Raw genomic sequence first — 57,535 nt, forward strand, 5'->3', positions numbered from 1 at the left:
CACCAGTCCAGATACGCGAACGGGACCCGGACCATGCTCACCAGCCGCCGGTTCCGGATGGACTCCGCGAGTTCCGTCGCCGCCGTCAGCCGGGACCGGGCCCCGGCATAGTCGCCCCGGACGACCGCCGTCTGACCGGCGTTGAACAGGAACCGGGCGAGCAGTCCGCGCTCCGCCGGGGGCGCGTCGGCGGCGGCCCGCTGGATCTCGTCGGCCGCCCGCCAGCCCTCCTCCTCGCCGAGCAGGAGCAGGGCCGAGGCACAGTTCGTCGTCACCCGGAGCCGGTCGGACGGCGACTCGATCCGTGGCAGCAGCTCCGTCGCACGCGCGAGCCACCCGCGGTGCCGTGCCGCCGGCCACTCCGGCACCAGCGGCATGGCCAGGACGGACATCGCCGTCGCGGCCAGTTCGGGCCGGTCCCCCAGATGGGCGACACCGTCCTCGATCTCGTCGAACGCCGCGGACTCCTGACCGGCGTCCCGCAGCAGCCGGCCGAGCAGCAGCTTGGTCTCACCGCGCTCCTGGCGCGGCAGATCCTCGTACGACAGGAGCTTCCGTACGGCGTCCAGGACGGCCCGCGAGAGATCGCTGACGTCGCGCGCGCCGAAGACGGCCGCGCCGCCCATCTTGCGGGCGAGGCGTGACCGGTCGGCCGTCGCGAGGTCCGCCGAGGTGAGCAGCCCGAGCAGGGTCACGACCGCGGCACGGTCGTCGCCGGACTCCAGGGCGACGTCGGCGCTGGCCTCCCCGTACCGGCACCACCCGGCGATGTCGCCCGCCTCGCGGCAGTGCCAGGCCAGCCGTGCGACGGGCTCGGGCCGCAGCCCGCGCAGGCCCGCCGCGGCCCTGCCGTGCAGCCGACGCCGGTCCGGCGCGGGGATCGCCCCGCGCACGGCCAGGCAGTCCAGGGCGTGCCGGTAGGCGTACGCGCCGGGTGTCTCCTCCCGCAGCAGCCCCGAGCCGAGCGCCGCCGCCAGCCCGGCGCGGCCGGCCTCGGGGGCCAGGTCCGCGACCGCGCTGAGCAGCGGCTCCTCGGACGGCGCGTCCAGTACGGCGGCGGCCTCCAGCACCCTGCGCGCCGGGGCGTCGAGCCGCTCGACCCGTTCCAGCACCGAGTCGCGGAGGGTCGCCGGGACCTGTAGTTCGGTCAGCACCCGGCGGATCCAGGTGCCGTCGCGGTGGACGATGTCCTTGCGGTCCCGCAGCAGGAGGACGCACTCCTCCACGGCGAGCGGGATGCCGTCGGTGTGCCGGTGCAGGAAGGACACGAACTCGGCGGACACCGCCGAGGTGTCGAACATGGACGCGACCAGCTCGCGGGTGTCCGCCAGGTCCAGCGGCCCCAGTGTCAGCCGTACGAGCGTGACGTCCGAGGGCACCCGGGAGGTCAGCCGGGTCAGGAGCGAGCCGTCCGGCACCTCGTCCGGGCGGAACGAGACCACGATCGACAGGCCGGGCCGGCCGGCGGCGGTGAGGGTGAGCAGCCACTCCAGGGTCGCGGTGTCCGCCCAGTGTGCGTCCTCCACGACCAGCACGCCGATGTCGAGGCGGCCCAGCAGCTCGGTGAGCGCGCTGAGGATCCGGTGCCGGGTCTCATGGGGGTCGTCGAGCACGTCCAGCGGTGGCGGCAGCCGGTCGGCCCAGTCGGGGAACAGCGGCCGCAACGCCCCGGCCAGCGGGCTGAGTTCGAGGCCGGCGGGCGGGGACGGGACCCGGCGACGGATGCCGTCGACGACGGCGCCCAGGGTGAACGGTTCGGGCAGCGGCGGACAAGTGGCGATCACGGCCTCGCGCCCGACCGCCCGGGCAGCCACCTCACGTCCGGCCGCCTCACGCCCCACCGCCCGGGCGACCGCCTCCCGCACGAGCCGTGTCTTCCCGATGCCGGCCTCGCCCTCCACCACGACGAGCGCAGGACCGTTCCCCAACGCCTCGCACACGGCGAGGAGTTCGGCCTCCCGGCCGACGAATTCAGGGGCGGGGCGAGGGGCGTACGACGGTGTCCGCCGAGGCTGCGGCTCGCCGGGCGGTGCGTCCCGGCCGGCGTGACGTGGATCGTCCCGACTGGAGCGCCGCGCCAAACTGCCACCTCCGGGTGCCGGTCCGAGCCCAACTCCCGTACCAGTGCGCACACTGGGCCCGGGCGCACCATTTTGGCATGGGCGCGTCCAGCTCGGCAGTGCGTCGGGCAGGGACCGCTTCCATGACCGCCCGTCCACCGGGCACGGACGGAGCGCGGACAGGGCTCGCGCACGGCCTGCGAAAGTCTTTCGTAACCGAGACATTTCCGGTCCTTGTTCCGGATGTGAATTCCGTGCCAGTGTCCCGGCCAGCAGGCAGGCCGTCGGCCGCGAGGAATCCGAAAGCCTTTCGTACCGTTCCCGATCTGCCTGGCGCACCGACGGCATGTGAAAGAAGAGAGGCACCACCATGCGGAGAGTCCCGCCGAGCGGAAATCCCGGAATTGCCAAAAGCCCGAGAATTCGACGCGTCGTCGCGTCCGCGGTCGCCCTCGCGGCGGCCATGGGCCTTGCCGCGTGCGGGACTTCGGGGCCGGCCGGATCGTCCGGGAACTCGTCGGCGAAAGGCCTGACGATGTGGGCGCTCAACGACCAGACGATCCTCAAGGACTCCGTCGACGCCTACAACGAGGACCACCCGGACGCGAAGATCACCCTCTCGCTCTACGCCAACGACGACTACAAGCAGAAGCTGCGCGTCGCCTTCGGCGCGAACCAGGCCCCGGACATCTTCTTCAGCTGGGGCGGCGGCGCCCTGAACGACTACGTCAAGGCGGGCAAGGTCGACGCGCTGACACAGGCGAACGCGGACACCGACCGCTTCACGCCGAGCGTGATGCAGAGCGCCACCTTCGACGGCAAGGTCTACGGCGTCCCCGCCAACGGCCTCGCCCCGGTCGTCCTCTACTACAACAAGAAGGTGCTGGCCGACGCGGGCGTCGAGCCGCCGAAGACGTACGACGACCTGCTGACGGCCGTGAAGAAGCTGAAGGCGAAGGACGTCGTCCCTCTCTCCCTCGCCGCGAACTCCAAGTGGCCGACGCTGATGTACCTGGAGTACCTGCTCGACCGCGAGGGCGGTTCCCAGGTGTTCACGGACATCGCCTCCGGGGACGCGGCCAAGTGGAAGGACCCGTCCGTCACCGAGGCCAACCGGCGCCTCCAGGAGCTGGCGAAGGCCGGCGCCTTCGGGGACAACGCCTCCTCCGTCAGCTACGACCAGGGGGCTTCCACCGCCCTGCTCTACACGGGCAAGGCGGGGATGGAGCTGATGGGCACCTGGGAGTACGCCAACATCGCCAAGGCCGCGCCGGACTTCCTGAAGAGCGACCTCGGCTACACCGCGTTCCCGTCGCTGCCCGACGGCGCCGGTGACGCGAGCAGCATCGTCGGCAACCCCTCGAACTTCCTGTCGCTGAACTCGTCGACGAAGAACAAGTCCGCCGCGCTCACCTACTTCAAGGACTACGTCCTCGACGACTCCCAGGTCGACGCCTATCTCGCGGCGGGCAGTGTGCCGCCGGTGAAGGGCCTGGAGTCGAAGCTGGCGGCGGTGCAGTCGTCGACCGACAAGGAGTGGCTGACCTTCGTCTACGACCTGGTGCGGAACGCGCCGGGCTTCCAGCTCTCCTGGGACCAGGCCCTGCCGTCCGACCAGGCCGACCCGCTGCTCACCAACACCGACAAATCGTTCCTGCGCGAGATATCGCCCGCCGGGTTCGGTACGAACATGAGCAAGGCGGGGTCGTGACGCTCACCGCCCCCGCGCGCCGGTCAGGAGGCTCCGGCCTCCTGATGGCCGCCCCCGCCCTGCTGCTCTTCGGCCTGTTCGGGCTGGTTCCCCTGGTGGGGGTCGTGGCGCTCAGCCTGGCCCACTGGGACGGCCTGGGCTCCATCGGCTGGGCGGGCCTCGCCAACTGGAGCGGTGTCCTGACCGACGGTGCCACCTGGCAGGCGCTCGGCCTCACCGTCAAGGTGATGGCCGTGAGCTGGCTGGTCCAGACGCCGATCGCGCTCGCCCTCGGGGTCTTCCAGGCCCCGAGGGGCAGGGCGCGGGCCCTGTTCGCCGTGCTGTTCTTCCTGCCGCTGCTGCTGTCGGCGGTGGCGATCGGCCTGACCTGGCAGGCGCTCCTCGACCCGTCCTTCGGCATCGGTGCCACGCCCGGCCTGCACTGGCTGGCGAAGCCGCTGCTGGGCTCGCCCGACCTCGCCCTGTACACGGTGATCTTCGTGATCGCCTGGCAGTTCGTGCCGTTCCACGCCCTGCTCTACCAGGCCGGGATACGGCAGATCCCGACCGCCCTCTACGAGGCCGCCGCCCTCGACGGCGCCGGACCCGTGACCCGCTTCCTGCACATCACCCTGCCGCAGCTGAAGTACACGATGGTCACCTCCAGCACCCTCATGCTGGTCGGCTCGCTGACCTACTTCGACCTGATCTTCGTCCTGTCGGGAGGCACCGGCGGCCCGGGCACCGCCACCCGCGTCCTTCCCCTCGCCATGTACATCACCGGGTTCCAGGCCCACGACATGGGCCGCGCCAGCGCAGTCGCCACGCTCCTGGTGGTCTTCGGCCTCGGCCTGTCGCTGCTGATGACCCGCCTGTCCGGCTTCACCCGGATGGACAGCCAGCAGGAGGGCATGTGAGCACCACCGTCACCCGGGCCCGCCACCCCCGTACGGCCACCGGCGGCGAACACCCGACACCACCCCCGCGTCCCGGCACCCGCCGGCGCCGCACAGCCGTAGGCGCGGTACGCCGTGCCCTCACCGGCGGCACCACGCTCCTCTGGGCCGCGATCGTCGTCGTACCCGTGTACTGGCTGGTGGTGACCAGTCTGCGCACCCGCGCCGACTTCACCGCCGACAGCCCGCTCGCCCTGCCCGGCCACCCGACGCTCGACAACTTCCGGACCGTCCTGGCCGGGGACTTCACGACCTACCTGCTCAACAGCGTGATCGTGACCGTGGCGACGGTCGCCCTGACCGTGACCGTCGCCCTGATGGCCGCCTTCGCGATCGTCCGGGGCGCCGGAAGCCGTCTCTCCCGGGTGTCCTTCCGGCTGTATCTGCTGGGCCTGGCGATCCCGCTCCAGGCGGTGATCATCCCGGTCTATCTGCTGATCATCAGGATGCGGCTGTACGACAGTCTGCTCGCGATCGTGCTGCCCTCGGCGGCGTTCGCGCTGCCGATCACCGTGATGATCCTGGTGAGCTTTCTGCGCGACGTTCCCCGCTCGCTCTTCGAGGCGATGATCGTCGACGGCGCCGGCGACTGGCGCATGCTCTTCTCGCTCGCCGCGCCGCTGGCCCGCCCGGCCCTGATGACCGTCGCCGTGTACGACGGGCTCCAGGTCTGGAACGGCTTCCTCTTCCCGCTGATCCTCACCCAGAGCGGCGACAAGGCCGTACTCCCGCTGGCGCTGACCCTCTACCGGGGCCAGTTCGGCATCGACGTACCGGCGACGATGGCCGCCGTGGTGCTCTCCACCCTGCCGATGCTCGCGCTGTTCATTCTGGCCAGGCGCCAGCTCGTCGCGGGTCTCACCGCCGGCTTTTCCAAGTAGCCCATACCACCGGGCAGTTCACCCCGTACGACGGCCGGGCCGGGTGCCCGGCCCCGTCGGCATGCCCGCGCACCTCCCCGAGGAGTCGTCAATGACCACCACCATGCCGGACCACAGCGACGGCATCCCCCAGCAGGAGGAGGACGACCGGCCCTGGACCGACCCCGGCCTCCCGGCCGCCGAGCGGGTCGAGGCCCTGCTCGCCCGGCTCACCCTCCCCGAGAAGGTCGCCCAGCTCAGCAGTGCCTGGGAGGACGTCGAACCGGCCGGCCCCGAGGTGGCACCGGGCACCAGCATCTTCGACCGCGTCGGCGACCTCGCCGAGACCGCCCGGCACGGCCTGGGCCAGCTGACCCGCCCGTACGGCACCCTGCCCCGGCCCGCCCTGGAGCACTCCCGGGCCCTGGCCGAGCGCCAGCGGCAGATCACCGGCCAGAGCAGGCTCGGCATCCCGGCCATGGCGCACGACGAGTGCCTGACCGGGTTCACGGCATACGGGGCGACGATCTACCCCACCTCGCTCGGCATGGCGGCCACCTTCGACCCGGGGCTGATCCGGCGGGTCGGCGCGGCCATCGGCGCCGACATGGCCGAGGCCGGGGTCCACCAGGGGCTCGCCCCGGTCGTCGACGTGATCCGCGACTACCGCTGGGGCCGCTGCGAGGAGACGTACGGCGAAGACCCTTACCTGGTCGGGGAGATGGGCGAGGCGTATGTCACCGGTCTGCAGAGCGCCGGGGTGTACGCCACCCTCAAGCACTTCGCCGGGTACTCCGCCTCCATGGGCGGCCGCAACCACGCCCCGGTCGGCATCGGCCGCCGGGAGCTGTACGACGTGATCCTGCCGCCCTTCGAGCGGCTGGTCGCTGCGGGCGTCGGCTCGGTCATGAACTCGTACGCCGAGATCGACGGCGAGGCGCCCGCCGCCAGCCGATGGCTGCTGACCGAAGTCCTGCGGGACGCCTGGGGGTTCGAGGGCACCGTCGTCTCCGACTACTGGTCCCTGCCCTTCCTGGTGAGCGCCCACCGGGTGGCCGAGGACCTGCCGGAAGCCGGAGCACTCGCCCTGGGCGCCGGAATGGACGTCGAACTGCCCGACCAGCGCGGCTTCGGGGACGCCCTCGTGCATGCCGTACAACAGGGGCTGGTGGACGAGGAGTTGGTCGACCGCGCCGTACGCCGGGTGCTGCGACAGAAGGCCGAACTCGGGCTCCTGGACGTCGGCTGGGACCCTCGGCCGCCCGCCCTGCGCGCGGGCGAACTCGATCTGGACAAGCCGGACAACCGCCAACTGGCCCACGCCGTGGCCCGGTCGAGCGCCGTCCTGCTGTCGAACGACGGAACCCTGCCCCTCCCGTCCATCGGCCGGATCGCGCTGATCGGCCCGTGCGCCGACGACGTACGCACCATGTTCGGCTGCTACAGCTTCCCCAACCACGTCCTCGCCGAACGCGACGACCTGGGCAACGGCGTCGAGGCGGTCTCCCTGCGCACGGCACTGACCGAGGAACTCCCGTCCGTGTACTGGGAGTTCGCGCAGGGCTGCCCGATCCGGGACGAGGACCGCACCGGCATCCCGGCGGCGGTGGCGGCGACTTCGGCGGCCGACCTCACGGTCCTGGTCGTCGGCGACAAGGCGGGCATGTTCGGCATCGGCACCTCGGGCGAGGGCTGCGACGTGGAGGATCTGCGGCTGCCGGGTGTCCAGGAGGAGCTGGTGGAGGCGGTGTTGGCGACCGGGAAGCCGGTCGTACTGGTCGTCAGCAGTGGCCGGCCCTATGCCGTGGGCCGGTTCGCGGCCACCGCCTCGGCCATGGTGCAGGTGTTCCTGCCGGGCGAGGAGGGCGGCCGGGCCGTCGCCCAACTCCTGTCCGGCCGGGCCAACTTCAGCGGCAAGCTGCCCGTGCAGATCCCCAACTCGCCCGGCGGACAGCCCTACACCTATCTCCACCCGCCGCTCGGCGACCGGCAGAGCTTCCTGTCCAACCTCGATCCGACACCCGCGTTCCCGTTCGGACACGGGCTGTCGTACACGGACTTCGACATCGACCTGCTCGCCGTGGACCGCGAACAGGTGCCGACGGACGGGGAGTTCACCGTGAGCGCGCGGGTGCGGAACACGGGGGCGGTCGCGGGTACCGAGACCGTCCAGTTGTACGCCGTCGACCCGGTGGCCCAGGTGACCCGGCCGGTGCGCTTCCTGCTCGGCTTCGCCAAGGTCGAACTCGCCCCCGGCGAACAGGCCGTGGTCCACTTCCACGTCCACACCGACCGCCTGGCCTTCACCGGCCTGACCGGCCACCGCATCGTCGAACCCGGCGAGATCCTGCTCCAGGCAGGCGCCTCCAGCCTGGACACACCGGTACGGGACGCGATCCGGCTCACCGGCGAGGAGCGGGACGCGACGGTCGTACGGCATTACGACGTGCCTGTGACGATCGAGCGGGGCTGAGAGCCCCGGGGAAACGAACACAAGAGGGCGGCGCCACCGGATCGGACAGATCCGGTGGCGCCGCTTTCATGGTGAGGCGGGGCGCGCAGCGCCCCCCTCAGGGGCGCGGGGAACTGCGCGACACAACGGGCCCGCAGCCGACGACCAGGCCTCCAGCGGAGCGCTCCGCGCTAACTCCGGGTCCAGGTCTGGGTCGCATTGCCCAGCCCCGTCCACAGCTGAACCTTCGACCCATTGGCCGTGCCCCAACTGGTCACGTCGAGGACGAGGCCGTTGGATCGGTTGACGACGGTGCCGTCGACCCGGAACGCCCACTGCTGACTGGTCTTGCCATTGCAGGCCCACAGGATGACCTTGGTGCCCGCGCTGGTCCCGTCGGCATCGGCGGCCAGGCACTTGCCAGAGACCCGGAGTTCACCGGCCGAGGTCCGGGTGATGGTCTGGTTGGCGTTGCCCGAGCAGTCGTAGACCTGGACCTGAACGCCCGTCTGACCGTTGGGGACGTCGAGGCAGCGCCCGGAGTTCGTGCCCTTCAGCGTGAACGTCGAGGCCGTGGGAAGCGGGTCCTGGACCAGCCGCCAGTCCTGCGAGCCGTCGTCGGCCGACGCCGCCAGGGTGACGGAGCCGCCCGCGGTCGCGCCGGTCATGTACAGGCTGGTGTTACGGACCGAACGGAGCTTGTAGTACCCGCTGGTGGTCGCGGCGACCTGGGTCCACTGCTTGTCGGTGGCGCCGTCGTCGACCCACTGGGCCAGCTTCTGCCCGGCCGTGGCGGTGCCGGTCCAGATGGCGACCGCACGGCCCCCGGCCTTGTTGAGCAGCGTCACGTCGCCGCCCTTGGCGGTCAGGTGCCAGCGCTGGGTGTTCGCGGCGGAGTCCGCGCCCAGGACGAGGTCGGGGGTGTTCCCGGTGAGGTTCGCGTCCTGTGTCTTCGCGGCGGCGGTGCTCAGGACCTGGCCGGTCAGCCGGTTGACGAGGCTGTAGTAGGCGCCGTCGGAGCGGCCGAGGTCGACCTCGGCGTACTTGACGGGGCCGACACTGCCGCCGCTCCAGGACGCCTGGAGGACCAGGACGCGGCCCGTGCCGTCGACGTACTGCAGGTTGCGGCTGTACCCGGCGGCGATCGGCGTCTGGTACTGCTTCCAGGTGCCGGTGCTCAGCCCGGACTCGTTCACCCAGACGCTGCCGCTGCCGGAGGCGTTGTAGACGATCCGGCCGTCCGGCATCGGCAGGAGGACCGGACTGCCGCCGGTGGACAGCGTGTTCCCGCCGGAGGGCACGGGCAGCGAGGTGATCGCGGCGTCCGTGGCCGAGAAGAACTTCAGCGGGTCGTCGGAGATCCGGTAGCGGACGTTGGTGCCGCCGCCCCAGTACTCGTACGTCAGCAGCCACTTGCCGTCGGTCGTCGGGGCGATGGTCGTCATGCCCGGCCGGCCGCCCCCGATCTCCGTCTTGCCGCCGCCCATGCTCACGGTCGAGCCCGGGACGTCCACGACCGGACCGCTCCACGCCGTGCCGCTGCCGCCGTCCCAGGTGCGGTGCAGGAGGACCTGGCCGCCGGAGTCGGTCGCCGTGTCGTTGTCCGGGTCGAGGGTCGGGGCGCCGGTGGTGGTGTCGTAGCCGGTGTAGTCCTTCTCGTCGGAGTAGTAGGCGATGAGCTTGCCGTTGTGGGCGAGCAGATGGGGTTCCCAGATGGGGTCGACCTGGGCCTCGGTGTTGGCGGCCGAGACCCGGCCGACGGCGCCCGCGCTGCCGCCCTGCCAGCCGCCGGCCTCGATGATGTTCTTGAAGCTCCAGGTCGCGCCGTCGTCGGTGCTGGCGTAGAGGGCGAGCGCCACGTCCTTGCGGTCGCCGTCGCCGGACGGTGTCCAGCTGGAGTCGGCGGCCTTCTGCTCCTGGTAGTAGGCGTCGTCGCCCGAGACGATGCTCGCGAGCAGCAGTGTGCCCGCGCTGAGGCTGCCGACGGCCTGCGGAAGCACGTACAGATACGGGTTGGTCCAGTTGCTCGTGTACTTCGCGTACGCGGAGTCGCTGGAGAGATAGGCGGGGGCCTTGATGTCGGCCAGCTTCGCCCACGTCGTGCCGTAGTCGTCGCTCTTGTAGAGGGGCATCGTCTGCCCCACCGGAGCGCTCTGGCTGTTCTCGAACGCCGCCACGATCCGCCCGCTCGGCAGTTGGGCCGACTTCGGGTAGAGCACGCAGGGGTTCTTGTTGCACGCGGCGGTGTTGTCCGCCGTATACAGATTCGCGGGACTCGGCTGATATGCCGACGCGGTCGTCGCGGAGACGACGGCGAATGCCACGCCTATGCCGAAGGCGGTCGCCGAAGCGAAAGCCTTTCGCGCCCAGGATCTTTTCAACGGCGTTCCTTTGAAAGGGCCCGCAAGGGGGATGCAGGAGGACGCAGGAGGGCCTGCGGGGAAGGACGCCAGTATTCGCAAGCGACACCGCGCTGTCACCGGCACATTGCGAAAGGGTTTCGCGCGAAGACGGGTTACGGGGTATTGACTCGGCGGCGGACGGACGTCGAGGTCCGCAGCACCAGTTCCGTCGCCAGCTCGATACGCGGGGACGCGGGCGGCCTGCCCTGGGCGAGATCCATGAGCACCCGGGTCGCCTCCCGCCCCAGCTCCTCGAACGGCTGGCGCACCGCGCTCAGCGGCGGGCAGGCCATGGCGGCCACCAGCGTGTCGTCGAAGGACATGACCGACAGGTCCTCCGGTACGGACAGTCCCTGCTGCCGGGCGGCCTCCAGCACGCCGAGCGCCTGCGCGTCGCTGGCCGCGAAGACGGCCGTGGGCGGATCGGCGGCCCGCAGGATCTGCAGGCTCGCGGCGAGCGCCTCGGTGTAGTCGAAGTCGGTGGAGCGCACGATCGCCGGGTCGTAGCCGATGCCGGCCTCGTCCAGCGCGGCCCGGTAGCCGTGCACGCGGGCCGCCCCGGCCAGGGAGTGCGAGCGGCCGGCGACCATGCCGATCCGACGGTGCCCCAGCCCGAGCAGGTGCTGCACCGCGTCCCGGGCCCCGCTCCAGTTCGTCACCCCGATGCTGGGGATGTCCTCGGACGGCGCGCTGAGCGGGTCGATCAGCACCACCGGCAGCTGCTGCTCGACGATCCGCCGCTGGTCGTCCTCGGCGAGCATCGAGATGACGATCACGATGCCGGCCGCGCCGAGCGCCACGCACTCCTCCAGCCACCCGGAGATCGGCCGCCGGCTCGTCGTCCCGGTGACCACGTCGATGCCCAGCTCACCGGCCGCGTCCACGATGCCCCGGGCGACCTCCAGGGTGTACGGGCCGGACAGGTCGCGGAAGACGACGATGATCTGCCGGGGCGTCGCGGGATCCCGTTCCCACGGGCGGACGTAGCCGTACCGGTCCAGCAGCTCCTCGACCCGGTCCCGGGTCGCCGCGCCCACGTCCCGGCGCCGGTGCACCACCTTGGACACGGTGCTGAGCGAGATCCCCGCCTCGGCGGCGATGCTCGTCAGCAGACCGTACTGCGCTTCCTGCCGGCCCTTGCCTCGACCTGTCACCCGATGCCCGTTCCGTACGCCGAACACCGATGCGCCGGACCGCACCGCGTACCTGACCAGAAACCTCGCCGCAAGGTAACGGGGCCCGGCACAGGGAGACAAGACCTGGGGCTCAGGGCCTGTCGTTCGGATCACGCCTGGGCCGCGAGGTGACCGTGACTTCAGCCGCTCCGAGGCGAGCACCCGTCTGCCGCACCGGCACGCCCGCCGACTCCCCCACGCGTCGACGCCCTCCTCCGCCTTGCGGGCGCGGATGCGACAGCACGACCAACACCGGGTTCCCCGGCACCGGGAACGCCGACGCCACGGCGGACCTCGCCGACCGCCGCATCGGCGTACTCCTCGACAGATTGCGCACCCCCACCACCGAAACACTCCCCGTCCGCTCCGAAACCGACCCCTTCTCCCACACCACGAACGGACCGTGACCAACGGCGGCCGACCTGCCGACCGGGGACCGCGCACGTGACGGCCGTGCCCCTGTACCGGCGGCCACGGACTCCCCGCAGGAGGTTCTCCACACGTGGTCAGGTCATCCCGGCCGTGCTCGCGGGCCGGACCGCGCCCGGCCCGAAGCGTGCCCGGGCCCTGTCGGCCGCTGCCTCGATCCGGTGGGCCCTGTCGTCGCCGGTGCCGAAGGTGAGTTGCCGGGTGGCCGAGTCCGCGTCGAACAGGCCGTCCGCCCGCAGTGTGATGCCGCGGACCCGGGCTCGCTGCAGGCCGAGACTCGCGTACAACGCGTAGGTGACGGACCGCAGTTGGGGGCCGTGCGCGGTGGGCTCCGGCAGGGTACGGCTGCGCGTGGTCGTCGAGTGGTCGGCGTACCGGACGGTCAGGGTCAGGGACCGGCAGACCTGGCGTTCGCCGCGGAGTTGGGCGCCGAGGCGCTCGGCCAGGTGCGACAGGGCGCCGCGCTGCCGGCCGGGGTCGAGTTCGTCCCGCCCGAAACGGTGCTCCGCGGAGAGAGAACGCGGCGGGGCACCGGGGGTGACCCGGGTGGGGTCGATGCCGGCCGCCCGCTGGTGCAGTTGCCGCCCGGCGGTCGTACCCAGGATGCGTTGCAGTGTGGCCGGCGGGGCGACCGCGATCGCGTCGAGGGTGGTCAGGCCGTACGAGGACAGGGTGCGTACGGTCGCCGGCCCCACGTCCGGCAGCGCGGCGACCGGCAGACCCGCGAGGAAGGCGGCGATGCCCTGAGGCGTGTCGGGGACGGTGCGGATCGCGCCGGGTGTTCCACGGGTGGCCGCCAGCCGGGCGAGCAGCGGGTTGGGGGCGACGCCGATCGTGCAGTCGGCGTCGCAGCCCGCGGCGGCGCGCATCCGGATCACGGCCGCCAGCTCGCTCGCGTCGCGGTCGAAGTACCGCGTGCTCCCCGAGACGTCGGCGAACGCCGCGTCGGGTGGCAGCGCCTGGACGACCGGGGTGATCTCGCCGAGCAGGTCCAGGAGTTGGAGAAACGTTTCGTCCGAGCATGGGCTGCCGAAGTGGACGTAGAGGATCATTCGTCGGTCACCCCGCGCTTCCGGGACTGGAGTGATGGAAGGTCCGTCCGCCGACGACCGGGGCGCCGGGGGGTCGCAGGTCGGCCCAGGGGTGCAGCTCGTAGCCGGTGGGCTGGGTGATGGTCCGGTGTCCGGCGGCCGGACCCGCTGTGGCCGTCGGGCGGGTGAGGCGGTCGGCGACGGCGGCCGGGCCCCCGTCGCGGTACAGGTCGATGAGTTCGGCCAGGTCCCAGGCGGCGGTCCCGGTGATGCTGAAGGCGCGCGGTGCGCGGCGGGCCACCGTCCCGCGTACCAACAGCAGGCCGCTGTGGAAGACCGTGTGGGCGCAGCGTGCGTGGCTGTCCTCGAAGAACGCCAGGTCGGACAGGCCGGTGGGGTCGTCGAGGGTGGCGAAGACGACGCGCTTGCCGGAGCGGATCGGCGGGGTCTGGGTGGCGACCTTGACCCCGGCGACCAGGACGGGGGTGCCGTGCCGCAGCTGCGGCAGATCGGCGGCGGGGGTCGCGCCGATGTCGGCGAGCAGGGACTGGTGGTCCTCCAGGAGGTGGCGGGAGATGTCCATGCCGAGTACGTCGAGTTCCGCGGCGAGCTGCTCGGAGGTGTTCATCACCGGCAGTCCCGCTGTCGTACCGCCTTCCGTCGTACCACCGTCTGTTGCACCACCATCTGCCGTACCGCCTTCCGTCGAGGCGCCCAGATCGTCGTCCATGGGGAGTTGCCCCGAGGCCGAGCCGTGTCCGCGACCGGATCGGTGCAGTTCGGCGATCCGCAGCAGCAGTTCGCGGCGGGGCCCGAAGGAGTCCATCGCCCCGACCTGGGCCAGGCGTTCGGCCAGCGGCCGGCTGGGCCGGGCGCGCTGCCAGAAGTCGCCCAGTGAGGTGTAGGGCTGCCCGCCGGTGATGCGTTCGGTCTCGGCCTCGGTGATACCGCGTACTTGGGAGAGTCCGATCCGAACTCCCCACCTATCAGACACCAGTTCGATTGTGTGTGCGGCCCGGGAGTGGTTGATGTGGGGCAGCAGCAACGGCACCCCGTGCCGACGGGCGTCGGCGGCCAGGACACGCTTGTGGTACATCCCCGGATCGTGGGTGAGCAGCCCGGCCAGCAGGGCCGCCATGCGGTGGGCCTTGAGCCAGCTGGACTGGTAGGCGGGCTGTGCGAAGGCCGCCGCGTGCGCCTTGGCGAAGCCGAAACTCCCGAAGCTCTCCAGGATCTCCCACACCTCCCGGACGACCTGCGCCTGATAGCCACGGGTACGGGCCTCTGCGGCGAACCAGGCCCGCATACGGCCGTGCCGGTCCGGGTCGGACAGCGCGCGGCGCGCCTCGTCGGCCATGCCCCGGTCGCAGCCGGTCATCGTCGTCATGATCTCGATGACCTGCTCGTGGAAGACCACCTGCCCCTTGGTCTCCTCCAGGATCGGTTTCAGGCTCGGGTGCGGATAGCGGGCCCGGGTGCGGCCGTCGCGGGCCTCGATCATCGGGTGCACCATGTTCGCGGCCACCGGGCCCGGCCGGAACAGGCTGATGTCGATGATCAGGTCGAGGAACGACCTCGGACGCAGATTTTTGACCAATTCACGTTGACCTGGGCTTTCGAGCTGGAACGTGCCCATGGTGTCCCCGGACACGATCATGTCGTAGGTCGCCTGATCGTCGGGCGGCACCTGCGCGGGGTCGTCCAGGTCGAGGCGCTCACCGGTGACCCGCTCGATCTCGGCGACCGCGTGGGCGAGCGCCGACTGCATCCGTACGCCGATGACGTCGATCTTCGGATGCCCGGTGTCCTCGATGTCCTCCTTGTCGAACTGGGCCATGGTGATGCCCTCGACGGTGGTCGGCAGCACCGGGGTGCGCGCCAGCAGCCCGGCGTTGGACACCAGGAGCCCGCACGGGTGCATCGCGGCCTCGTTCGGCAGCCCGTCCAGCATCTCCACCAGCTCCCACAACCGGCCGTGGTCCTCCCCCGCGACCTCACGCAGCTCCGGCAGCTCGGTCAGCGCCGCCCGGGCGTCCCGCGCCCTGATGTGCGGAAACTCCTTGGCCAGCCGAGCGGCCCGGTCGGGGTCCACACCTCGGGCCCGCGCCACGTCCTCGATCGCCCCGCGCACCCGGTACGTCTTGTACACCGCGAGCGTCGCCACCCGCTCGGCCCCGAATCTCTCGCGCACCGCCTGATAGATCTCGAGCCTGCGGGCCGACTCCACGTCCAGGTCGATGTCGGGCAGCGCGGACCGCCGCGCGGACAGGAACCGCTCCATGACCAGGCCGTGCGCCACCGGATCGACCGGGCTGATCCCCAGCAGGTGGGTGACCAGCGAGCCGACCCCCGAGCCGCGCGCCGCGACCCGGATACCCAGCTTCTGGGCCTCCGCCGCGACCTCGGTGACGGTCAGGAAATAGCCGGCGAAGCCGTGCCCGGCGATGATCCGAAGCTCGTCCTCCAGCCGGTCCCACCGCGCCACCTCCCGGTGGTAGCCGCGGTTCATCATCCCCGCCGCACAGCGTTCGGCCAGCACACGGTCGACCGACTCCGCACTGGCGCCCACCAGATCGGGCTCCGGCAGATTCAGCCGCCCCAGCCCGAACGCCTCGCCCGGATCGACCACACAGGCCGCCGCCGTCTCCTCGGTCGCCTTCAGCAGCTGCCGCGCCTCCGCACCACGCCCGCCCATCGCCTCGGCGATCCGTCCGGCGATCCGTTCCATCTCCCCGGCGTCCTTCAGCCAGCGCTGCCCGCTGTCCAGCCGGGCCGCGTCCCGGGTGTCGATCGGCACGAGCAGACGCGCGGAATCCAGGATGTCGGCGACCTCCCGCTGGCCCGGGTCGGCGTATCGCACGCTGTTGCTGAGCACGGCCGTCACCTGCTGCTCGGCGGCGAAGCCCGCCATCCGCGCGGCCAGCCGCAGCGACCCCGGTCCGGTGCCGGGCCGCCCATGGCAGACCACCTCCAGGCGCAGCGCCTCCCCGAACCGTTCCCGCCAGGGCTCCAGCAGCAGCGCCGCCCGGTCCGGCCGCCCCGACGCCAGCGCCAGGCCGACCTCGGAACCGGCCCCGAGCAGCACGAACAGCCCGTCGCGACCACAGGCCAGGTCATCCCACCCAACCCCTTGGCCTGACACGCCTGACGCGCCTGACTCGGCCGACGCGGTGGACACCAGACGGCACAGCTCGGCCCAGCCGGACGCGGACCGGGCCAGGAACACCGCCCGGAACGGCGCCTCCGTCACGAAGGCACCACCCTTGGCCGGCGTACGCTGCCGCTTCGCCCCGGCCGACCGGGCCCCCGGCGCCCCGGGAACCGCCAGATCGGTACCGAACAACGGCCGTACTCCGGCCCGCGCACACGCCTTCGCGAAGCGCACGGCTCCGGCGAGGGAGTCCCTGTCGGTCAGTGCGAGAGCGTCCAGTCCGCGTTCCGCCGCCCGCTCCGCGAGCGCGTGCGGATGGCTGGCGCCGTAGCGCAGTGAGTAGCCACTGGCGACATGGAGGTGCGTAAACGACATACACACCTCCTGCTACCCACAAGCCCCCCTTCGGCCGTCCCGTCCCACGAGGTCCTCACCCTAACCCAAGGCTCGCACACTCGTTCGATTGCCGCATGCGGGAGGACCTCGCAGCACACTCCTCACCCCACCCCTTGCTTCATCTATCGAATTTCGATAGATTTCCATCGCAACTCGATGGAAGGACGGGCCGTGGGAAAGCTGACAGTGCGTGCGCTGCGCGCCGTGCTCGTGGTGGTGCTCGCCGGCACCGTGTTCGTACAGGCAGGGATGGTGTGGGCGTTGGTCAGCGGGAACGACCCGGAGGACGGGTCGCTCCCGCTGACCGCGCTGCGCGTGATCACGATCCTGGGCATGGTGTCGGTCCAGGTCGCTCTGGTCTGCGTATGGCGGCTGGTGGCGATGGTGCGACGCGGAACCGTGTTCTCCCACGCCGCCTTCCGATACGTGGACGGCGTGATCGGCGCGATCGTGGCGGCTGCCCTCGTGTGGTTCACGGTCACGGCCGTCAACGCACCGGGCCAGCGGGACGACCCGGGTGTCACCGTCATCATGGGCGGGATCGGCCTGGCCATCCTGGGGGTCGCGCTCATCGTGCTCGTACTGCGGATGCTGCTCGTCCAGGCCGTCGCGCGCGACGTCGAAGCGGCACAGATGCAGGCCGAGCTGAACGAGGTGATCTGATGCCGATCACCGTCGACATCGACGTGATGCTGGCCAGGCGGAAGATGTCCGTGGGCGAGCTCGCGGACCGCGTGGGGATCACACCCGCCAACCTGGCGGTACTCAAGAACGGCCGCGCCAAGGCGGTGCGCTTCACGACTCTCGCCGCGCTCTGCGAGGTGCTCAAGTGCCAGCCGGGCGACCTGCTGCGCTGGGAGGCCGAGGACGCCGCCGGCGGATGACGCGCCCCTCCAAGATCATGGACTGTTGACCAACCCCATCCGCGGCGCGCGGCACGGGCGAAGACGTCGCCGGTACGGCTGACCACGCACGCGGGGCCGGGCCGCGAGCTCTCCCCGGCGGGAGCCCGGCCCCCAGGCGTACGGTGCGGCCGGGGACGGTAACGCTGCCGTCGGGGGCGCGGGCGAACCACCCCGACCTGCCCGGTTCCCCCGCCCTCCCCGCGCCAGTCCCGCCTCCCCCCTCAGTCCCGGCCGAGAGTCGCGCGGGCGTCACCCGCGGCGCGCCGGACGGCGGTGTCGGTCAGTTCCCGCACCTTGTCGGCGGGTACCGGGACGCCCGGCGTCTCGAAGAACCAGCGCCCCGTCTCCTCCTGGGTCAGCCCTTCGGGCTGTGCCGCCAGGTACGGCTGGACGTACACCGGGGTGCCCGGCTCGCTGCGCCAGCTGTCGGCCAGCGTGCCGATGTCCACCGCGTCGTAGCCGAGGGCGTCCAGCAGCTCCCCCACCTGCGCCTTGGCGGCCGCGTCGTCACCGGCGACGGGCAGAGCGCTGCGGTCGGCGGCGCCGGCGGGCCGGGCGGAGGTGAACAGGCGCCGGAAGTCGATGTTGTTGAACACCTTGACCACCCGGGACTCGGCCAGGTGCCGCTGCACCAGGGCGCTGGAGGTCTGCTCACCCGCGTCCAGCTCGACGATCCGGTCGTCGCGGTCCGGGTAGTAGTTCATGGTGTCGATGACGGTCCTGCCCGCCAGGGCCGCTGCGGGCAGTTGCTCGTAGGCGCCCAGCGGAACCGTCGCCACCACCAGGTCACCGGCCCGCGCGGCCTCGTCGGGCGTGGCCGCGCGGGCCTGCGGACCGAGTTCGGCGACGAGGTCGGCAAGGGTCTCGGGGCCTCGGGAGTTGCTCAGTACGACGTTCAGGCCGGCGCCGACGGCGAGGCGGGCCAGCGCGCCGCCGATCATGCCGCTGCCGATGAGTCCGAGGGTCTTGGTCATGGGGTCACATCTCCAGTCAGTGGTTCTAAGTGCCATGAACGATCCATTCACTGAATACTGAGACTCAGTGTCAGGATAGAAACCGTATCTCATCGAGACGGCACGCCGGCCCCCACCACGACGAAATCCCGCCCCCGGAAACCCGGGGGCGGGATCGTCCCGGACCGATCAGGCCGGGAAAGGGATCGTGTGCGAAGGAGAAGCCTCAGCCGATCTGCGTACCGGTGGCCGACAGCGCCTCCGTGACCGGCTGGAAGAAGGTCTCCCCGCCCGAGTCGCAGTCACCGCTGCCGCCGGAGGTGAGGCCGATCGCGCTGCTGCCCGAGAAGAGCGAGCCGCCGCTGTCACCGGGCTCGGCGCAGACGTCGGTCTGGATGAGCCCGTTGACGATGTCGCCGTTGCCGTAGTTCACGGTCGCGTTCAGTCCGGTGACTGTGCCGGAGTGCACCTGGGTCGTGGAGCCGCTGCGGGTCACCGACTGACCGACGGTGGCCGAGGCCGCGCCGGTGATCCGCTGGGAGCTGCCGTTGTAGAGGTTGACCTGGCTCGGGTGGGCCACGTCGGCCGTGTACTTGACCAGGCCGTAGTCGTTGCCGGGGAAGCTGGACGACTCGTTCTCGCCGATCACGCCGGACGAGTCCGACCACGTCGAGATCGCCTCGGTGCAGTGCCCGGCGGTCAGGAAGTACGGCTCGCCGCCCTTGACGACGTTGAAGCCGAGCGAGCAGCGGCCACCGCTCCCGGTGATCGCGTCGCCGCCGGCGATGAAGGGCCTGAACTCCCCCTTCGTACGCTGGAGTTCGGCCGTACCGCCGAGGCCGTCGACGACCTTGGTGAGCGTGGCCCACTCGGCCGCCGAGACCGTGCGGTCGGCGGTGACGACGACCTTGTTGGCCGTCGGGTCGACCGCCCACGAGGTGCCGGGGATGGTCGCGTCCTGCTTCAGGGTCGTACGGGCACTGTCGAGTTCGGCGACGGAGTTCTCGACGAGCCGGGCCTTGGCGCCGGCCGACTCGACGGACCGGGCCGCCGCTTCGTCGAGCACGTTGACGACGAGGGTCTTCGTCTTCGCGTCGTAGTACGTTCCCGCGACGTCGGCGCCGAGGTCCTTGCCGAGTGTCGAGGCGATCTTTCCGGCCGCCAGAACCGAAAGGGCCTTGGGCTCGGCGGACTTGGTGACCTCACTCGCGTTCGCACTCTGGAAGGTCACTCCCGCGGCGACAAGTGCGGTGATGCCCGCACCTACCACGGTGGCACGGCGTCCGGATATGCGTCGGTGCTTCAACTTGCGTCCTCCTGTGGGGGGTTCGGCCGGAGGTTGTGGGGACCTCCTTGGCCGGTCGAACCGCACCCACTATTCCGAGGCGCCCGGGGAGCACACAAGGTCGACTTCAGGACGCGCGTAGACAAACGGGCGTGCGCCCCCACCGGCAGACCTACCTTGACTGTCCACGGTCATCACACAGTTGCCTCACATCAATTCGCACTGCAAACACTACGGGTGAGTAGCGAGTGGGCAGACGGTGAGGTCTAGTCCTGTCTTGAATTCGCCCCTTCGGGGCTCAGTTCCAACAGGGACGCGGCGGACGGAAGTTGCTCCTGCAGCGATTGCGGTGATGACGGTGATGACGGTGATGGCAGCGACTGCTGTGGTTGCTCAGGCTGACCGGACTGACTGGGCTGACCGGGCTGACCGGGCTGACCGGATCGCTCGGCGATCGCCGTCTGCGACCCGTCGTCCGACACCCGCGCCACCTCCGGCGACCCCGCCGCCGTCGCGCCCGGCCGTTCCGCCGAGGGCGCGACCGGCTGCCCGACTGGCTGCCCGGCCGGCTGCTGTGCCCGTTCCAGGAAACGGAGCAGCTCCACCGGGAACGGCAGGACGAGCGTCGAGTTCTTCTCGGCCGCGACCGCCACCACCGTCTGGAGCAGCCGGAGTTGGAGCGCGGCGGGCTGCTCGGACATCACCCCGGCGGCCTCCGCCAGCTTCTTCGAGGCCTGCAACTCGGCGTCCGCGTTGATGACGCGGGCCCGCCGCTCCCGGTCCGCCTCGGCCTGGCGGGCCATCGAGCGCTTCATGGTCTCCGGCAGGGACACGTCCTTGATCTCGACCCGGTCGATCTGCACACCCCAGCCCATCGCCGGGCTGTCGATCATCAGCTCCAGGCCCTGGTTGAGCTTTTCGCGGTTGGAGAGCAGATCGTCGAGATCGCTCTTGCCGATGATCGAACGCAGCGACGTCTGCGCCATCTGCGAGACCGCGAACCGGTAGTCCTCGACCTGGACGACCGCCTCGGCCGCGTCGACGACCTTGAAGTAGACGACCGCGTCCACCCGGACCGTGACGTTGTCCCGCGTGATGCCCTCCTGCGCGGGCACGGGCATCGTCACGATCTGCATGTTGACCTTGCGGAGCTTGTCCACGAAGGGCACGATCACGGTGAACCCGGGTCCGCGCACACTCGACGTGAGCCGGCCGAGCCGGAACACCACACCGCGCTCGTACTGTTTGACGACCCGCGCCGCCGCTGCCACGTACATCACTCCGACGGACGCGACAGCGACTCCCGCCGTCACCAGCTCCTCGACCATGCCGGCCCCCAGGGTCCGAAGTGGGCGTATGCAGGGGAGACTTCCTGTACTGCCACTACTTTCCGTACTCCGAAGGTAACTCCGTCGGGCGCACAAGAGCGAGCCCCCGCACGCGAGTTGCGTACGGGGGCTCTCCTGCTGCTGCCGGCTGCAGGTCAGGCCGTGCGAAAACCGATGGCGCCGGTTGTTCCAGCCGGTTGCTCTAGAAGACGCTGACGCCGTAGGCGCTCAGGGCCTCCGTGACGGGCTGGAAGAAGGTCGTACCACCGGAGGTGCAGTTGCCACTGCCGCCCGAGGTCAGACCGTAGGCGACACCACCGTTGGAGTAGAGCGGGCCGCCGGAGTCGCCGGGCTCGGCGCAGACCGTGGTCTGGATCATGCCGTAGACGATGTCACCGCTGCCGTAGTTGACCGTGGCGTTCAGGGCGGTCACCCGGCCGCTGTGCGTGCCGGTGGTGGAGCCGCGACGGTAGACCGTCGTGCCCACGGACGGGGTGGCGGCGCTGGTGATGTCCACGCTGCCGACGGTGCCCGAGATGGAACTCGTCGGGTAGCTGGTGGAGTACCGGACGATCCCGTAGTCGTTGGTCGGGAAGCTGGAGCCCGAGGTCGCGCCGAGCAGCGTCGTACGACCGGAGTTGGACCACCAGTTGCCCGCACCGTCGGTGCAGTGACCTGCGGTGAGGAAGTAGTAGGTGGAACCGCTGCGGACGTTGAAGCCCTGGGAGCAGCGCCAGCTACTCGCATAGATAGCGTCGCCGCCGGAGATCAGCTTGTTGAACGTACCCGGGGTCTTCTTGATGGTGATGGCGCCGGCGGTGGTGCCCGCCTGCCGCTTGATCTTCGCGATCTCCGCCTTGGAGACCGTGCTGTCGACGGTGACGACAACGCGGTTCGTCTTGGCGTCGACGGCCCAGGCGGTGCCCGGGATGTCGGCCTTGAGCACCGAGCTGCTCGCCTTCGAGAGCTGGGCGGTGCTGAAGGAGGTGACGTCGGCGGCGGTCGCATTGGGGATCGCGACTGCGGCCGCGGCCACGAGTCCGGTGCTGACGGCGATCAGCCGGGTCCGTCTCGTGATGCCACTGCGGGGGGTGGTGCGCTTGATCCTCACTTGTCGTTCCTCCACATGGGAAGTCGGGGGCCCGCGTGGGGTCGGGGCCCGTGAGGCGCAGTCAGGGACCTTCTGTCCGGATTCCGAACATGCTGTGACCCTGACAAGCGCTGGGTGGGAGTATTCGGCCGTACCACCGACCGACGCAAGGGCGCCTTTCGGCCTCACGATGTTCAACCCCCGTACGACCCGCAGGGGTTGATCAAGGAGCTGGATGTTCTGGTGATGCCCTGCCGGCATGAGCATCGCTCTACCGGAGATCGCGTTCCCCTACGGCACTGTCGCGACGACCAGCGTATTCCCCGGCGGGGGAAAGGGGCAGACGCAGCGGTCGGCGAACGCACACAGCGGGAGCAGGGACCGGTTGAACTCCACCGTCGTGCGCCCCTCGGCGAGCGGAGCCGCGGAGCGCGGAAACCGGAAGCGGTAACTGCCGTCGCCGGTGGTCGAGTCGGCGAAGACGGCCCACGGTGTGCCGCCCGTCGTACGGCGCGAACCGGCCGGGCACCGACCGACGCGGGTCGTACGCGGTGACCTCGACGCCCTTGACCGCCGTGCGCGTCCCGGCGGCGGGGCCGAAGTCACGCACACCCCCACCGCCCTCGCTCACCAGTACGACCGGGCGCCGCTCACCGAGGCCGACCCGGGCCGAGCCCAGGACGACCCCGTCACCGTCGGACATCCACCGCCCGGGGATGGCCGAAAGTCGACCGTCCGGAAAGCCCTCGACCCCGTACGTACCGACGAGCGAGAGGGGCCCGTAGGGCGCCGACACCGTCTCGATGCGCCGTTCGTGCCATTTCTGCCACGCCTCCGACGCGTCCACCGTCATGAACCCACTCCAGCTCACTCCCTGGAAACACTCCGTGCGCCGCCTTCGGCACAGGCCCGGACCACGCGTTCTGTGCGCGGCCCGTACACAACCTGTATGTCATCTTTGTCGGCGCGACGCCCTGTCAGCCCGTCCATACGGGTTCGCCCAGCCCGAGGTGCGAGCGCAGGGTGACCCCCTCGTATTCCGTACGGAACGCGCCACGTTCCTGGAGCAGCGGCACGACCAGGTCCACGAACTCGTCCAGTCCGCCCGGGGTGAGCTGCGGGACGAGGACGAACCCGTCGGCCGCCTCCTCCCGTACGAACGTGTCGAGTCCGTCGGCGACCGACCTCGGGGTGCCGACGAAGGAGTGCTGGCCGCTCGCCTCGATGACGGTCTGCCGGATCGACAGCCCCTTCGCCCGGGACAGGGCCCGCCACCGCTCGGCCACCCGCACCGGGTCGGCGGCCCCGACCCGCCCGTGCGCCAGGGCAGGCACAGGCACCGGATCGAAGTCGGGCAGTGGGCCGTCGGGGTCGTAGGAGGAGAGGTCGGTGCCCCAGATCCGCTCCAGGGCGAGGATCGCGTGCCGCGGCGAGACCTGCTGCCGGCGGATCTCGGCGGCCCGCTCCCGCGCCTCGGCGTCGGTGTCGCCGAGCACGAAGGTCACCCTCGGCATGATCTTCAGGTCCCCGGGCGCCCGCCCGTACTTCGCGAGCCGCCCCTTGACGTCGGCGTAGAGGGCCCGCCCGGCTTCGAGGCTCCCGTGCCGGGTGAAGACGACATCGCCGGCCGACGCGGCGAACTCCCGCCCCTCCCCCGAGTCCCCCTCGTGGATCACAACCGGCTGCCCCTGCGGTGAGCGCGGTACGCCGAACTCGCCCGCGATGTCGAAGTGTCGGCCCCGGTAAGCGAAGGGCCTCGACACCCCCTCCGGCGTCCAGGAGTCCCACAACTCCCGTGCTGCTTCGACGAATTCGGCCGCACGCGGGTACCGGTCCGCCCGGTCGAGAAAGGCGCCGCGCCGGAAGTTCTCGCCGGTGAGGGCATCGGAGGAGGTCACCACGTTCCAGGCGGCCCGGCCGCCGCTGAGATGGTCCAACGTGGCGAATCTGCGGGCGAGTTCGTACGGCTCGTCGAAGGTCGCGTCGACCGTGGCGGCAAGCCCGATCCGCTCGGTGACGGCGGCGAGCGCGTTCAGCACGGTGATCGACTCGGGCCGTCCGGCCACCTCCAGGTCATGGATACGGCCCTTGTACTCGTGCGGCCGCAACGCCTCGGCGAGGAGGAAGAAGTCGAACAGCCCGCGCTCGGCGGTCCGGGCGAGCCGCTCGAAGGGCGCGAACCCGATCTGCGACCCGGCCCTCGGATCGGCCCACACGGTGGTGCCGTCGGCCCCCGGCGAGTACGCGGCGAGGTGCATCCGCTTGCGCCCCGGCGCCCGTACGGTCATGACGCGCCCCCGGCGACCGGGACCGACCCGGCGTACTGGTTGGCGGGCCGGGCCAGCCCGAGGTGCTCCCTGAGGGTGCGGCCCGGGTAGAAGGTGCGGAACAGGCTCCGGTGCTGGAGCAGCGCCACCGTTCCGTTGACGAGCCGCTCCAGGTCGCGGCGCGGCTCGGCGGGGACGAGATGGAAGCCGTCGACAATGCCGGACGTGTGCCACGCGGTGATCAGCTCGGCGAGATCGACGGGCCCGCCCCGGTACAGCGGGCCGTGCACGCTCGGCCGGGGACCGCCTCCCCCGTGCCCCGGCGCGGCGGCGTGCTCACCACCCCCGAGGTCGACGACAAGGCTCGCGAGGACCCGCAGCCCGTCCGGGTCACGCCCCAAGTCCTTGGCGGCGACGCGCAGTTCGTCCCGTACGGCACCCGCCTGGGCGGCGCTCACGGCCCGGACGAGCGCCACGTCGGCGTACCGGGCCGCAGTCTGCCGGGCCTGTCCCTCGGTGGCGTCGACGACACGGACGGGGTGACCCTGGGGCGGCCGCGGCACGGTGGACGGGCCCTTGACGGAGAAAGTGGCGCCCTGGAAATCGACATCGACATGGTGCGGCTTGTCCCGGTCGACGAAGCGGCCGGTCGCCACATCCCGTATCCCGGCGTCGTCCTCCCAGCTGTCCCACAACCGGGCCGCCACGTCGGCGACTTCACCGGCCTCCCGCCACAGCGCGTCGCCGGGTGCGGCACGGCGGCGGCCGAAGAGCCGTGCCTCGGCCTCGGTCGCCGACACGTCGAGCTGCCAGCCGGCCCGGCCGCCGCTGACCCAGTCGAGGGTCGCGATCGCCGCCTGGACCTGGAAGGGCTCGGTGTGCGTGGTGGTCACGGTGGGCACCAGCCCGATCCGCGCGGTGGCGGGCGCGACCCGCGCGAGCACCCCGAGCGCGTCGGGCCCGGGGCGCGCGAAGGAGTCCCCGAGCGTCACGAAGTCAAGCCCGCCACGCTCGGCGAGCCGCACCGACTCGACGTACAAGTCGGCGTCGAACAATCCCTGTTGGTCGACGGCAGCGGCCAGATGCAGCAGCCCCCGACCGTGCGTTGAGGTCATGGGGTGAACCTTTCGTCGGTGCGTCACAGCACCCGCATGGCAAGCAGGACTCAGGCGGCGGTGCCGCGCTCGGCACCTGGTTCGACGCCCGATTCAGCACCCGGCCCGGCGCTCGGCCGGGCGCCTGGCCCGGCGCTCGGTCCGGCGCCGGGCTCGATAACGGACTCGACACCAAGCCCCGCACGGGACCCGGCACCACACTCGGCATCACCCTCGGCGCTGGACCCGACAGCGAGCCCAACACTGGACCCGACACCGCGCTCAGCGCCGCGCCCGTCACCAGTCCCGACACCGAGCCCCGCACCGGACTCGACACCGAGCCCCGCACGGGACTCGGGATCACGCTCGGCATCGCGCTCGGCGCTGGACTCGACACCGTGCTCAGCACCGAGCCCGACACCCATCCCGAAGCCAAGCCCGACACCGGACTCGACACCGCGCTCAGCATCGCGCTCGACGCCAAGCCCGACACTGGACGCGACAGCGGACTCGACTGCGCGCTCACCGCCGCGCCCGACAGCGGCCCCGACACCAAGCCCGGCACCGGACTCCGCATCACGCTCACCGCCGCGCCCGACAGCGGACTCGGCGCCACGCACATCGCCGGACTCGCCGCCGCGCACATCGCCGCGCTCGCGACAGTCCAGTGCCCGCAGAAAGGACAGCGCGGCGCGCGCGGTCGCGTCGTTCTGGCGGAACGCGGGGCCGCCGGTGCGCGGCCGGGTGAACGCCCCGGAGCCCCGCGCCTCGGTGTGCGGTCCGAGCGCGAAACGCCGGGGATGCGGCCGGCCGTCCCGGTCCAGGAGCCGCCCGTCACCGGGGTCCACGGCGAGCAGCCCCTCGGGGGTGACGGCGGCCCCGTCGGCGTACAGCTCGCGCAGCAGGGCGTCCCGGGCGCGCTCCACCGTCGGCTCCGGCAGTCGCGCCTCGACCAGCGCCCGGGCCTCCACCGAGGCACCGGGCACACTCGCACCGGACGCCCGGAACACCCCGTCCTCGGCGGTGACGACCGTGTCGGCGCCGAGGAAGTTGAGGAGGCCGGCCCGGGACAGCGCGAGCATCTGCCGCAGCCGGGGTCCGGGCGGCCCGGAGGCGAGATAGCTGAAGAAGCCGTGCCACCAGGACCCGATGTCCCCGAGCCGCACCAGTTGCCCGTAGACGGAGAGCAGCCCGAGAAAGACGGCCAAGTCGGGGCTGTACGAAGGATCGTGATGCCGGGTCAGATCGTCCCGGATGTACCTCCGCAGCCCCTCCTGGAGCGCCTCGTACGACGGATACCGCACCCCCTCCAGCGGCCGGTCGAGGGCGTCGAGGTCGAGCCGGTCGGCCGGGTCGGGCACGGTGGAGGCGACCAGCACCTCCCGCTCCGCCCGGTCAGCGGCGGCGTACCTCTCCTCGAAGTCCGTCCAGGTGCCACTCGTGCGCTCGGGATGGACGGTGAACAGCCGGTGGTAGTGCGCGAACCCCAACTCCTTCTCCACCAGCGGCCATACGTCCCGCCGGAAGTCGAAGCCGTCAGAACGCGCGAGCAGGGCGTCCACCTCGGCGGGCCCGAAGAACCGTGGCAGCGGCGGCCGTTCACCGGTCCAGTCGTAGCCGATCTTCGAGTGGTACGGCACCCCGCGCCGCGAGCCGACGTACAGCACGGGCTCGTGCCCGGACGGCAGATAGGTCAACTCCCCCTCCGCACCGGAAGGATCGCCCTCGTACCGCCCGCCGCGCCCCTCCGTGAGCAGCACCATCAGGTCGACGAAGGCGAGCCCGAAGCCGCGCACGAGGACGGGTTCACCGGGCGTGAGCGCGGACAGGTCACTGTCGGCGGTGAAGTCGGGCGGCAGATGGACCAGCCCATGAGTCTGCGCGTACGCGGCCAACTCGCGCTGCTCGTCGTCGAGTTCGGCGTCGAGATGGCCGAGGGTCAGCACGACGAGGTCGGCGAGCAGCGGCCGGGCGCGCCCCTCGAGCCACACCTCCTGGCGCCCCTCGCGCGGCCCGCTCACCCGCAGCGCGCGCCCGGCGTGGTACCGGACGCGGACACCGGGCGGCAGGGCGGCCACCGTGTCCTCGTACACCCAGTTCAGATAGGCGCCGAGGCACGGCCGGGCCGAGAATTCGCGGCCGTCGATGTCCGCCCACTCGTGCAGCGTGGGTCCCGGGCGCACCGGGCCCTTCATGGCCACCGTCTCGTCGGTGAACATGGTGACGTCCTGGGCCTGCGAGTTCATCCACAGCAGCGGGGACTGCTCCTGGCGCCAGATCCGGCCGGCGCCCGGCGGATGCGGGTCGACGAGATGGATGTCGAGGCCCGAATCCCCGTACAGCTCGGGCGCGTTGGCGGCGATCCGCTCCAGGAGGCCGGTCCCCCGCGGCCCGGCCCCCACGATGACGAGAGTCGGCCTCGGAGAACGGCCCGCAGTGCCGGAAGAGGCCGATACGGCCAAGGGGTGTGAGGACATGCGAGGGCTCCGTGACGCGATAGGTCGAACACGGTGGTGCCTTCACACGGGTGTCGCACAGCGCGGACACGACACAGGAGGTCGTATCTGGCGCGCGTTACGGCCGAGCCCCTCAGCAGGGCCGTCCACCGACTGTACGGCGACGTTTCCCCTCACTGTCAAGGCTGTCCGAACTGTGAGCGGTTCGTCTCATGTCGGTTGACGCCGAACCGGATGCCTGTTCCACTTGCCCCATGCATCCACAGCAGTGGCTGGTCAAACGCTCCCACATCGACTTTGGTCGAGTGTGGTCCTCCTCCTGTTGAGCTGACCCCCTGCACGCCCGCTCGCCCGGGCGCGTTTTCGCGTTCTCCCGCGCATCTCGCGCGTTTCACACCTCGCCCGCGCCTTCACACCCGCGCACACCCCTCCCCTCACGCGCCTCCCTTTTCCCGGTCCTCACCTCTCACCTCGCCACTTTCCCTCCGCTTCCCTCCGCCCGCCCAGGAGACCGCGAGCAACCAAACAGCAACAGATCCCGCCACCGGAGACCAAGGGCCGACCAACGACTGGCCAAGGACCGCCCAAGGGCTGACCGGGCGTCAGACCCCGCTCGGCGGCGACCGGGCCTCCACCGAAGCCATCTGAAGCTCCGTCAGGAATGCGGGCAGGACGCCCATTCACCCATACGTCCCAACGCTCACCCATACGCCACGAAGAATCATATTTCACTCTCAGTCAGCAGCCGCACACAGTAAGACCCTTGCGGCGCGGGGCCTCTCGACGAAATGGTTGTGCACCAGTACCGTCACGAAACCCCCGCGCGGCGTCTATTCACTTGGCGCGCCATCCGCATCATGGATGACGATAGGGATGCGGAAAGCAAGAAGGACCGCTGTGAGAGGAGGCGTCCATGGGATCGGTACGCAAGGCAAGCGCCTGGCTTGGCCTCGTCGACGACAACGATGACGAGCGTTACTACGACGACGACTACTCCGAGGGGACCGAGCAGCCCGGGGATGCCTGGGTGACGGACCCGCGGGTCAAGGTCGCCGGCGAGGTGGCCGAGGAGAAGGGCCGTCGCATCGGCACGGTCACCCCGGACAGCTTCCGGGACGCCCGCGCCATCGGCGAGCTCTTCCGGGACGGCGTCCCGGTCATCATGAACCTCACGGCCATGGAGCCCGCCGACGCCAAGCGCGTCGTCGACTTCGCGGCGGGCCTCATCTTCGGCCTGCGCGGCTCGATCGAGCGGGTCTCCAACCGCGTGTTCCTGCTGACCCCTTCCGACACGGAGATCGTCAGCGGAGAGGCCCAGCCGCACCGGGCGGACGGTTTCTTCAACCAGAGCTGAGCAAGGCCGCTCACCGGCCGCGCCGCCCGCTGTTCAGGTCAGCGGAAGGCGTCAAGTCCGGTGAGCGCCTTGCCCAGCACCAGTTGGTGCATCTCGACGGTGCCTTCGTACGTGAGCACCGACTCGAGGTTCGTCGCGTGCCGCATCACGGGGTATTCGAGCGAGATCCCGTTGGCGCCGAGGATCGTCCGGGCCGTACGACAGATGTCGATGGCCTCGCGTACGTTGTTCAGCTTGCCGAAGCTGACCTGCTCGGGACGCAGGCGGCCGGCGTCCATGCGCCGCCCCAGATGGTGGGCGAGCAGAATCCCCTTGTGCAGCTCGACCGCCATGTCGGCGAGCTTGGCCTGGGTCAGCTGGAACCCCCCGATGGGCCGCCCGAACTGCTCGCGCGTCTTCGCGTAGTCGACAGCGGCCTCGAAACAGGACCGGGCCGCCCCCATGGCGCCCCAGACGATCCCGTACCGGGCGTGGGAGAGACAGCTGAGGGGCCCGCGAAGCCCGGTGACACCGGGCAGCACGGCATCACCGGGCAACCGCACCTCATCCATCACCAGCTCACTGGTGACGGAGGCGCGCAGAGACCACTTGTGCTTGATCTCGGGCGCGGAGAACCCGGGGGCGTCGGTGGGCACGACGAACCCACGAATCCCGTCATCGGTCTGCGCCCACACGACGGCGACACCGGCGACGGACCCGTTGGTGATCCACATCTTCCGCCCGGAGAGCACCCAGTCACCACTGCCGCCATCCCGCTTGGCGTAGGTACGCATGCCGGCGGGGTCGGACCCATGGTCGGGCTCGGTGAGCCCGAAGCAGCCAATAACCTCCCCGGACGCCATCCGGGGCAACCAGTGCTGCTTCTGCTCCTCGCTCCCGAAGGCGTGGATGGCGTACATGGCGAGGGACCCCTGCACGGAGACAAGAGACCGAATCCCGGAGTCGGCGGCCTCCAGCTCCAGACAGGCGAGCCCGTACTGCACGGCGGAAGCCCCGGCGCACCCATACCCGTCGAGCGACATCCCCAGGGCACCGATACCCCCCAACTCCCGGGCAAGCCCCCTGATGTCCGGCAGCTCCCCGTCCTCGAACCACCCCCCGACATACGGCAGCACCCGATCCGCGGCCCAGGCCCGCACGGTGTCCCGGACCGCCAGATCCTCCGCGTCGAGCATGTCGTCGAGCCCGAGCGGGTCGGCGGGATCAAAAGGGGGCATCTTCGCAAACGCAGCCACAGGGAAGCCTCCGATAACTTTAACTAGCACCGCTAGTCACAACGCGCCCGACGCTACGACGAAGCATGCCGCACGTCCACGGGTGAGGGCGAGATCGGTCGCCGCCGACGGCCTTTCCCACCCGCCCACCCGTGCGGGCCAACCGAGACGCGGGCCTCTGCCGTAGGGGCGAAGGCCCATCGGCGACTGCGGGCCAGGCAGCGGTCCACCGAACCACCCGCAGCCGCCAACGGACCCCCACACCCCACGACAGAGCCCCACAACTGAACGGGCCGAACGGGCGGGCGGGAAAGGCTCTAACCGGCAGCCGCCAACGAACCTCAACCCCCACAGGAGACGCCCGCATCTCGAACGCCCCGCATGGGCGGGCGGGTGGGAAAGGTTCTGCCCCGCAGCCGCCGACGGGCATCCGCCCCCGCAGGAGACGCCCACGTCTCGATCGACCCGCACGGGCGGGCGGGTGGGCGAACACCCCGTTCACACCGACACGCGGCTCCCCGCAACCTCCCGAGGCCCAGGCACCGCAGCCAGCCCAGCGGCGCCGTCGCACTGCATGACCCGCGGCAACCGCAACGCCATCACCGCCCCCAGCACCAACAACCCCGCACTCACGAGCAACGTCACATGCAACCCGTGCACAAACGCATCCCGAGCCGCCGAACGAAGCGCCGCCCCGGGCGACCCTCCGAGCCGCCCGGCAACCTCGTACGCCTCGCCCAGCGAATGCCCCGCCGCAGCCGACGCCGACGCCGGAACCCCCGGCACCGACCCCACCCCGGGTGCGTACGCCGCGTTCATCACACTCCCGAGGAGCGCGATCCCGATCCCCGCGCCCAGCTGGTACGAGGTCTCACCGATCGCCGCCGCTCCACCCGCCTGCTCCGCCGGAGCCTCCGCCAGCATCGACTCGTACGCCCCGAAGAGTGTCGTCTCCAGCCCGAAGCCCAACAGCACGAACCCGGACAGCAGCAACCCCGGATTGTCCCGCCCGCCCATCGCCATCAGCAGCACGACCGCCGCCGCGGTGAGGCAGAACCCGGCACACACCATCGTCCGCGGCCCGAACCGCCGCAGCAGCCGCGCCCCCACCAGCCCGGCCGCCATGGCCGCCAGCGTCAGCGGCAGCAGCCGTAGCCCCGTCTCCAACGGGGAAAGCTTCAGCACAAGCTGCAAGTACTGCGCCGCGATCAGCTCCAGCCCGACCAGCGCGAGCATCGCCAGCACGATGCACCCGACGGACGTACTGAACGCCGGCCGGGCGAACATCCCCAGGTCCACCAGCGGATGCTTGCGCCGCCGCTGCCGCCGTACGAACACCACCAGCAGCAGGACACCCGCCACCAGCGGCACGACCGTGAGGAAGTTCCCAGCCCCCTCGCCACCGCCCAGCCGCTTCACGCCGAGCACGACACCGAACAGCCCGCCCGCCGCCGTCAGCGCGCCGACCACGTCCCATGGGCCGGTGTCCCGCTCGCCGCGCGACTCGGGCAGCAGCAGCCGGCCGACCGGAAGGCTGACCAGCATCAGGGGAATGTTGACGAGGAAGACCGAACCCCACCAGAAGTGCTCCAGCAGGAACCCGCCGAGCAGCGGCCCGACCGCCGCGCCCACCGCCGCCACCGCGCTCCAGACACCGATCGCCAGCGCCCGCTCGTGCCGGTCGGGGAAGACCTGCCGCAGGATCGAGAGCGTCGCGGGCATGATCATCGCGCCGCCGACACCCAGCAGCGCCCGCGCCAGGATCAGCACCTGGGCGCTGTCGGCGAGGGAGGCCAGACCGGAGGCGACGCCGAACAGCGCGTATCCGAGGAGCAGGATCCGCCGCCGGCCGACCCGGTCGCCCAGCGTGCCGAACAGGATCAGCAGCGAGGCGCAGACCAGCGGATAGATGTCGACGATCCAGAGCAGCTCTATCGCGCCGGGCCGGAGGTCCTCGCTGACTGCGGGTACCGCCACGTGCAGCACGGTCGCGTCGACCGCGACGAGCAGCAGGCTGGTGCAGAGGACGAGAAGGACGACCCAGCGGTTGGCTCCGGCACCGGCCCCGGCCGCCCGGCGGCGCAGCGCGACGGCAGCCCTGGTCGTCCCGGACATGTACGTACCTCCAAGGTTCCCTCGCGTTCGGCGGTCCGCGGGGTGGGGACTCCCCGGGGCTCCGGCTGAGGAGGAGCGGTGTCCTCAGTCCGCGCGGCGAATAGCGAGTGGTCCGACAGCGTACGCGAGTTCACAGCGGCGAAAAGTGGCGGACCTCTCAGACGCCCACGGAACCCGTGTGGTGTACACCACGCCCTCGGCGGGCCGCCCGCCTCCGCGCCCGCCCCTGTTCGATACGCCGTCGATAATCGACCGGTGACAGACCTCGGAACCCGCCCGCCCCCCGCGCTCCCGGCGCTGCCCACGCTCCGCCGAGCGGCGCCCGCCCTGCTCGGGTACGCGGCCGTCCGTGTGCTGGGTCTGGTCGCGCTGGCCGTGTGGAGCGCGGCGCGGGACAAGAGCGCGTACAAGCTGCTGACCGCCCGCTGGGACTCGGTCTGGTACACCCGGGTCGCCGAACTCGGCTACGGCTATGAGGTGCGTCTCCCCAACGGCGATGTGCACTCGAACCTCGCCTTCTTCCCGCTGCTCCCCTGGCTGGAACGGCTTCTGGCCTCGGTTACCCCGATGTCGTACGCCGACGCGGGCTTCACGGTGAGCGTCGTCGCCTCACTGGCCGCCGCGTGGGGCGTGTTCGCGGTCGCGGATCACGTCTACGGCCGCCGGGCCGGCGTCTGTGCCGTACTGCTGTGGGCGGTGCTGCCGGTCGGGATCGTCCAGTCGATGGCGTACAGCGAGTCACTGTTCACGGCGCTGGCCGCCTGGTCCCTGTACGCGGTCCTCACCGGCCGCTGGCTGACGGCGGGCACCCTGGCCCTGCTGGCGGGCCTGACCCGCCCGGTGGGCCTCGCGGTGGTCGCGGCGGTGTGGACGGCGGCCATCGCCTCCTGCCTCCAAGGCGTACGGAACCAAGGGGAGCCCGTATGGCGACGCGCCCTCGCCATGCTCATAGCGCCGCTCGGCGCCGCCGGATACGTCCTGTGGGTCGGCCACCGCACCGGCAAGGGCCCCCTGGGCTATCTGGACGTCCAGGCCGGCTGGCGCAACGGTTTCGACGGCGGCGCGGCCTTCGCCCGCTTCGTCGCCGACAAGTTCACGTCGTTCCCGTCGGCCCTGGCCGGGATCGGACTGATCGTCGGCGTGGGCCTGCTGATCTGGCTGTACGCCGTCTGCGTACGGCAGCGCCAGCCGCTGCCGCTGCTGGTGTACGCGGGTGTCGTCACCCTGCTGGCCCTGTGCGCGTCGAGCTACTTCGGCTCGAAACCACGTCTGTTGCTGCCCGCCTTCCCCCTTCTGCTGCCGCTCGCCCAGGCGCTGGCCCGGCTGCGTACGTCCAGGTCGGCGCTGGTGACGGGCGCGGTCGCGGTGGCCTCGGCGGTCTACGGGGCGTTCTGGCTGAACGGCTCCGGCCCGCCCTGACCACCGGGCGAATTCCGGACGACCACTCGGTGAACTAATTCGAAAGGGCCATAAAACAAGCTCTCCGCATGATCAATGGAAATGAAGGGAAGACGCGTCCCCCAATAGGGATTCTGCGGAATTAAACATCATCCTGAGAGGAATCCCACATCACATCGTCATTACAAAGCCGCAGATTGGGCGGAGAACAGCGCTCACTCGCTGTAACGTCGATTGAGTGAGTACCGAAGGAAACCTCGCCCGTCTGGACCGGGTGTTCGCGAGGCTGGACCGGGAACCGGAACGGCCGACCCACATCGATGTGCCGAAGATGAGCCGGCACAGGATCGCGCTCCTTGTCGCGACCCTGGCCTTCTATCTCGCCACCGTGTGGGCCGTAGTGATCACCTCATGGCTGGTCCGGCTCGACTGGCAGGTCATGTTCTTCCGGCCCTACCAGCAGTGGCCGGAGATCCACGCGTTCCTCGACTACTACGTGGTACTCGGCCAGCGCGGCCCCACCGCCGTGATGATCTCGGCCTGGCTGGGCTGGCGCGCCTGGCGTCAGCACACCCTGCGCCCGCTGCTCGTGTTCGGTGTCGCGCTGCTGCTGCTCAATGTCACCGTGGGTGCCGCCAAGATCGGCATGGGCCGGCTCGGACCGCACTACGCGACCACCATCGGGTCGAACGAAATGGGCATGGGCGGGGATATATTCCCCAGCGGTCACACCGCGAACGCCGTGGTGACCTGGGGAATCCTGGCCTATCTGGCCACCGGCCCGCTGGCCAGGCGCTGGCTGTCCGCCGGTTCGGCGCTGATGTCCCTCGGCGTCGGCCTCACCACGGTCTATCTCGGTACGCACTGGCTGAGCGATGTCGTCCTGGGCTGGGTCGCGGGTCTGCTGGTCCTGCTCGCACTGCCGTGGTTCGAGCCACTGATCCCCCGTACGGAGACCTGGATCCTGTCGCTGCGCGACCGCTGGCGCGCCCGCGGCAAGGGCACCAGCACGGCGCCCGTACCGGCCCGCGTCGGCACGCCCGCGCTGCTGGGGCCGCACGCGACCGCCGAGGAAGAGGCCACGGCCCGCGAGAACACCACCCCGGCGGCCCGCTCGTCCCGGACGCCCACCCATCCGGCCCATCCGCACGCGGCCCGTTCGGAGCGCACCCCGATCACGCCGACCGGCAGCCGTCGCCCGCCGCACGCGGACCGCGCCCCACGCGGCACCGGCGCCCCCTCGACCCGCCCGCTGCCCGGCAACGGCTGAGCCGCAGGGGCGCACCGGCGGGTCTCAGCCCTTCCAGCAGCGCTTCACCCTGCCGTCGGCGACCTCGAAGTTGAGCCGTCCCGACCGGTACTCCATGGTGATGATCGCCCCGGGCGGCAGCGACCGCACCGCGGACCAGCCGCGCTCCCGGGCGAGCCGCTCTGCACGCGTCGAGTCGAGGCCGACATAGGTGTCCGGATTGTCCTGGGGTTCTTCGGGCCTGGGAATCGATGCCATGCCCGTCACCGTAGGCGCCCGGCGGCGGCCGGGGAAAGCCCGGCCGCCGACACCCCGCATCTCCCGGTACGACTCCGGTCACGCTTCTGTCACAAGATCACGACACTTGTTTCGAGCGATAATCATCACGCATGGCTAATTCGCCACCCCTCCGAGAGCCCCCGATAAACCCCGTTAAACCCCGCCCGAGAACGCCGGAAGGACGACTCGGAGGCGGCGAATTGCGCCACCCATCTCCACCCCGGCGCCTTACGCGCTTCCTACACTCGCCATACATGGTGATGCCACGCGTCCCGGTCGCCCTCCGGACGACAGAGCACATAAAACACCCACGACTTCCCCACAGAACCCCCGCACCGAAGCTTCAGGACACCGCCCCGGATCCCCTCTCGGTAACCGTCGACCGCGCCACCGCGCGGGACAGCCGGTCCCGGGCGGTCCTGATCACGTCGACGAGTTCCTCGGGCTCCAGCACCTCGAAATCGAAGCCCGTCAGCATGATGTGGACGACCATCACATCGAGGCTCGCGGCCCCGGTGCGCAGCACACAGGCCTCTTCCCCGTCTGCCTCCAGCGTCCCGGCCGAGGGCGAGATCCGCTCGGCGGCCTCCGCGAGGGGCACCAGCAGCCGGACAACGGCGTGCGAGGCGTACGCGCGCGTGGACACCCCTTTGGAGACATAGGCGGCGAGATCGTCGGCAGGGGGCGTACGAGGGGCGAAGCGCGGTCCGTGCGGCGGCTTCGGCGTGATGCGGTCCACGCGGAAGGTCCGCCAGTCGGCTCGGTCGACGTCCCAGGCGACGAGATACCAGCGCCGCTCGGTGCACACCAGCCGGTGCGGTTCGACGGTACGGCGGGAGACGGCCCCTTCGTGTGCCCGGTACTCGAAGCGCAGCCGTTCCGTGTCTCGGCAGAGGTGGGCGAGTTCGGTGAGGACGGCCGGGTCGACGGCGGTGGGCTGCGGCCCGCGCAGCATCGGCACCGTGAAGGCGTTCAGCGCCCCGACCCGCCGGCGGAGCCGGTCGGGCAGCACCTGTTCAAGTTTGGCCAGTGCCCGTACGGAGGTCTCGCCGATGCCCTCGATGCCCTGCCCGGCGGCGGTCCGCAGCCCCACGGCCACCGCGACCGCCTCGTCGTCGTCCAGCAGCAGCGGCGGCAGCTCGGCGCCCGCGCCCAACTGGTAGCCACCGCCCGTGCCGGGGCTCGCGTTGACCGGATACCCCAGCTCGCGCAGCCGGTCGACATCCCGGCGCACGGTCCTCGGGGTGACCCCGAGCCGGTCGGCCAGATCGGCGCCCGACCACTCGCGGTGAGCCTGGAGCAGCGAGAGCAGACGCAGCAGTCGTGCCGAGGTCTCCAACATGGTCGAAGTCTGTATCAAGGGCGGTACGGCAGTTGCGGCACGTCGAAGCAGTCGCTGTTCATGTCCCCTTGCGAGACCCACCCCTTGCCGTCCCGCCATCGGGCGACCGAGAGACATGTCCGGCGCGTCCTGGGCGGTTCGGCGAGCCGCTCGAACCGCACCGGAATCAGCAGACCATCGGCCGTGTACCCCTCACTGCGGTTCATGAAGTCGTCGACGCACGCGCGCGTGATGCCCGTTCCGGCACACGACCTCGCCGCGTCCGTGAACCACCTCGCCGCCGCCCAGCCCTCCAACTGCCACTGGGAACGCGTCTTCAGTCCCTTGGTGGCGTCCCGGAACTCCCGTACGGCCGCCTGTCCCGTGTCCTCGTAGTTGCGGCTCGCCCCGGTCGCCCACAGGGCGTTGCGGCACCGCGGGGAGTCCTTGTAGTCCTCGGGGACGGTGGAGGTCCAGTTCTGTACGTTCGTCACCTTGGCGGTGACCTTCGCGCCCACCTCGTCCATCGCCTCGCACAGCTGGGCGTTGCCGTGGGTGTCGAGGGCGTCGAAGACGACGTCGGCGCCCTGTTCCTTCAGGTCGGCCGCCGCCGCGCGGAAGTTGGGCAGCGCGAAGTCGACCTCCTCGGTGACCACGTCGTACCCCTCGGCTTTGAGACCCCGGGCGACCAGCCGGGCGTACGCGGCGGAGGCGGCCTGGTTGTACGAGACGACGGCGGCCGTACGGGCGCCCTGCTCGCGCGCGAAGTACCGGTAGACCTCCGTGCCCCCGTACAGAGCCCCGCCCCAGCCCGGAGTGCCGTTCCGGGGCGCGAGGCTGCCGTAGATGCCGTACAGGTGCGGGTAGGTGTCGTAGGCGGCGCCGATGGGCTGGCCGCCGATGTCGGGCACGCGCGCGCGGGAGACGAGGCCGGCGCCCGCGTAGTCGAGGGCGGTGGTGGCGACCAGGGCGACGACCTTGTCCTCGTCGATCAGTTTGTGCACGCACTCGTTGTTGCCGACGCCGCTGCCGCCGTCGTCGCACAGCCGGACCTCCACCGGACGGCCGTCGATGCCCCCGCGCGCGTTGAGCCGCTCGAACCAGGCCTTCGCCCCGTCGCGGGGGCCGGTGAAGGCGGTGGCCCCGACCGGGCTGGTGGCGCTGGCGATGATGCCGACGCGAATGGGCGCCGTACCGGCCGGCGGTGTCGTCGAGGTACCGCGGTGCTCGAAGTCGCTCTCCGGGAGGCGGCTGCCGCAGGCCGCGCTCAGGAGGAGCAGCAGCCCCAGGGCGGCCGACTCAACACCCCGGAGCCGTCGACGCATTGCCGCTCAGCCCGACCAGCGCGCAGAGCGTGCTGACGGTGACCTTCCAGGTGCCGTCCTGTTCGACTGCGGTGCCGGAGGCGTTGGGCAGGGCCGTGGCGCCCTCCAGGAGGAGCGCGTAGTCCACGTTCGCCGCGGTGGGCGAGGTGAACTCGACCTTGTCGACCTTCGCCTCGACCTGTCCGCCCCGCTGGTCGCCACTGAAGGCCTGAAGCAGCAGACCCAGCTTGTCGCCGTTCTCCAGGACCGCCTGCTTGTCCTTCAGGGAGACGGCCGGGTCGAAGAACTTCACCCAGTTCTGCCGGATCTCCTTCTCGGCCGCGACGGGATCGGCCGGACCGTCGCCGATCGGCTCCGCGGACGTCTCGGTCGGTTCCGCCGTGTCCGTCGGTTCCGTGGACACGGACGGGGTGGACGTCGTCGAGTCACCGCCTCCACCGTCGTCGTCGCTGCACGCCGCGAGGGCCGGGCCGAGGAAGAGCACCAGGGCGGCCGCGATCGCCGTGCCCCGCCGTGCGTTCCCCCGCCTGAGGTCGCTCCCGAGAACCATCTGGCTCACCACCGGGTGTCGGTCCGGGCCAGGCGTGCCCGGTGCTTTCAGGGTCAGCTGACAGCGGGCATAGTGCAAGCCATTGGCGGGCTTGGACGGACACAGCCAGGACACACGACGTGTGGGAGCCAAGGATGCAGACAGCTCGATCGGCTCGACCGCGGACCGTGCGTCCCGTCCTCTGGACGGGCTGGGCCGCGCTGGCGGCGGGCGCGGTGCTGTGCGTGCTCGGCTGGTACGGCGTCTCGGGCGAGCGCTTCGCCGAGCGACAGCTGCCGTACCTCGCGTCCTGCACGGTCCCCGGGGCCGCCCTGATCGTCGCGGGCGCCGTTCTCCTCGCCAACAGCCGGGACGCGCTCGCCGCGGCCCGCGTGGAGGAGCTGTACGGCCTCCTGGTGGCCGCGGAGCCCGCCGAGGCCACCGGGGAGCCGGTCACCGCTCCCGTGGCCGTCAGCGGCCGTCTGCTGATGGTTCCGGGCGGCACCCTGTGGCACCGCGCGGACTGCCCGCTGGTCGCCGGGAAGCCGGAGGCGGTACCGGTGGACGGCAAGCTCCTGGCGACCGGTGAACTCGCCCCCTGTCCGATCTGCGAGCCGGACTCGGCGGACGACTGACCGATGGCGTCCCTGACGTACGACCTCACCCTCGCGGGCCTGTCCGTCGGCAGCGCGGCGGCGCTCACCGGGATCGGCCTGATCGTCACGTACCGCGCGACCGGTGTGCTCAACTTCGCGCACGGCGCGATCGCGATGGTGTGCGCGTACGCGCTGCGACAGAGCACGGTCGAGTGGGGCTGGCCCCTGTGGCTCGGTGCCCTGGTGACGCTGTTCGTCCTGGCCCCGGCGATCGGCATGGCCCTGGAGCGGTTCGTGTTCCGGCCGCTCGCGGTCCTGGGCGGCGACCCGGCGCAGACCCTGGTCGCGTCGATCGGCGTGTTCGTGCTGTTGGTGGGCGGGGCCGTGCTGGTGTGGGGCCCCGGGGCGCGGGCGGACGCGCCCGAGCTGGTGTCGGCGGATCCATGGGGGCAGTTGACGGTGGCCCTGGTGCTGGCCGTCGCCGTGGGCGCGGTCACGCGGTGGACGCGGTTCGGGCGGGAACTGCGGGCAGTGGTCGACGACCGGCAACTGGCGGTGCTGAACGGCGTCGACGCGGACCGGGTGGCCGCGGCGGGCTGGGCGTTCGGCTCGTTCACCGCGGGCCTGACGGGCGTACTGCTGGCCCCGTACGTCCGCCTCGACCCGTACGGCATGCCGCTGCTGGTGATGGAGGTGGTGGCCGTCGCGGTCGCGGCCCGGATGCGCTCGCTCCCGGTGGCGGTACTGATCGCCCTGGGCATCGGGGTCGCCCAGAGCCAGCTGACGCGCCTTCACCCGTCGGGCTGGGCCCAGCCGCTGCTCCAGGCGGTCGCCACCAACCTCTTCGTGGTCGCGCTGCTGGTCGCGGCCCTGGTCCTGCCCGGCATCGGCACACGCGACGCGCTCCCGCGCGCGGCGACGGCCCGCGTACCCACCCCGCCGGGCGCGTGGATCGTGGCGGCGGTGCTGTTCCTGCTCCCCCTGGGCTTCGCGGGCTCCGACCTGCATACGTCGGTCCAGGTGCCGGCGCTGGGCGTGGTGCTGCTGTCCCTGGTGGTGGTGACCGGCCGCGGCGGCCAGATCTCGCTGGGGCAGGCGGCGTACGCGGGCCTGGGCGCCCTCTTCACGGCCCTGCTGGCGGCCGGCCGCTTCCCCGGCCTGCCCCGGCTCCCCGAACTGGCCGCGCTGGCCGTGGCGGTGCTCCTGGTGGCTCCCCTGGGCCTGCTGACGGGCTGGCCGGCGATCGGCCGCCACGGTCTGGCCCTCGCGCTGGCCACGTTCGCGGTGGGCGTCGGGGTGAGCCGCTTCGTCTTCGCCCAGCCGTACGCCACCTCGGGCCTGACCGTGAACCGCCCGGCAGGCTTCGAGGGCGACCGCGCGTACTACGTCCTGGAACTGGCGCTGCTGGCGGTCGCGTTGCTGGCCACCCGCTTCCTGCGGACGGGCCGCACGGGCCGGGCCCTGGCCGCGATGCGGGACCACGAACAGGGCGCGTCGGCGTCAGGGGTCCGGGTCCCGTCCCTGAAACTGCTGGCCTTCGTCACGGGCGCCGCCCTGGCCGCCCTGGGCGGCGCCCTGCTCACAATGGGCCTGCGCGCCTTCGACCCCGGCGCGTTCGACCCCGTACGCGGGCTGCTGTGGTTCGCCGCGGTGGTCGTCCTGGGCGCCGACAGCACCCTGGGCGCGCTGACGGCGGCGGCACTGCTGGTGGGCCTGGACGCGGGGGCACGGGGTGGCATGGCGGCGGCCCTGATCGGCGTCCTGGCGGCCCTGGTGGGCCGCTTCCCGGGCGGCCCGTACGAGGCTCTGCGCGCGGCGACGGTACGGCTGCGGCCGGGCCAGGGGGTGCGGCTGACGCCTCTGGGGGTTGCGGTGCGGGGGCGGCTGAGGGCCGCGGGGCTTGGGCGATCGGGAGGTGCGGGGCAGGGGCAGCTGGAGACGTCACGGCACGGACGGCTGGAGACGGCAGCGCACGATCAGCCGGAAGCTGCGCGGCACGGACACCTGGAGGGCGCACCGCACGGACGGCCGGAGGCAGCGCGGCACGGGCAGTTGGAAGCGGCAGCGCACGAACCGCCAGAGGCCGCCCCGCGCGGACAACCAGAGGGCTCGCCTCACCGACAGCCGCAAGCGACGCGGCACGGACAGCTGGAAGCGGCAGCGCACGCACAACCAGAGGCGACACCACTCGAACAGCCGGAGGGCACCCCGTGCGGACGGCCGGAGACGACAGCGCACGAACAGCCAGAGGCAGCGCAGCACGGACAGCCGGAAGGCGCACCGCACGGACAGCCGGAAGGCGCACCGCACGGACAGCCGGAAGGCGCACCGCACGGACAGCCAGAGGCAGCGCGACACGGACAGCCAGAGGCAGCGCGACACGGACAACCAGAGGGCACCCCGCACGGACAACCGCAGGCGACACCACACGGACAGCAGCAGGCCGCCCCGCAGGGACGGCTAGTGAGCGAGGGTGCGCGGCCGACCGCCGGCCCGGCCGCTCCCGGTCTCCCGGTCGCCCCGACCGCTGCCCCGCCTCGGGCCCCCGCCGCTCCCAGGAGCTCCTCCCCCGCACCCTTCCTCCGCGCCCGTGGCCTCCACGTCCGCTACGACGGCTTCACGGCGCTCGACGGGGTGGATCTGGACATCCGGCCAGGACGGGTCACCGCGGTCGTCGGGCCCAACGGGGCCGGGAAGAGCACCCTGTTCCACTGTCTCGCCGGAACCGTGCGTCCCACGCGCGGGAAGGTGCTTTACGGGACGCGGAACATCACCCGGCTCTCCGCTCATGCCCGGACCCGGCTCGGTGTCGCGCGGACCTTCCAGCAACTGGCCGTCTTCCCGTCGTTGACGGTCGCCGAGAACGTCCACGTGGGCGCCGAACAGGGACACGTCACCGACCCGGCGGCGGCAGAGCGGGCGTTGCGGCTGCTCGGGCTCCACGGACTGGTACGTTCGCTGCCCGCCGCCGACCTGCCCACGGGCACCCTGCGCCGCGTCGAACTGGCCCGCGCACTCGCCGGAAGCCCGCGCGTCCTGCTCCTCGACGAACCCGCCGCCGGTCTCGACACCGCCGAGATCACCGCGCTGACCCGCGTGCTGCGCGCCCTCGCCGCCGACGGCACCGCCCTGCTCGTCGTCGAGCACGACCTCGACCTGGTCGCCGACCTGGCCGACGAGGTCCACGTCCTGACGGCGGGCCGGATCGTCGCGTCCGGGCCGCCCGACCAGGTCCTCACCACCCTGGAAGCGACGGTGGGCCGATGACCACCCTCGCCCTGCGGCACGCGCGCGTGCGCTACGGCCCGTTGGAGGCCCTGCACGGCGTCTCCCTCACCGCCCCCGGTCCGGGCCTCACCGTCCTGCTGGGCCGCAACGGCTCCGGCCGTACGACCGTCCTGCGCGCCCTCGCCGGAGCGGTACCGCTGTCCGGAGGCGCGGTGGTGTGGGACGGCGTCGACGTGACCCGGATGCCGGCGTACGAACGGGCCCGGCGCGGACTGTGCCTGGTGCCGGAGCGGCAAGCCGTGTTCGGGTCGCTGACGGTCCGGGAGAACCTGGAGCTGACGGCCGCCGATCCCGCCCCCGCGCTCGACGCCTACCCGCAGCTGAAGCCCCTGCTGTCGCGCCTCGCGGGCACCCTCTCCGGCGGCGAGCAGCGCATGCTCGCGCTCTCCCGCGCCCTGCTGGCACGCACGCGCGTGGTGCTCGTCGACGAGCCCGCGCAGGGCATGTCACCGGCGGTCGCGGCCCACACGTACGGGCTGCTGGGCGCGCTGGACGCCTGTGTGATCGTCGCCGAGCAGCGGTTGCCGCCCGCCCTGCACGGCCGCCGGGCCCTGGTGTACGAACTCCGCCGGGGCGCGGTCGTGTTCGGCGGGGAGGCCGCCGAACTCGCCGACCCGCCCAGGTGACGCCGGTGCCCCATCCGGTCCGGACCGGATGGGGCACCGTGCCCGACTCAGGGGGAGCGGCTCAGATGTCGAGCCTCTGTCCGGGCACGATCAGGTCGGGATTGCCGCCGATGACGGCCTTGTTGGCGGCGTACAGGTGCTGCCAGGTGGTCGTGTACCGGGCGGCGATGCCGCTCAGGGTGTCGCCCGCGCGGACGGTGTAGTCACCGTCACCACGGGACGAGCTGCGACCGGTGTGGGCAGGCGCGCGCTCGGGCGCCTGCGACGGGACCTTGGACGCGGCGGACTCGCCGGAACCGGTCACCTTCTTGATCGACTTCTTCGTCGACTTGGTGCCGGCCGAACCGGAGCCCGAGTCGGAGCCCGATGCGGCGGGAGCGCTCCCGGAGGCTCCGGCGCGCGCCGAACAGGTTGGCCACGCGCCCCAGCCCTGGGCGTTCTGGACCTTGGTGGCGACGGAGATCTGCTGGGACTTGGAGGCCCCGTCGGCGGTGGCCGCGTAGGCCGTACCGCCGTAGGCACGCCAGGTGCTCGCGGAGAACTGGAGTCCTCCGTAGTAGCCGTTGCCGGTGTTGATGTGCCAGTTGCCGCCACTCTCGCACTGGGCGATGCGGTCCCACACCCCGCTGTCCGCTGCCGCGGCGTTGCCGGTCGCGGCCAGCAGTCCAAGAGGGGCGAGCAGGGCCGCCCCGGCGAGGACCGCCGTCTTGCGCGACTTGCGGGTGTAACTATCGGCACATTCGGACATGTAGATCCCTCTCTACGGACCCGGACTCCCCCTGACCGGAACGCGTCGGCCGCGCGGTGACGCGGTCGGCACACTCCGCCCCGTCCGTCGGCGGTGGTGCTGCGCGATGTCTGGTTCTGCGCGGCCGGCGGACGTACCCGAGCGGTGCAAGGTGCACACGGCGGAGGAATCTATGGACCCTGACGAGGCGTTATCAACCAACTCCCCGTTCCCCCAGGCCAGTTCAGGGTTACCGAAGGTATCGGCGAATTCCGGCCACCCACTTCATTCGCGCATTTCATGATTTGTCGACCAGCTACTCGGACAAACTGTGAGTCAGTTCACCAAACCAACTTCCGTAACCTGTCCGTTACTTGACATGGAGTGCTCGATTCCGCACCCAACGTGACCGTGTGCATGGGATGGTTCGATTCCGTTCGCCGTGCAGCGTGACTCCCGCCACAGATCGCCCGTTGTCATCTTCATGAGCCCGGACTGTCCGGGCCCACCGGCCGGGGGCGACCCGGCCCCGCCACGTACCGCATCCCGAGGGAGCCACCCGTGCCGCGCATGCTCGATGTCAGCGACGAGGTCCGCGCCGAGATCGGCGACGAAGAAGCCGACCGGCTGCTCGCCGGCGACAACGCCCCGGGCAGTTACGACTGCACGTCCTGCCGCACGCCGGGCGACTCCGCCCAGGAGCGCACCAGCACCGTCCTCTTCATCGGGGACGAGACCGCCGTCCTCGCCTTCGCCCACGCGGGCTGCCTGCCCTCGCAGGTCGTCCAGGTCACCGAGGAGCAGCTCCAGGGCGCGGTCCGCTCCATCAACGCCGACGAGGAGGCCCCGACGCCCCCGCCCGAGCAGGCCGTACTGGGGGTCACCAGCGGACTCGTCCTGATCGAGGGCGAGTTGCACCCCGCCCTGGTCGTCGAACCGACCGCCCCGATCGTCCGCCCCGGCACGACCGGCGCCGGCGACGACTTCCTGCCGCTCCTCATCGAGCAGGGCTTCATGCCGCTGACCGAGCTGACGGAGGTGCCGCCCGTGCTGCACGGCTGGTCGGTGCTGCTCGCGGCGGGGCAGCTGCACGCCGTGCTCCAGCCTGGGCCGAACGGGGGCTCCGCGGTGGCCTGGTGGCAGGCGCACCAGCCGCTCCAGGTCACGGAGAGCTGGCGGGCCGCCGCGAACAAGCATCAGCAGGTGCTGATGTTCGCGGCGCCGGTGGGGTCCATTGGGCGCCAGCCCCGGGAGGATCTGCTGCGGGACGCGTTGGACAAGGCGGCGGGGGTCGGCAAGTTGGTTGCCAGTGCGTTGCCGCTTGCGGGGACGTGAACGCGGTTGCCTTCGGCGGGGGCGGAAGCGCTGTCGGGGGTGGGGGTTCGGTGGTTTGGCGGCTTGCGGCTGAGTGTGGCTTGTCGCGCAGTTCCCCGCGCCCCTGCAGGGGCGCTCCGCGCGCCCTGCAAAGTCCGGGCGGCGGCCGCATCTGTTGGAGGGCGGGGTCGTTTGGACGTATGTGCACACCTTCGACGCTCCCCGCCGCCAGTCCTACTCCAGCGGCCCATCGGCGACGCCGATCTACGACGCGCTCTACGCCGAGTACGGCAAGTCCTTCCGGTCGCGGCCCGGTGACCGCAGTGGTGAGGAGGAGCTGAACTTCGCGGCCTTCGGGAGCAGTCCGAACAGCCATGCCTCGTACGGCGGCTCGCTCGGGTCGGGTTCGTACAGCGCCTACAGCGCGGGGGCGTTCAGCGCGCGCACCGGCGGGGGCCAGCCGTCCGTGTGGCAGCGGGTCGGTCAACTCGACGCACAGCAGGGGCAGACTCAGACGGCGACAGCGACAGCGACCGCCGTGTGGCAGACGGGCGCGCGGCAGCAGCACTACACCGGGATGACCCACATCCCGGCGGCACTGCCACCGGGCCCGCGCCGGGGCCTGTGAGCACCACCACCTGCACGTGACTGAGGGCGGCTCCGGATCGGAGCCGCCCTCAGTCACGTAACACGTACTGCTGCTACCTCTACTTCTTCTTGCCGCGCTTCTCGCGCACCCGCACCGAGATGTGGATCGGGGTGCCGTCGAAGCCGAACTCCTCGCGCAGCCGGCGCTCGATGAAGCGGCGGTAGCCGGCCTCGATGAAGCCGGAGGCGAAGAGCACGAACCGCGGCGGCTTGGTGCCCGCCTGGGTGCCGAACAGGATGCGCGGCTGCTTGCCGCCGCGGACCGGGTGCGGGTGGGCGGCGACCAGTTCGCCGAGGAAGGCGTTCAGCCGGCCCGTCGGGACCCGGGTCTCCCAGCCCGCGAGGGCCGCCTCGATCGCGGGGACCAGCTTCTCCATGTGGCGGCCGGTGCGCGCCGAGACGTTGACGCGGGGCGCCCACGCCACCTGGGCCAGCTCGGTCTCGATCTCCCGCTCCAGGTAGTAGCGGCGCTCCTCGTCGAGCGTGTCCCACTTGTTGTACGCGAGGACGATCGCCCGGCCCGCCTCGACGGCCATGGTGACGATCCGCTGGTCCTGGATGGAGATGTTCTCGGAGCCGTCGATCAGGATGACCGCGACCTCGGCCTTCTCCACGGCGGCGGCCGTACGCAGCGAGGCGTAGTAGTCGGCGCCCTGCTGGAGGTGGACCCGCTTGCGGATGCCCGCCGTGTCGACGAACTTCCAGGTGACACCGCCGAGTTCGATCAGCTCGTCGACCGGGTCACGGGTCGTGCCCGCGATCTCGTTGACGACGACCCGCTCCTGGCCCGCCACCTTGTTCAGCAGCGAGGACTTGCCGACGTTCGGGCGGCCGATGAGGGCGATGCGGCGCGGGCCGCCGACCCCGGCGCCGAAGGTCTGCGCGGGTGCCTCGGGCAGCGCCTCCAGGACGGCGTCCAGCATGTCGCCGGTGCCACGGCCGTGCAGCGAGGAGACGGGGTGCGGCTCGCCGAGCCCGAGGGCCCAGAGGGACGTGGCGTCGGCCTCGCCGCTCGGTCCGTCGACCTTGTTGGCGCACAGGACGACGGGCTTGCCGGCCTTGCGCAGCAGCCGGACGACGGCCTCGTCGGTGTCGGTGGCGCCGACCTTGGCGTCGACGACGAAGACGACCGCGTCGGACGCCTCGATGGCGTACTCGGCCTGGGCGGCCACGGAGGCGTCGATGCCGAGGACGTCCTGCTCCCAGCCGCCGGTGTCGACGATCTTGAAGCGCCGCCCGGCCCACTCGGCCTCGTAGGTCACGCGGTCGCGGGTGACACCGGGCTTGTCCTCGACGACGGCCTCGCGGCGCCCGATGATGCGGTTGACGAGCGTCGACTTGCCGACGTTCGGCCGTCCGACGACGGCGAGGACGGGCAGTGGCCCGTGTCCCGCCGCGTCGATCGCGCCCTCGACATCCTCGATGTCGAAGCCCTCCACCGCGGCGAGCTCCATGAACTCCGCGTACTCGGCATCGCCAAGCTCTCCGTGCTCGTACTCTCCCGAGCTCTCGGAGGGAATGTGGTCGTTCATGAAGTGCGTACCTCGTTCATCGTGGTGATCGGTGAAACCCCCGATTGTCGGGTGATCCACTACTGAAACTACTGAAACCGCTCAAACTACTGAAACTGCTCAAGTACTCAAGTGTCGCTCAGCGCTCAGCGGGGCGCCCGGCGTTTTCCTGCCGGCCGGTGAGCCGTCTGGCGTTGTCCAGGTGCGCGGTGAGGTGCTTCTGGATGCGTACGGTCGCCTCGTCCAGCGCCGCGCGCGTACGCCGTCCGCTGCCGTCGCCCGCCTCGAACGGGTCACCGAAGACCACGTCGACACGGCTGCGCAGCGGAGGCAGCGCCTTTATCAACCGTCCGCGCCGGTCGGTACTTCCCAGAACGGCCACCGGAACGATGGGCGCGCCGCTGCGCACGGCGAAGTAGGCGAGCCCGGAGCGCAGCGAGGCGAAGTCGCCGTCGCCGCGGCTGCCCTCGGGGAAGATCCCGAGCACCCCGCCGTTCGCCAGCACACCCAGGGCCCGACTGATCGCCGTACGGTCGGCCGTCGAGCGGTCCACCTCCAGCTGGCCGGTGGCGCGCATGAAGGTGGCGATCGGGCCGATGAACGCCTCCTTCTTGACCAGGAAGTGCGAGGCCCGGGGTGCCACGCCGATGACCATCGGCCCGTCGATGTTGTGGGAGTGATTGACGGCGAGGATCACCGGCCCGGTCGCGGGCACCTTCCAGGAGCCCAGGACACGCGGCCTCCAAAGCCCGTACATCAGGCCGACGCCGATACGCCGCCCGACCTCGGCACCGCGCTCCGACGGAATGTTCGACGGGTCGCTCACTTCGCGTCCCGCTTCTCCTCGACAAGGGTGACGACGCACTCGATGACCTGCTGAAGGGTCAGCTCGGAGGTGTCGACCTCCACGGCGTCGTCCGCCTTGGCGAGCGGTGAGGTCTTGCGGCTGGAGTCGGCCGCGTCCCGCTTCAGCAGCGCCTCGCGGGTGCTGTCGACGTCGGCGCCCTTCAGCTCGGCGCTGCGACGGGCGGCACGCGCCTCCGGGGACGCGGTGAGGAAGATCTTCAGATCGGCGTCGGGCAGCACGGTCGTCCCGATGTCCCGCCCCTCGACGACGATCCCCGCCACGGCGGACGCGGCGATGGACCGCTGCAGCTCGGTGATCTGGGCCCGCACCTCGGGCACGGCGCTCACCGCGCTGACCTTGGAGGTGACCTCCTGAGTACGGATCGGACCGCCGACGTCGGTGCCGTCCACGGTGATCGTCGGGTTCTCCGGGTCCGTACCGGAGACGATCTCCGGCTTGCCCGCCACGGCGGCGATCGCGGAGGGGTCCGTGATGTCGATCCCGTTGTTCACCATCCACCAGGTGATCGCCCGGTACTGGGCCCCGGTGTCCAGGTAGCTGAGCCCGAGCTGCGCGGCAACAGCCTTGGACGTGCTCGACTTGCCTGTGCCGGAGGGCCCGTCAATGGCGACAATCACTGCGGCGCGATCCACTGTGGAGGCACCTTTCCTGGTCCGGGGTGGTGGGGTGGGGGCGGTTGGTGCCCCGGACAAGGTTACTGGGTGCGGGTCACTCGTCCGGCCGCACGCCCTTCAGCCCGTACGGTGCCTCTTCAACGCCGGCCCGGACATTCCCAGCCCGTCCGGCGTTTGAGGACGAGGCCCCTTCAGGGCCGATCGGGGGTCTGGGGGCGGAGCCCCCAGCAACGGCGGCCCACCCCCTACTGCCGAATAGCCCACCCTCGCTCCCGCAGCGACGCCGACAACACAGGCGCAGCCTTCGGCTCCACCATCAACTGCACAAGCCCCGCCTGCTGCCCCGTCGCATGCTCGATCCGCACATCCTCGATATTGACCCCCGCCTGCCCCGCATCGGCGAAGATCCGAGCCAGCTGCCCGGGCTGGTCGTCGATCAGCACGGCAACCACCTCGTAGGCCCGCGGAGCGGACCCGTGCTTGCCCGGCACCCGCACCTGCCCCGCGTTCCCGCGCCGCAGCACGTCCTCGACCCCGGTCACGCCCGCGCGGCGCTTCGACTCGTCGGAGGACTGGAGGGAGCGCAGGGCCTGGACGGTCTCCTCCAGGTCGGCGGCGACGTCCGTGAGGAGATCGGCGACCGGCCCGGGGTTGGCGGAGAGGATGTCGATCCACATGCCGGGGTCGGACGCGGCGATCCGGGTCACGTCCCGGATGCCCTGCCCGCACAGCCGTACGGCGGCCTCCTCCGCGTTCTCCAGCCGCGCGGCGACCATGCTGGAGACCAGGTGGGGCATGTGGGAGACGAGAGCCACGGCCCGGTCGTGGGCGTCCGCGTCCATCACGACGGGAACCGCACGACAGTGCGAGACCAGCTCCAGAGCGAGGTTGAGAACCTCGGTGTCCGTGTCGCGGGTCGGCGTCAGCACCCAGGGGCGGCCCTCGAAGAGATCGCCGGTCGCGGCCAGCGGGCCCGACTTCTCGCGGCCCGACATGGGGTGCGAGCCGATGTACGCGGACAGGTCGAGGCCCAGCGCCTCCAGCTCGCGGCGCGGTCCACCCTTGACGCTGGCCACGTCGAGGTAGCCGCGCGCGACACCCCGGCGCATCGCGTCGGCGAGGGCACCGGCGACGTGCGCGGGCGGCGCGGCGACGATCGCGAGGTCGACCGGGCCCTCCGGCGGCTCGTCCGTACCGGCGCCCAGGGCGGCTGCCGTACGGGCCTGCTCGGGGTCGTGGTCGGCGAGGTGGACGACGACGCCGCGCGAGACGAGGGCGAGCGCGGCGGACGTACCGATGAGGCCGGTGCCGATGACGAGTGCGGTTCTCACTGGGCGATGTCCTTGCGCAGGGCCGCCGCGGCACCGAGGTAGACGTGCGCGACGTCGGCGCGGGGCAGGTCGGACTCGATGTGGGCGAGGATCCGGACGACGCGCGGCATCGCGCCCTCGATGTCCAGTTCCTGGGCGCAGATCAGCGGTACGTCGACGATGCCGAGCTTGCGGGCCGCGGCGGCCGGGAAGTCGCTGTGCAGGTCGGGCGTGGCCGTGAACCAGACGCTGATCAGGTCGTCCGCGGTGAGGCTGTTGCGCTCCAGGACCGCGGTGAGCAGCTCGCTGACCCGCTCGTCCATGTGCCCGGCCTCGTCCCGATCCAGTTGGACGGCGCCCCGGACCGCTCGTACCGCCACGGTGATGCTCCTTGCTGATGTACGTATTCGAAGCTGATGCACGTATTCGGATCCACGTATCGGCTCTTGGCGCATCCAGCCTAGTCAGCCCGCGCGCGGCGGACGTTCGGCGCCCGCCCCCTGAGACGCGCGGCACAACGCGCACGGGGCCCTGCCAATGTCACCCGATTCGCCCCAATCCGCGAGTTGGCGTGCGAACACGCCCACGCGCTCTGGACGCGGGGGCGCGGGTCCGCTCTCATGGCAGGAAGCTCGCCTCGGGGGAGGCCCGATGAAGCGCACCGGACCGCTTTTCACACTGCTCGCGGGACTGTTGTTGGCCCTGTTCATGCTGTCGCTCAACGCGACGACAGGGACGAAGCCCGCGTCCACGTCCCAGGCGGACACACCCGCAGACAAGGTGTCACCGTCCCCGGCACCGACGAAGACGAAGGCGTCCCCATCGCCGACCCCGTCCCCGTCACCCACCAGGAACCCCGTACCGAACGCCGACTACGCGGGCCGTACGGACGACGACTCCTCCGCGGTGTCGGTCTCGCTGCGCGACGGCAGGGCGATCGCGTACTTCTGCGACGGCCACGACAAGGAGTCGTGGCTGAAGGGCGATGTCGAGGCCGACGGTTCCATGAAGCTCACCGGCAAGGGCGGCTCCGTACTGAACGGCACCCTCAAGGGCAAGAGCATCCGCGGCACGGTCGACATCGAGGGCGGGCACTACGCCTTCACCGCCGACAAGGCGGTCAAACCGTCCGGGCTCTACCGGGCGACCGCGACCGTGCGGAACGCAGAGATCGACGGCGGCTGGATCGTGCTGTCCACCGGGGACCAGGTCGGCATCGTCAACCGCAACGGCAAGCCCTCCCCCGCGCCCCGGATCGACCCGGAGACCGGCGCGGTGACGATCGACGGCGAGCGGCTGACGGCCCGCCCGGTCACCCCGTGAAGCACCGCCTCAAGCCACCAGGGACAGGTACAGGGACAGGGAGCCGAACATGACCGTGGACCCGAACGCCGCCACCCAGAGCTTCCCGCCGCGCCCGCCTGCCCCCGGCGGCCCGAGCGCGGCCCGCTATCTCGTCCCGGCACTCGTCGCCGCAGCCGTGGCGCTGGCCCTGGGCGTGTACGGCAAGGTCCACGACCCGGAGGGCACCGCCTTCAACCTGGCCGGGTTCAGCAGCACGGGCGCGGTGAAGTCCTGGCTCGCGACGGCGGCCTTCGGCTTCGCGCTCGTCCAGGTCGTGTCGGCGGCCATGGTGTACGGGAAGCTGCCGGGCCCGAGCTGGTCGGGAACGCTGCACCGCTGGTCGGGCCGGATCGCGTTCCTGACAGCGGTCCCGGTGGCGGTGCACTGTCTGTACGCTTTCGGATATCAAACATACGATTCACGTGTGATGTGGCACTCCCTCCTGGGTTGCTTCTTCTTCGGTGCTTTCAGTGCAAAGATGCTGCTGCTTCGCTGGGATCGACTGCCCGGCTGGCTGCTGCCGGTCGTCGGCGGACTGGTCTTCACCGTCCTGACGATCGTCTGGCTCACTTCCGCCCTATGGTTCTTCCGCACTTTCGGAGTGACGACATGACGCAAGGCCCGACGCGACGCACGGTCCTCCTCGCGACAGGCGCGGCGGCGCTCACGGCGGGATGCAGCGAGTACGGCGACGAATCATCGTCCTCCGACGAGACCTCCGCCGGGACCCCTGGCCAGGAGCTGACCACGACGGCCGACATCCCGGTCGGCGGCGGCAAGATCTTCAAGGACGAGCAGGTCGTGGTGACCCAGCCGAAGGACGGCGAGTTCAAGGCGTTCACCTCGATCTGTACGCATCAGAAGTGCCCGGTGGCGAACGTCTCGGACGGCACGATCAACTGCACCTGCCACGGCAGCAAGTTCAGCATCACGGACGGCTCGGTGGCCAACCCCCCGGCGACGCAGCCGCTGGCCGAGAAGAAGATCACGGTCACGGGAAATTCGATCCGCCTGGCATGAGCTCCGCGCGTACGCTCCCGGAATGCGCCCGCATTCCGCCCCCGAAGCCCTCGAAGCACCCGAGACCCCTGCGGCCTCCGAAGCCCTCGTACGCGACCACACGATCTACGCCTGTGTGATGGGCTCGCGCGCCTTCGGCCTGGCGACGGACGGCAGCGACACGGACCGGCGCGGAGTGTTCCTCGCGCCCACTCCCCTGTTCTGGCGCTTCGAGAAGCCGCCCACGCATGTGGAGGGCCCCGCGGAGGAGCAGTTCAGCTGGGAGCTGGAACGCTTCTGCACACTGGCTCTGCGCGCCAACCCGAACATCCTGGAGTGCCTCCACTCCCCGCTCGTCGAGTACGCCGACGACACCGGCCGCGAACTCCTGGCCCTGCGCGGGGCGTTCCTCTCCCGCCAGGCGCACGAGACGTTCGCGCGCTACGCACTCGGCCAGCACAAGAAGCTGGAGGCGGACGTCCGCATCCACGGCGCCCCGCGCTGGAAGCACGCGATGCACCTGCTGCGCCTCCTGACGAGCTGCCGCGACCTGCTGCGCGCGGGCACGCTGACGATCGACGTCGGCGACGAGCGCGAGCGGCTGCTGGAGGTGAAGCGGGGCGAGGTGCCGTGGCCGGAGATCGAGTCCCGGATGACCCGCCTGGCGGCGGAGGCGGAACAGGCGTCCCACCACAGCCCGCTCCCGGAGGAACCGGACCGACGACGAGTGGAGGGCTTCCTGGTCCGCACGCGCCGCGCATCGGCCCTGGGGCAATCCAGCCCGTCCGGCGCCTGAGGACGAGGCCGTTCAGACCGAAGGGGGCCTGGGGGCGCAGCCCCCAGTGTTCAGCTGTCCCAGAGGGCCCCGAGCGTCTGCAGGTCACCCCCGTACTCGATCCGGTCCGCCCACCGCGTGGGCCACGCGTCGGTGCCGTGCCAGGCACCGGCGAACGCTCCGGTCAGGCAGGCGATCGAGTCCGAGTCGCCGGAGGTGCAGGCGGCGCGGCGCAGGGCCGTGAGGGGCTCGCCGGGGAAGAGCAGGAAGCACAGCAGGCCGGTGGCCAGCGCCTCCTCGGCGGTCCAGCCGGCGCCGGTGGCGAGGCAGGGGTCGTCCTCGGGCGAGACGGTGCGGACGGCGCGCTGGAGCCGGTCCAGGATCGCCAGGCACTCGTCCCAGCCGCGGGCGATGAACTCCTCGGGGCTCGCATCGTGGCCGTGCGTCCAGAGGTCGCCCAGCCAGCGGTGGTAGTAGTGGCTGCGGCTCTCGTGCGCGTACGTACGCAGGAGGGTCACCAGTACGGCCGGGTCGGCGCCCTGCGCGAGCAGCCGTACGGCGTGCGCGGTGAGGTCGGACGCGGCCAGGGCCGTCGGGTGGCCGTGGGTGAGGGCCGCCTGCAACTGGGCGGCGCCCGCGCGCTGTTCCTCGCTCAGGCCCGGGAGCAGACCCAGGGGCGCCACACGCATGTTGGCGCCGCAGCCCTTCGAACCGATCTGGCTGGCCTCCTGCCAGGGCAGCCGCTCCTTCTCCAGCAGGTTGCAGGCGACCAGGCAGGTGTGGCCCGGCGCCCGGTTGTTGTCCGGCGACCGGAACCACTTCACGAACTCCTCGCGCACCGGCCGTTCCATCCCCGCCGGGGTGAGCAGCCCCCGGTCCGTCGCCGCGCGCAGACCGTGCGCGAGCGCCAGCGTCATCTGCGTGTCGTCGGTGACGATCGCGGGCGTGGGCAGCTCCATCTGCCGCCATGGACCGCACTTGGCGAGGATGGACGGGATGTCGCTGAACTCGGTCGGGAAGCCCAGGGCGTCGCCGAGCGCGAGCCCGATCAACGCCCCGCTCGCGGCACGCTTCCTGACGGTCGTGGTGGTCATTCGGGGCGTCCTTCCGGTGACGTCGGTGACGGTGACGAGGGAGACGGTTCTGAGGAGGGCGAAGGGGACGACGGAGGCGAGGCGGGCGACACCGACGTCGTCGGGCGCAGCAGCGGCGGGTGCAGAGTGGCCGCGGTGCCCGCGCGGTACAGCGCGGCGGGTTTGCCCCGGCCGCCGGTGAGACGTGCGGCGCCCGGTACCGGTTCGACGAAGCCCGGCGTGGCGAGCACCTTGCGGCGGAAGTTGGGCGGGTCGAGTGCGGTGCCCCACACGGTCTCGTAGACCTGCCGCAGCTCGCCGAGGGTGAACTCGGGCGGGCAGAACGCGGTCGCGATGCAGGAGTACTCCAGCTTGGCGCCGACCCGGTCGTGTGCGTCGGCCAGGATGCTGTCGTGGTCGAAGGCGAGCGGCCCGAGCGCGTTGTACCGCAGCCATTGGGCCTGCGCCGCGTCCCCGCCGCCGTGCGGTTCGGGCGCGTGCGGCAGCAGCGCGGCGAAGGCCACGGACACGACCCGCATTCTCGGGTCGCGGTCGGGCTCGCTGTAGGTGCGCAGCTGCTCCAGGTGCAGCCCGGACACGTCCGACAGGCCGGTCTCCTCGGCGAGTTCGCGCCTGGCCGCCGTCTCCGCGGACTCGTCGGGCAGGACGAAACCCCCGGGCAGCGCCCAGCGTCCGGCGTACGGCTCGTGGCCGCGCTCGACGAGCAGCACGTGCAGCGCGCCCGCGCGGAGGGTGAGGACGGCCAGATCGACGGTGACGGCGAAGGGTTCGAAGGCGTACTTGTCGTATCCCTCGGGGGCCCGGCCCCGCGCCGTTCCGTTCACAGGTGCGGTCATGCCCGCCCACCCCCTTCACCGTCGCCCTTTATGGTCACCGTGACCAATAGTCATACCGACTATAAAGAGCGCGGCCACCCCGCACAAGCTTCTTGACGACTCCCATACGCCAAAAGCCCCTCAGCGGCCTCTCAGGCGCCCGGGAGGAGCCACGAGACCCGAAGAGACCCGGAGGGGCACCAAATCCTCTCCAGCGCGCCCAGGAGCCCGCCGACGGCCCTCCCGAGAAACACAGGCGGCCGGCCCCGGAGAACTCCGGAACCGGCCGACGAAAGCAAGAAGCGCTCAGGAGGCGCTCGGCACTGCTAGAGATCGACTTCCTTCATCAGCATGCCGACCTCGGTGTTGGACAGCCGGCGCAGCCAGCCCGACTTCTGATCGCCCAGGGTGATCGGACCGAAGGCGACCCGCACCAGCTTGTCGACCGGGAAGCCGGCCTCCGCGAGCATGCGGCGCACGATGTGCTTGCGGCCCTCGTGGAGGGTGACCTCGACGAGGTAGTTCTTGCCGGTCTGCTCGACCACCCGGAAGTGGTCCGCACGCGCGTACCCGTCCTCCAGCTGGATGCCCTCCTTGAGCTGCTTGCCCAGGTCGCGCGGGATCGGGCCCACGATGTGCGCGAGGTAGACCTTCTTCACGCCGTACTTGGGGTGGGTCAGCCGGTGCGCCAGCTCACCGTGGTTGGTGAGCAGGATGACGCCCTCGGTCTCGGTGTCGAGCCGTCCGACGTGGAAGAGCCGCGTCTCGCGGTTCGTCACGTAGTCGCCGAGGCACTGCCGGCCCTCGTTGTCCTCCATCGTGGAGACGACGCCCGCGGGCTTGTTCAGCGAGAAGAACTGGTACGACTGCGTGGCCACCGTCAGCCCGTCGACCTTGATCTCGTCGTGCTCGGGGTCGACGCGCAGCCCCTGCTCCACCACGATCTCGCCGTTGACCTCGACGCGGGACTGCTCGATCAGCTCCTCGCAGGCCCGCCGGGAACCGTAGCCCGCGCGCGCGAGGATCTTCTGGAGCCGCTCGCCCTCCTGCTCGGCGCCCGGGAACGTCTTGGGCAGTTTGACGTCCTTCTTACCGGCGTACCGCTCCCGGTTGCGCTCCTCGGCCCGCGCGTCGTACTCACGGGAGGTCGCCGGGGCCCAGCGGCCCCGCCCGGTGCTGCCCTGGCCCTGCTTGGGTCCGCCCTTGGCACCCCCGCGCGCGGAGGCACCGCGCCCGGACTTCGGACCGTCCGGGGTCGCGGCCGGTCCCACGTCGTAGCGCCGCTCCTCGGGGCGGGGCTTCTTCGGCCGCCCGGCCTGCTTGTCGTCGCGGTCGTTGCCGGCGCCGCGGTAGTTACCGCGACCCCCGCTGCTCCCGCCGCGGCCGCCGCTGTTGCCACCACGGCTCCCGCCGTTGTTTCCGCTGCTGTTCCTGCCGCTGCTGCTTCGCATCAAATTTCCGTCTAGTCGTCTGCGTCGTCTGTACCCGGAGCATCAGGAGCGTCCGGATCGAACGACGGAACACCTTCCTGCGTCTCGGCCTCGATCGCGTCCGCCTCCGGAAGGAAGGGCGCGAGCTCCGGGAGCTCGTCCAGGCCTCGCAGGCCCATTCGCTCCAGAAAGTAGTTCGTCGTCGTGTACAGGATCGCACCTGTTTCGGGTTCCGTGCCCGCCTCCTGGACCAGACCGCGCTGCAACAGGGTCCGCATGACCCCGTCGCAGTTGACTCCGCGGACGGCCGAGACCCGGCTGCGGCTGACCGGCTGGCGGTACGCGACGACCGCGAGCGTCTCCAGCGCCGCCTGGGTGAGCCGCGCCTGCTGACCGTCCAGAACGAAGCCCTCGACGGCCGCCGCGTACTCGGGCCGGGAGTAGAAACGCCAGCCCCCGGCGACCATCCGCAGCTCGAAACCGCGCCCCTGGACGGTGTAGTCGTCGGCCAGCGCGCGCAGGGCGTCCGCGATCTGCCGCCGGGGCCGCTGCAGTATCTTCGCGAGGTGCTCCTCGGTCGCGGGTTCGTCCACGACCATGAGGACGGCCTCCAGGGCGGGCCCGAGATCGAGATCGGCGACGGTCCGCAGCCCGGCCGGCACCTCGGTGGTCTCCTCGCTCACGCCTTCTCCTCCTTCGCCTTCTCTTCCGGCACCTCTGGCGGCCGGTCGAACTCGTCGGTGACCGTCGGCTCCTGATCGCCCTCCCCGCCCGTCCAGCGCACCACCAGCTCCCCCAGGGCGGTCTCCTGG

The 57,535-nt window shown here is 71.2% G+C and carries 46 protein-coding genes and 2 pseudogenes (2 of these 48 only partly in view); 18 read left to right on the top strand and 30 right to left on the bottom strand.

Features of this window, described 5'->3' with window-relative positions; all coding sequences use genetic code 11:
• Positions 1–2,081: the 5' portion of a LuxR C-terminal-related transcriptional regulator gene (locus ACFYXF_RS41895; protein ID WP_389357714.1), read on the bottom strand. Its footprint begins 982 nt before the window's first position; the window shows 2,081 of its 3,063 coding nt (coding positions 1–2,081); it begins with the start codon at positions 2,079–2,081; its stop codon lies off the left edge, out of view.
• Positions 2,082–2,595: 514 nt separating this feature from the next.
• Here ACFYXF_RS41895 and ACFYXF_RS41900 point away from each other — a divergent pair.
• The 4 genes from ACFYXF_RS41900 to ACFYXF_RS41915 all read left to right on the top strand — a co-directional run bounded on the left by ACFYXF_RS41900 (position 2,596) and on the right by ACFYXF_RS41915 (position 8,039).
• Positions 2,596–3,771, top strand: a complete 1,176-nt coding sequence (locus ACFYXF_RS41900; RefSeq protein WP_389357716.1) for an extracellular solute-binding protein — start codon at positions 2,596–2,598, stop codon at positions 3,769–3,771.
• Positions 3,772–3,815: 44 nt separating this feature from the next.
• Positions 3,816–4,667 (top strand): carbohydrate ABC transporter permease, encoded by an 852-nt coding sequence (locus tag ACFYXF_RS41905; protein ID WP_389357848.1) that lies wholly within the window; start codon positions 3,816–3,818, stop codon positions 4,665–4,667.
• Complete coding sequence (locus ACFYXF_RS41910; RefSeq protein WP_389357718.1) at positions 4,664–5,587, top strand: carbohydrate ABC transporter permease; 924 nt, start codon at positions 4,664–4,666, stop codon at positions 5,585–5,587. The genes ACFYXF_RS41905 and ACFYXF_RS41910 overlap by 4 nt, the downstream gene beginning before the upstream one ends.
• 91 nt (positions 5,588–5,678) lie before the next feature.
• Positions 5,679–8,039: a glycoside hydrolase family 3 N-terminal domain-containing protein gene (locus tag ACFYXF_RS41915; RefSeq protein WP_389357720.1), complete on the top strand. Its 2,361-nt coding sequence runs from the start codon at positions 5,679–5,681 to the stop codon at positions 8,037–8,039.
• A gap of 170 nt (positions 8,040–8,209) precedes the next feature.
• Here the strand turns inward: ACFYXF_RS41915 and ACFYXF_RS41920 are convergent, their stop codons facing one another.
• From ACFYXF_RS41920 to ACFYXF_RS41935, 4 genes are all read right to left on the bottom strand, one after another.
• Positions 8,210–10,342, bottom strand: coding sequence for an RICIN domain-containing protein (locus tag ACFYXF_RS41920; RefSeq protein WP_389357722.1), 2,133 nt, complete (start codon positions 10,340–10,342; stop codon positions 8,210–8,212).
• Positions 10,343–10,533: 191 nt separating this feature from the next.
• Positions 10,534–11,574 (bottom strand): LacI family DNA-binding transcriptional regulator, encoded by a 1,041-nt coding sequence (locus ACFYXF_RS41925; RefSeq protein WP_389357724.1) that lies wholly within the window; start codon positions 11,572–11,574, stop codon positions 10,534–10,536.
• Between the two features lie 527 nt (positions 11,575–12,101).
• A complete protein-coding gene (locus ACFYXF_RS41930) occupies positions 12,102–13,076 on the bottom strand; it encodes a hypothetical protein (protein ID WP_389357726.1) in 975 nt (324 codons plus the stop codon).
• Positions 13,077–13,083: 7 nt separating this feature from the next.
• Positions 13,084–16,581 carry a DNA polymerase III subunit alpha gene (locus tag ACFYXF_RS41935; protein ID WP_389357728.1) on the bottom strand — a complete coding sequence of 1,166 codons (3,498 nt, stop codon included), beginning with the start codon at positions 16,579–16,581 and terminating at the stop codon, positions 13,084–13,086.
• A gap of 192 nt (positions 16,582–16,773) precedes the next feature.
• Here ACFYXF_RS41935 and ACFYXF_RS41940 point away from each other — a divergent pair, with 192 nt between their 5' ends.
• Together ACFYXF_RS41940 and ACFYXF_RS41945 are read left to right on the top strand one after the other, a co-directional pair.
• Positions 16,774–17,265, top strand: a complete 492-nt coding sequence (locus ACFYXF_RS41940; RefSeq protein ID WP_389357730.1) for a DUF2975 domain-containing protein — start codon at positions 16,774–16,776, stop codon at positions 17,263–17,265.
• The gene (locus ACFYXF_RS41945; protein ID WP_189845152.1) at positions 17,265–17,486 is read left to right on the top strand and encodes a helix-turn-helix transcriptional regulator; all 222 of its coding nucleotides are present in this window, start codon (positions 17,265–17,267) and stop codon (positions 17,484–17,486) included. Before ACFYXF_RS41940 ends, ACFYXF_RS41945 begins: the two co-directional genes overlap by 1 nt.
• A 242-nt stretch (positions 17,487–17,728) precedes the next feature.
• On the opposite strand, the gene ACFYXF_RS41950 is transcribed toward ACFYXF_RS41945, so the two are convergent.
• The 8 genes and pseudogenes from ACFYXF_RS41950 to ACFYXF_RS41985 all read right to left on the bottom strand — a co-directional run.
• Complete coding sequence (locus tag ACFYXF_RS41950) at positions 17,729–18,481, bottom strand: NADPH-dependent F420 reductase (RefSeq protein ID WP_389357732.1); 753 nt, start codon at positions 18,479–18,481, stop codon at positions 17,729–17,731.
• Between the two features lie 205 nt (positions 18,482–18,686).
• Positions 18,687–19,766, bottom strand: a complete 1,080-nt coding sequence (locus ACFYXF_RS41955) for a S1 family peptidase (RefSeq protein ID WP_389357734.1) — start codon at positions 19,764–19,766, stop codon at positions 18,687–18,689.
• 245 nt (positions 19,767–20,011) lie between these two features.
• The gene (locus tag ACFYXF_RS41960) at positions 20,012–21,073 is read right to left on the bottom strand and encodes a slipin family protein (protein WP_389357736.1); all 1,062 of its coding nucleotides are present in this window, start codon (positions 21,071–21,073) and stop codon (positions 20,012–20,014) included.
• Between the two features lie 202 nt (positions 21,074–21,275).
• Positions 21,276–22,184, bottom strand: a complete 909-nt coding sequence (locus ACFYXF_RS41965) for a S1 family peptidase (protein WP_389357738.1) — start codon at positions 22,182–22,184, stop codon at positions 21,276–21,278.
• Between the two features lie 270 nt (positions 22,185–22,454).
• Positions 22,455–23,016, bottom strand: a pseudogene (locus tag ACFYXF_RS41970) (DUF1684 domain-containing protein).
• Between the two features lie 124 nt (positions 23,017–23,140).
• Complete coding sequence (locus tag ACFYXF_RS41975) at positions 23,141–24,451, bottom strand: NtaA/DmoA family FMN-dependent monooxygenase (RefSeq protein ID WP_389357740.1); 1,311 nt, start codon at positions 24,449–24,451, stop codon at positions 23,141–23,143.
• The gene (locus tag ACFYXF_RS41980) at positions 24,448–25,545 is read right to left on the bottom strand and encodes an LLM class flavin-dependent oxidoreductase (protein WP_389357742.1); all 1,098 of its coding nucleotides are present in this window, start codon (positions 25,543–25,545) and stop codon (positions 24,448–24,450) included. The genes ACFYXF_RS41975 and ACFYXF_RS41980 overlap by 4 nt, the downstream gene beginning before the upstream one ends.
• 644 nt (positions 25,546–26,189) lie before the next feature.
• Positions 26,190–28,001: pseudogene (locus tag ACFYXF_RS41985) on the bottom strand (FAD/NAD(P)-binding protein); the annotation flags it as partial.
• An 892-nt stretch (positions 28,002–28,893) separates the two neighbouring features.
• On the opposite strand from ACFYXF_RS41985, the gene ACFYXF_RS41990 reads away from it, so the two are divergent.
• Complete coding sequence (locus tag ACFYXF_RS41990; protein ID WP_389357744.1) at positions 28,894–29,334, top strand: cell division protein SepF; 441 nt, start codon at positions 28,894–28,896, stop codon at positions 29,332–29,334.
• 38 nt (positions 29,335–29,372) lie between these two features.
• On the opposite strand, the gene ACFYXF_RS41995 is transcribed toward ACFYXF_RS41990, so the two are convergent.
• Both ACFYXF_RS41995 and ACFYXF_RS42000 read right to left on the bottom strand, forming a co-directional pair.
• A complete protein-coding gene (locus ACFYXF_RS41995) occupies positions 29,373–30,569 on the bottom strand; it encodes an acyl-CoA dehydrogenase family protein (protein ID WP_389357746.1) in 1,197 nt (398 codons plus the stop codon).
• 477 nt (positions 30,570–31,046) lie between these two features.
• Positions 31,047–32,663: an MFS transporter gene (locus ACFYXF_RS42000; protein ID WP_389357748.1), complete on the bottom strand. Its 1,617-nt coding sequence runs from the start codon at positions 32,661–32,663 to the stop codon at positions 31,047–31,049.
• A 255-nt stretch (positions 32,664–32,918) separates the two neighbouring features.
• On the opposite strand from ACFYXF_RS42000, the gene ACFYXF_RS42005 reads away from it, so the two are divergent.
• Together ACFYXF_RS42005 and ACFYXF_RS42010 are read left to right on the top strand one after the other, a co-directional pair.
• Entirely contained in the window at positions 32,919–34,082 is a 1,164-nt protein-coding gene (locus tag ACFYXF_RS42005; protein WP_389357750.1) for a mannosyltransferase family protein, read from the top strand.
• Between the two features lie 217 nt (positions 34,083–34,299).
• Complete coding sequence (locus tag ACFYXF_RS42010) at positions 34,300–35,331, top strand: phosphatase PAP2 family protein (protein ID WP_389357752.1); 1,032 nt, start codon at positions 34,300–34,302, stop codon at positions 35,329–35,331.
• A gap of 24 nt (positions 35,332–35,355) precedes the next feature.
• Here the strand turns inward: ACFYXF_RS42010 and ACFYXF_RS42015 are convergent, their stop codons facing one another.
• The 4 genes from ACFYXF_RS42015 to ACFYXF_RS42030 form a co-directional block, all read right to left on the bottom strand.
• A complete protein-coding gene (locus tag ACFYXF_RS42015; RefSeq protein WP_369032914.1) occupies positions 35,356–35,568 on the bottom strand; it encodes an I78 family peptidase inhibitor in 213 nt (70 codons plus the stop codon).
• A gap of 364 nt (positions 35,569–35,932) precedes the next feature.
• Positions 35,933–36,931: a helix-turn-helix transcriptional regulator gene (locus tag ACFYXF_RS42020; RefSeq protein ID WP_389357754.1), complete on the bottom strand. Its 999-nt coding sequence runs from the start codon at positions 36,929–36,931 to the stop codon at positions 35,933–35,935.
• A gap of 14 nt (positions 36,932–36,945) precedes the next feature.
• On the bottom strand, positions 36,946–38,235 hold the full coding sequence (locus ACFYXF_RS42025; protein WP_389357756.1) for an ABC transporter substrate-binding protein: 1,290 nt from the start codon (positions 38,233–38,235) through the stop codon (positions 36,946–36,948).
• Positions 38,210–38,785 (bottom strand): hypothetical protein, encoded by a 576-nt coding sequence (locus ACFYXF_RS42030; RefSeq protein WP_389357758.1) that lies wholly within the window; start codon positions 38,783–38,785, stop codon positions 38,210–38,212. The genes ACFYXF_RS42025 and ACFYXF_RS42030 overlap by 26 nt, the downstream gene beginning before the upstream one ends.
• A 134-nt stretch (positions 38,786–38,919) precedes the next feature.
• On the opposite strand from ACFYXF_RS42030, the gene ACFYXF_RS42035 reads away from it, so the two are divergent.
• From ACFYXF_RS42035 to ACFYXF_RS42045, 3 genes are read left to right on the top strand one after another with little or no spacing between them, the layout of a single operon-like run.
• Positions 38,920–39,399, top strand: a complete 480-nt coding sequence (locus tag ACFYXF_RS42035; RefSeq protein WP_389357760.1) for a hypothetical protein — start codon at positions 38,920–38,922, stop codon at positions 39,397–39,399.
• Positions 39,400–39,402: 3 nt separating this feature from the next.
• Positions 39,403–42,627 carry an ATP-binding cassette domain-containing protein gene (locus ACFYXF_RS42040; protein ID WP_389357762.1) on the top strand — a complete coding sequence of 1,075 codons (3,225 nt, stop codon included), beginning with the start codon at positions 39,403–39,405 and terminating at the stop codon, positions 42,625–42,627.
• A complete protein-coding gene (locus ACFYXF_RS42045; RefSeq protein ID WP_389357764.1) occupies positions 42,624–43,274 on the top strand; it encodes an ABC transporter ATP-binding protein in 651 nt (216 codons plus the stop codon). The genes ACFYXF_RS42040 and ACFYXF_RS42045 overlap by 4 nt, the downstream gene beginning before the upstream one ends.
• A gap of 61 nt (positions 43,275–43,335) precedes the next feature.
• On the opposite strand, the gene ACFYXF_RS42050 is transcribed toward ACFYXF_RS42045, so the two are convergent.
• Entirely contained in the window at positions 43,336–44,022 is a 687-nt protein-coding gene (locus tag ACFYXF_RS42050; RefSeq protein WP_389357766.1) for a transglycosylase family protein, read from the bottom strand.
• A 540-nt stretch (positions 44,023–44,562) separates the two neighbouring features.
• Here ACFYXF_RS42050 and ACFYXF_RS42055 point away from each other — a divergent pair.
• Both ACFYXF_RS42055 and ACFYXF_RS42060 read left to right on the top strand, forming a co-directional pair.
• The gene (locus ACFYXF_RS42055; RefSeq protein ID WP_389357768.1) at positions 44,563–45,336 is read left to right on the top strand and encodes a hypothetical protein; all 774 of its coding nucleotides are present in this window, start codon (positions 44,563–44,565) and stop codon (positions 45,334–45,336) included.
• A gap of 181 nt (positions 45,337–45,517) precedes the next feature.
• On the top strand, positions 45,518–45,943 hold the full coding sequence (locus tag ACFYXF_RS42060) for a hypothetical protein (protein ID WP_389357770.1): 426 nt from the start codon (positions 45,518–45,520) through the stop codon (positions 45,941–45,943).
• A gap of 79 nt (positions 45,944–46,022) precedes the next feature.
• Here ACFYXF_RS42060 and der read toward each other — a convergent pair whose 3' ends face one another.
• The 5 genes from der to aroH all read right to left on the bottom strand — a co-directional run bounded on the left by der (position 46,023) and on the right by aroH (position 50,646).
• Positions 46,023–47,495 (bottom strand): ribosome biogenesis GTPase Der, encoded by a 1,473-nt coding sequence (gene der / locus ACFYXF_RS42065; RefSeq protein ID WP_389357772.1) that lies wholly within the window; start codon positions 47,493–47,495, stop codon positions 46,023–46,025.
• A 118-nt stretch (positions 47,496–47,613) separates the two neighbouring features.
• Positions 47,614–48,339: a lysophospholipid acyltransferase family protein gene (locus ACFYXF_RS42070; RefSeq protein WP_389357774.1), complete on the bottom strand. Its 726-nt coding sequence runs from the start codon at positions 48,337–48,339 to the stop codon at positions 47,614–47,616.
• Complete coding sequence (cmk, locus tag ACFYXF_RS42075) at positions 48,297–48,974, bottom strand: (d)CMP kinase (RefSeq protein WP_389357776.1); 678 nt, start codon at positions 48,972–48,974, stop codon at positions 48,297–48,299. Before cmk ends, ACFYXF_RS42070 begins: the two co-directional genes overlap by 43 nt.
• 227 nt (positions 48,975–49,201) lie before the next feature.
• The gene (locus ACFYXF_RS42080; protein WP_389357778.1) at positions 49,202–50,287 is read right to left on the bottom strand and encodes a prephenate dehydrogenase; all 1,086 of its coding nucleotides are present in this window, start codon (positions 50,285–50,287) and stop codon (positions 49,202–49,204) included.
• Positions 50,284–50,646: a chorismate mutase gene (aroH, locus tag ACFYXF_RS42085; protein WP_389357780.1), complete on the bottom strand. Its 363-nt coding sequence runs from the start codon at positions 50,644–50,646 to the stop codon at positions 50,284–50,286. Before aroH ends, ACFYXF_RS42080 begins: the two co-directional genes overlap by 4 nt.
• Before the next feature lie 271 nt (positions 50,647–50,917).
• Here aroH and ACFYXF_RS42090 point away from each other — a divergent pair, with 271 nt between their 5' ends.
• The 4 genes from ACFYXF_RS42090 to ACFYXF_RS42105 are packed head-to-tail and all read left to right on the top strand — an operon-like array spanning position 50,918 to position 53,405.
• A complete protein-coding gene (locus ACFYXF_RS42090) occupies positions 50,918–51,589 on the top strand; it encodes a hypothetical protein (RefSeq protein WP_389357782.1) in 672 nt (223 codons plus the stop codon).
• Between the two features lie 49 nt (positions 51,590–51,638).
• A complete protein-coding gene (locus ACFYXF_RS42095) occupies positions 51,639–52,223 on the top strand; it encodes a DUF6529 family protein (RefSeq protein WP_389357784.1) in 585 nt (194 codons plus the stop codon).
• The gene (locus ACFYXF_RS42100; protein ID WP_369032931.1) at positions 52,220–52,630 is read left to right on the top strand and encodes a Rieske (2Fe-2S) protein; all 411 of its coding nucleotides are present in this window, start codon (positions 52,220–52,222) and stop codon (positions 52,628–52,630) included. Before ACFYXF_RS42095 ends, ACFYXF_RS42100 begins: the two co-directional genes overlap by 4 nt.
• Before the next feature lie 22 nt (positions 52,631–52,652).
• Complete coding sequence (locus ACFYXF_RS42105) at positions 52,653–53,405, top strand: DNA polymerase beta superfamily protein (protein WP_389357787.1); 753 nt, start codon at positions 52,653–52,655, stop codon at positions 53,403–53,405.
• Between the two features lie 50 nt (positions 53,406–53,455).
• On the opposite strand, the gene ACFYXF_RS42110 is transcribed toward ACFYXF_RS42105, so the two are convergent.
• The 5 genes from ACFYXF_RS42110 to ACFYXF_RS42130 form a co-directional block, all read right to left on the bottom strand.
• Entirely contained in the window at positions 53,456–54,478 is a 1,023-nt protein-coding gene (locus ACFYXF_RS42110) for an ADP-ribosylglycohydrolase family protein (protein WP_389357789.1), read from the bottom strand.
• Complete coding sequence (locus tag ACFYXF_RS42115; RefSeq protein WP_389357791.1) at positions 54,475–55,314, bottom strand: NUDIX domain-containing protein; 840 nt, start codon at positions 55,312–55,314, stop codon at positions 54,475–54,477. Before ACFYXF_RS42115 ends, ACFYXF_RS42110 begins: the two co-directional genes overlap by 4 nt.
• Positions 55,315–55,619: 305 nt before the next feature.
• The gene (locus ACFYXF_RS42120) at positions 55,620–56,744 is read right to left on the bottom strand and encodes a pseudouridine synthase (protein ID WP_389357793.1); all 1,125 of its coding nucleotides are present in this window, start codon (positions 56,742–56,744) and stop codon (positions 55,620–55,622) included.
• Positions 56,745–56,755: 11 nt separating this feature from the next.
• The gene (scpB, locus tag ACFYXF_RS42125; RefSeq protein WP_389357795.1) at positions 56,756–57,406 is read right to left on the bottom strand and encodes an SMC-Scp complex subunit ScpB; all 651 of its coding nucleotides are present in this window, start codon (positions 57,404–57,406) and stop codon (positions 56,756–56,758) included.
• On the bottom strand, positions 57,403–57,535 hold the end of the coding sequence (locus ACFYXF_RS42130; protein WP_389357797.1) for a segregation and condensation protein A. The gene runs 941 nt beyond the window's last position; 133 of the gene's 1,074 nt are visible here — the last part of the coding sequence; its start codon lies off the right edge, out of view; its stop codon occupies positions 57,403–57,405. Before ACFYXF_RS42130 ends, scpB begins: the two co-directional genes overlap by 4 nt.

Origin of the sequence: Streptomyces sp. NPDC002680 (assembly GCF_042889145.1) — a bacterium.
Lineage (GTDB): Bacteria > Actinomycetota > Actinomycetes > Streptomycetales > Streptomycetaceae > Streptomyces > Streptomyces adonidis.

Excerpts from the sequence above, each read along its gene's own strand:
- ACFYXF_RS41900 (WP_389357716.1), top strand. The coding sequence starts at position 2,596 with ATGTGGGCGCTCAACGACCAGACGATCCTCAAGGACTCCGTCGACGCC.
- ACFYXF_RS41905 (WP_389357848.1), top strand. The coding sequence starts at position 3,816 with ATGGCCGCCCCCGCCCTGCTGCTCTTCGGCCTGTTCGGGCTGGTTCCC.
- ACFYXF_RS41915 (WP_389357720.1), top strand. The coding sequence starts at position 5,679 with ATGACCACCACCATGCCGGACCACAGCGACGGCATCCCCCAGCAGGAG.
- ACFYXF_RS41930 (WP_389357726.1), bottom strand. The coding sequence starts at position 13,076 with ATGATCCTCTACGTCCACTTCGGCAGCCCATGCTCGGACGAAACGTTT.
- ACFYXF_RS41935 (WP_389357728.1), bottom strand. The coding sequence starts at position 16,581 with ATGTCGTTTACGCACCTCCATGTCGCCAGTGGCTACTCACTGCGCTAC.
- ACFYXF_RS41945 (WP_189845152.1), top strand. The coding sequence starts at position 17,265 with ATGCCGATCACCGTCGACATCGACGTGATGCTGGCCAGGCGGAAGATG.
- ACFYXF_RS41950 (WP_389357732.1), bottom strand. The coding sequence starts at position 18,481 with ATGACCAAGACCCTCGGACTCATCGGCAGCGGCATGATCGGCGGCGCG.
- ACFYXF_RS41960 (WP_389357736.1), bottom strand. The coding sequence starts at position 21,073 with ATGGTCGAGGAGCTGGTGACGGCGGGAGTCGCTGTCGCGTCCGTCGGA.
- ACFYXF_RS41975 (WP_389357740.1), bottom strand. The coding sequence starts at position 24,451 with ATGACCGTACGGGCGCCGGGGCGCAAGCGGATGCACCTCGCCGCGTAC.
- ACFYXF_RS41980 (WP_389357742.1), bottom strand. The coding sequence starts at position 25,545 with ATGACCTCAACGCACGGTCGGGGGCTGCTGCATCTGGCCGCTGCCGTC.
- ACFYXF_RS41990 (WP_389357744.1), top strand. The coding sequence starts at position 28,894 with ATGGGATCGGTACGCAAGGCAAGCGCCTGGCTTGGCCTCGTCGACGAC.
- ACFYXF_RS42000 (WP_389357748.1), bottom strand. The coding sequence starts at position 32,663 with ATGTCCGGGACGACCAGGGCTGCCGTCGCGCTGCGCCGCCGGGCGGCC.
- ACFYXF_RS42015 (WP_369032914.1), bottom strand. The coding sequence starts at position 35,568 with ATGGCATCGATTCCCAGGCCCGAAGAACCCCAGGACAATCCGGACACC.
- ACFYXF_RS42020 (WP_389357754.1), bottom strand. The coding sequence starts at position 36,931 with ATGTTGGAGACCTCGGCACGACTGCTGCGTCTGCTCTCGCTGCTCCAG.
- ACFYXF_RS42025 (WP_389357756.1), bottom strand. The coding sequence starts at position 38,235 with ATGCGTCGACGGCTCCGGGGTGTTGAGTCGGCCGCCCTGGGGCTGCTG.
- ACFYXF_RS42030 (WP_389357758.1), bottom strand. The coding sequence starts at position 38,785 with ATGGTTCTCGGGAGCGACCTCAGGCGGGGGAACGCACGGCGGGGCACG.
- ACFYXF_RS42035 (WP_389357760.1), top strand. The coding sequence starts at position 38,920 with ATGCAGACAGCTCGATCGGCTCGACCGCGGACCGTGCGTCCCGTCCTC.
- ACFYXF_RS42040 (WP_389357762.1), top strand. The coding sequence starts at position 39,403 with ATGGCGTCCCTGACGTACGACCTCACCCTCGCGGGCCTGTCCGTCGGC.
- ACFYXF_RS42045 (WP_389357764.1), top strand. The coding sequence starts at position 42,624 with ATGACCACCCTCGCCCTGCGGCACGCGCGCGTGCGCTACGGCCCGTTG.
- ACFYXF_RS42050 (WP_389357766.1), bottom strand. The coding sequence starts at position 44,022 with ATGTCCGAATGTGCCGATAGTTACACCCGCAAGTCGCGCAAGACGGCG.
- der (WP_389357772.1), bottom strand. The coding sequence starts at position 47,495 with ATGAACGACCACATTCCCTCCGAGAGCTCGGGAGAGTACGAGCACGGA.
- ACFYXF_RS42090 (WP_389357782.1), top strand. The coding sequence starts at position 50,918 with ATGAAGCGCACCGGACCGCTTTTCACACTGCTCGCGGGACTGTTGTTG.
- ACFYXF_RS42095 (WP_389357784.1), top strand. The coding sequence starts at position 51,639 with ATGACCGTGGACCCGAACGCCGCCACCCAGAGCTTCCCGCCGCGCCCG.
- ACFYXF_RS42100 (WP_369032931.1), top strand. The coding sequence starts at position 52,220 with ATGACGCAAGGCCCGACGCGACGCACGGTCCTCCTCGCGACAGGCGCG.
- ACFYXF_RS42105 (WP_389357787.1), top strand. The coding sequence starts at position 52,653 with ATGCGCCCGCATTCCGCCCCCGAAGCCCTCGAAGCACCCGAGACCCCT.
- ACFYXF_RS42110 (WP_389357789.1), bottom strand. The coding sequence starts at position 54,478 with ATGACCACCACGACCGTCAGGAAGCGTGCCGCGAGCGGGGCGTTGATC.
- ACFYXF_RS42115 (WP_389357791.1), bottom strand. The coding sequence starts at position 55,314 with ATGACCGCACCTGTGAACGGAACGGCGCGGGGCCGGGCCCCCGAGGGA.
- ACFYXF_RS42120 (WP_389357793.1), bottom strand. The coding sequence starts at position 56,744 with ATGCGAAGCAGCAGCGGCAGGAACAGCAGCGGAAACAACGGCGGGAGC.